Genomic DNA, 46,406 nt, shown 5'->3' with positions numbered 1-46,406 from the left:
AACATGACGTTGGCCAGCAAAAACGCCAGGCCGCGCTTGGGCATGCCGCAGAACCGTTCGCGGTTTTGCAGGGCAGCAGAAGGTTGGCGGGCCAGCAAGGCGTATTGGCGGTCGTCCATGATCAGATCTCGTTGCTACAACATTTAAAAGGGCAGAATTTAAAAAAGAGCTTCCACGCGGAAATAGATCGGCGCTTCGCGCTCCGTCAGGGCATCCGGGCGTTCCAAGGAGTGGGCAAAGGTGACGCTGGCGCTCAGGTGCTCGCCTCGGGCGAACAGCTCCACCGAGTTGCTCGACATGCGCCCGTGCTGATCGCCGTTGTAGCGGGTCCCGCTGATCACACCCTGGTCATAGCCCAGGCTGGTGCCGTATTCGGCAAATACCGGACGCAACCATTGCAGCGTGACCGGGCGGCTCCAGCGCAGGTCGTTGCGCCAGTAGCCACCGTTGTCACCCGCCAACGATTGGTCCTTGTAACCACGAATCGAAGACTCCCCGCCCAGGCTCATGCGCTGCGGGCTGAACAGCACGTCTTCGCTGCGCTGGCCGGTCATCAGGCTGCTGAAGCTGAAAGACTCGTCCCACAGTTTGAACGGTTGCAAATAGCTGACCGTGGCGGTGTATTTGCGATAGCGGGCATCAGCCTGGCCTCGGGCCGGGTTGTGGTTGGCCTGGGCATCGAAGGCGCCGATGCCTTGCTGCATGCCCAGGTCCAGGTTGACGAAGGCACTGCCGACCCGACGGCCGTGGTTGATACCGAACTGCGCTTCGCTCAGGCGATTGCTGCTCAGCGCCAGTTTGCTGTCTTCGATGAAGTTGTTGCTGCGCAGGTAGGCCAGACCGGTGTTGAGAGAAGTTTTGCTCATGGCGTCGCGGTAGATGACCCGCTCGACCCGCAACTGATGGTTCTGGCTGTCACCGCTCTGCTTGAAGTTGAAACCGTTGGCCGCGATCTGCGAGCGGTACTCGCTCTGGCTGTAGGTGTAGCTGACGTTCCACCAGCCAAACGGCAGGTTGTAATAGAGCATGGCGTTGCGCGAGGTGTGCTGGTGATCGGTCATCGCGTCATGACCGCCGCGCAACATTAACTGATCGGCCAGGCCCAGCGGGCTGTCCCATTCGAAACGGGTGCCCCACTGCTGCTCGCCGGTGCTGCGCTGGCCGTCGTTGCTCCGGGACAGCCCGGCGCGCCAGGGCTTCTGCGGGGTATTTTTGACCAGCACTTCACTGCCGCCGACGTTCTGGCCGGGGGTCAGCTCCATTTGCGCCTGATTCGACGGCAGGCGATTGAGCTGGTCCACCATCTGCTCGATTTCCCGCAGGTTGACCAGCTCGCCGGTCTTGCCGGGAAACGCCATCGCCAACTCACGCGCCGACAGCTGGCTGTTCTCGGCGCCTTTCAAGCCTTCGAGCCGGCCCTCGACCACCAGCACCTGCAAGTGACCGCTGGACAGGTCCTGCTGCGGCAAGTAGGCACGGCTGGTGACCAGGCCTTTTTCGATGTAGTGGTCGGTGATGACCTTGAGCAATTCATTGAGCTGGGGCACGCCCAGGCATTGGCCGATGTAGGGCTGGAGCAGACGCTCGCGCTCACCGGCCGAAAGACTGTCGGCGCCCTTGAGTTCGATGGTCTTGATGGGGAAGCAACGGGTATCGGCCGGAGCGGTTGGCTGGGTCGGTTTCGCCTCTTGGCCCGGCAGGTCCTTGAGCTCCTCCAGACGGCGGCGCTGCTCTTCGAGCAGACGGTTCTGGCGCTCGCGGATCAGGTCGGTTTCACCGGGGGTCGGGGCGGCGTGAGCCAGGGTAAGCGGAGACAGGCACAGCAAAGCCAGGCACAACCTCGCCCAATGGGCGGGTGTAAACATGTTCGATCCCTCGAGCGAAGTGATATCAAAATAGCGGCGCGATGTTAGATGGCCATCATTTTGACGTCAATTAAATAGTTGCGCTCAAGGCTATCGATGGTCCCGTTCGTCTGAAATCAGGCGCCTTCCGCAAAAATGGGAAAGGTCTTAGGAAGCTGGAAGACGCAAGGGCTGTCGAATCATGCAAGCCAGCTTCTGTGGCGAGAGTTCTATGTCTACCCCAACCAAACTATGCTCATCTCATAAAAAAACCGGACCCAACGTCCGGTTTTTTCTCGAAAAAGCTTGGTGCCTGCTTCAGGAGACGCGGTTATCCGCGCTTATGAGCTTCACCGTTCGAAGTGTGAGCTGTTACTGGCCCGCCTTCTCAATGGCAGCCTTATTCTGAGGACCGAAAGAATATTTCAGGGCCCTTTCCTTCATCGTGCGCGGGTCCGGCAAACCTACGGTCTCCGGGTTCGCAAAGCCGGTTTGTTTATTACCGAGCGTAGGATTGATGGCATCGAACAGAAAACTGAAACCTTGTTTCAGCGAACTCTGGGCAATGCCGTGGCACCCCATGCAGCCGCCCATGGTCAGGCTTTGAGTGCTGTGAGCGTAATCCGGCACCATGATGTTCGCCTGGTTGCGCGCATTGGTCAGGGTGTTGTCATTCCGAATCGGGAATACGTTGCTGCCACGAAACAGCTGGATCCCCGGCTGGCTGCTTTCGACCATGATATTGGCCAGGTAGTAATCCGGATCGGTTTGAGTGCTCGACGGGATGGCTTGCACACCTTTAAGCCGATAGTGCTTCCAGACCGAATTGTTGAACTCACTGCTGCCGTCCATGAGCTGTTTGACCCGGTTATTCACCGCTTCGACTTCGGAATAAATGGTCAGCGGTTGCACCACACGGATCGGGCCGGCTTGTCCTTCGGGAATTCCGTTACTGTTGGAGTAGACGGGCGGAATCAGATTCGCATTGGCAACGGGACCCGCCTTCGGCAAAGGAACCGTATAGGTTTTGTTGCCGTCGGAGAAGCTGGCAGTCGGGGGATTTTCTGTCGTGTCGAGACCGGGATAGGCAATCTCGTTGTAGTTAGCGATGTAGTAAAGCCCGCTCGGAGACTTGCCATCGGACAAGGTCAGGGCATCCTCGTGTTCGAACGTGGCGAATATGAACGTCGGATAGTTGGGCGTCTTGTGGATGATATGCAGGGCGACCAGCGCGTAGTCTTCATTGTGCGCCACCGGCGCATCGTCCTTGCCCTGATAGGTCACCACCGTCGCCGTATGGTAGCGCGCACGATTCTGTACCGGAATGTCTGCCAGTTTGCGCCATGCCGCCTTGACCTCCACCGCACCGTCGGGCAACACAATAGGGTCCTGAAAACTGCTCAGGGTTCTCGCGTACTCATAAACGACAGGGTTGGCCTTGGCCTCGAACAGGATCTGGCTGTCGTTCGAAGGCGCATAGTCGTTTCCTGTCTTTGCCACATTCGGTGGGTTGACCGGGAAGAATATCGCGTTCTGCCCTATCTGGGTCGCCTCGTCCAGATTGTTGTAATGAGCATAAGTGGCGCCTGCCGCCAAGGGCGCCCCGTTGGGGAAATTGATGTAGCTGTATTGCGGGTCGGAACCATACGGACGAACGGGACCGCCTGCGGAGTTCTTTTGTTCTTTTGCCGCCGGAAACAGCTCGGTACGGTGAGCAAAGGTTTGCCACAACAAGGGATTGGGAGATTGTGAGGCCCTGCCCGAATCCGCAAAACTACTGTCGGGATTGCCAACGCCACGGTTAGCCGGCAACGGGGTTTTGGCCGTATTGTTCAGGGCGAAAAAGCTCCGCCAGGCGAAGGTTGCATAGTCGGTGTGGCTGAGCCCCGTTGCCAGGTCCGCAGGCAGTTGCGGGTTGTCCGCCGTCAGATCGCCTGTGGTAATGGCATAGGAAACACCCAGTCCCGGCGCGCCCGTCAAATCCCCGAGCGTTTTGGAAAAATAGGGACTCCAGTTGACCCCATCGGTTGAAGCGAACGTATTGGTGCCACTGCTGATAAAAATGCGCTTGCCGATCATTGTTGCGCGGCTTAACAGAAGCTCATTGGCTATACCCGACAGCGTTTGCTCATCGCCCCAATGAGCACTGCGGTCGTAAGCACGCACGGCCAGATGGCCAATATCATAAGAGTAGTAAAGCAGCAGCTCACCGTTATAGACCACCGGCACGATGCTCAGGATCCTGTAGGCGTTTGCCTTGAACCCGAGATTTGGCTGGCTCCACTGAAGACCGTCGTCCGAGGTCACGTAGTAAACAGTGCTGTCGTCCTCCTCGCAGTAGAAGACAAACAATTGCCCGTTGTACACCACTGGACTGTTATAGGCCGCATCATCGGAGGCCGTGACAGGAATGGCGTTGGACCAGGTCATGCCGTCTTCGGAACTGACGCTATTTATTTGAGCCTGGCCGGTAAAGGTCAGTATCAGTTTTTGTTTGAACACCGTGACGGAAACATTACCCACGAGATTGGGGACGGGGATGGGCTGTGGAGTAGACCAATTACTTCCCTCCGCCGAAGTGGAAAAATAGATATGAGCAGTGTCGCTCTCGCTGACCCAGAACATATACAACTTGCCTTTGAACGACTGCACCGCGGGTGTAAACAACCCAACCGAAGTGGCTGGCACACTGCTGGTTGCGGACGGTTTTCCATTGATAGCATCAGGACTGTCGAAGACATCCACTTCGATCCCCACACCTCGTTGCGGAGTGGCAATGATCACGCTTTCGGCATAGGTCGATGAGACTGCGAACACGCTGCACAGGCACAACATCAGGCGACTGAATATCGCTCTAAGGGTCATAGTTTTCATTCCTTTGATAATGCTGCTCAAGAAGCGACCCAGCGATGCAGGCGCAATGCTACCGGTCGTTTCTCCATGGTAGACGACTGTTTAATATCGGCCAGGGTCATTCCGAAAAGAAGTCACCAGGACGGCGGTCAATGAACTTTCCACCCGACATCGGCCTCAACCCATTACCTGCCCAACAAGGAATACGAGGCTCACACCATGAAACCCCTCCTGACATTCACCCTCGCCGCCACGCTCACCTGCGCCCTGCCCGCCTGGGCCACTTGCACCCCGGAAGAAGCCACCGCCAAACGCGAACAGCTCGCTCAGGAAGTCACCAAGCTCACCCAACAGAACCCGGCCAAGGCCAAGGAGATGAATGATGAGTTGCAGGCCATGGATCTGGAGACAGCCAGCAAGGACGTGCCGGACAAGTGCCAGTTGATTGATAAGCGTCTGGAGGAACTGAAGGATGCCGGGAAAAAAGCGGGCTGACCAACCAAAGCCAGACCACCCGCTCTTGTGGCGAGGGGGCGGCGCCAAGCTTAAGTGTTGATTTCGCTCATAAAAAAACCGGACGCAGGTCCGGTTTTTTGTGGAGCCGCGCCGCAGGCTTACTCAGTCGCGGGCGCCTCTGGCTTGCGGCGCTTGAGGGGCGCCATGCCATCCTTGCTGACCAGCGAAGGCGCATCGCTCTTCGGGCGGTTGGCAGTCTTGCGCTTGGTCGGAGCCTTGGCGGCGGTTTTCTTCTTGTCGCCCTTGGCGTCGACCTTTTTCTTCTTCGCGCCAACGGCCTTGCCCGAAGCCTTGACCTTTTTCGGTCCGCCGTAGGTACCTTTGACTTCCTTGATGGTACGGCGCTCGAAGCTCTGCTTGAGGTAGCGCTCGATGCTCGACATCAGGTTCCAGTCACCGTGGCAAATCAGCGAGATCGCCAGACCATCGTTGCCGGCACGACCGGTACGGCCGATGCGGTGCACGTATTCGTCACCGCTGCGGGGCATATCGAAGTTGATGACCAGGTCCAGGCCTTCCACGTCCAGGCCGCGCGCGGCGACGTCGGTGGCCACGAGGATCTTCACGCCGCCTTGCTTGAGGCGATCGATCGCCAGCTTGCGATCCTTCTGGTCCTTCTCGCCGTGCAGCACGAACGCCTTGTATTCCTGTGCCACCAGGCGGCCGTAGATGCGGTCGGCCATGGCCCGGGTGTTGGTGAACACGATGGCTTTTTCGTAGGTTTCGTTGGCCAGCAGCCAGTTGACGATCTGCTCTTTGTGCTGGTTGTGATCCGCGGTGATGATCTGCTGGCGGGTGGTGGAGTTCAGTTGGCTGACCGCGTTGAGCTGCAAGTGCTCCGGGTTGTTCAACACCTTGGCGACCATCTCCCGCAGGCCCGAGCCACCGGTGGTGGCGGAGAACAACATGGTCTGCTGGCGGTTGGCGCATTCGTCCACCAGTCGCTGCACGTCTTCGGCAAAGCCCATGTCGAGCATACGGTCGGCTTCGTCCAGCACCAGTACTTCGACTTCCTTCAAGTCCAGGTTGCCGGCATTCAGCTGTTCGATCATCCGCCCCGGCGTACCGATGAGGATGTCCGGCACCTTGCGCAGCATGGCGGCCTGGACCTTGAAGTCTTCGCCGCCGGTGATCAGGCCGGACTTGATGAAAGTGAACTGCGAGAAACGCTCCACTTCCTTCAAGGTCTGCTGGGCCAGTTCACGGGTCGGCAGCAGGATCAGGGTCTTGATGCTGACACGGACCTTGGCCGGACCGATCAGGCGATTGAGGATCGGCAACACGAACGCGGCGGTCTTGCCGCTGCCGGTCTGCGCCGTCACCCGCAAGTCACGCCCCTGGAGCGCGAGCGGAATGGCCGCTGCCTGCACCGGCGTTGGCTCGACAAATTTAAGCTCGGCCACGGCTTTGAGCAGGCGTTCGTGCAGGGCGAATTCGGAAAACACGGGTGCTACCTCGAAGAAATGCAAAAAAACAGCTGCATAGGGTAACGGTTTCGAGCGCGAAGGCCGAGTTTCTTTATGCAAACGGCGACAATCAGTGGCTTTTTTTTACGGCCGACTCGCCATCAACAGTCACTTCGGCAGGCTTAAATGCTCTAATCCCACGTCGCATTTCAATAGAAGATCCGTTTCGCCCATGGACATCAAACAGCTCTGGCTCAACATCCAAGACTTCTGGGGTGCCCTCGACCAGCATCCGCTCCTGCATACCGGCCTCGCCCTGGTGCTGCTGCTGACCATCGCCCTGGTGCTCGGACGCGTGGCGCGCTACCTGATCCTGCACGGCGCCAAGCTGCTCGGCCGCCAGCCGGCCCTGCATTGGGTCAGCGACCTGCGCCACAACAAGGTCTTCCATCGTCTGGCGCAGATGACACCTTCGCTGCTCATCCAGTTCGGCCTGCCCCTGGTACCCGGCCTCAGCAAGACCAGCCTGGTGTTCCTCGGCAATGTCGCCACGGCCTTCACCGTTCTGTTCCTGATGCTGACCCTCAGCGCCCTGCTCAACGCCCTGCTGGATGTCTACGCTCGCACCGAACATGCCCGGACCCGCTCGATCAAGGGCTATGTGCAACTGACGAAAATGGTGCTGTATGTATTCAGCGCGATCATCATCGTCGCCACCCTGATCGACCGTTCGCCATTGTTGTTGCTGTCGGGCCTGGGTGCGATGTCGGCGGTGATCCTGTTGGTATACAAGGACACCCTGCTGTCGTTCGTCGCCAGCGTGCAACTGACCAGCAATGACATGCTGCGAGTCGGCGACTGGATCGAAATGCCCCAGGTCGGCGCCGACGGTGATGTGGTGGATATCACGCTGCATACGGTCAAGGTGCAGAACTTCGACAAGACCATCGTTTCGATCCCGACCTGGCGGCTGATGTCCGAATCGTTCAAGAACTGGCGCGGCATGCAACAATCCGGCGGGCGACGGATCAAGCGCAGCCTGTTCATCGATGCCAGCGGCGTGCGCTTCTTGCATGACGAGGAGGAACAGCGCCTGACCCATGTGCGCCTGCTGACCGACTACATCAGCCGCAAACAGGCCGAGCTCAAGGCCTGGAACGAAGCCCAGGGCAACGTTGCGGCGATGTCGGCCAACCGCCGGCGCATGACCAACCTCGGCACCTTCCGCGCCTATGCCCTGGCGTACTTGAAGAGCCACCCCGAAATCCAGCCGAACATGACCTGCATGGTGCGCCAGTTGCAAACCACGGCCCAGGGCATCCCGCTGGAAATCTACTGCTTTACCCGCACCACCGCATGGGCCGACTACGAGCGTATCCAGGGGGATATCTTCGATTACCTGCTGGCGGTGATGCCGGAGTTCGGCTTGAACCTGTATCAGCAGCCGAGTGGCATGGACTTGCGTTCGGGGTTGGGGCCGGCGGTGCTGGGGGCGAGTCATATTCCCGAGCCACAGAAAAAGGTCATCTGAAACCACATTCCCCTTGTGGGAGCGGGCTTGCTCGCGAAGGCGGTGGGTCAGTCAATCAGATATCAACTGATACTCCGCTTTCGCGAGCAAGCCCGCTCCCACAGGGATTCGGTTCGTATACAGATACCGGGCACACTCCCACAGGGTTTTCAGCTATCCAGGGGTTACTTGGCCTGACGTTGCGGAGCCTTGTGCACCATGGTGTAGGCGTAGTCCACGCCCATGCCATAAGCGCCGCTGTGTTCCAGTACCAGCCCCATCACCGCCTCGTAAGTCTCTTTGTGTGCCCAGTCACGTTGGTACTCCAGCAGCACTTGTTGCCAGGTCACCGGCACCGCACCGGCCTGAATCATCCGCTGTACCGACATGTCATGCGCTTCTTTGCTGGTGCCGCCCGAGGCGTCGGTGACGATGTAGACCTCGTAGCCTTCAGCCAGCGCTTCCAGTGCCGGGAAGGTCAGGCATACCTCGGTCCACAGCGCCGCGATGATCAGTTTCTTGCGGCCGGTGGCTTTCACCGCGTCAACCAGCGCCTTGTCTTCCCAGGAGTTCATCGAAGTACGCTCGATTGGCTTCTGATCCGGGTGGACTGCCAACAGTTCAGGCCAGATGTAACCGCTGAAGCTTTCGGTTTCGACCGAGGTGTAGATCGTCGGTACGTTGAAGATCTTCGCCGCTTTGGCCAGGCCGACGGTGTTGTTCTTCAAGGTCTGACGGTCGATCGACTGTACGCCGAAGGCCATTTGTGGCTGGTGGTCGATCAGGATCAGAGCGGAGTTGGTTGGGTTCAGCAGTTCGCGGATAGACATGGTGTGTTCCTTTTTAATGTAGAGATTTCAATCGATTAGGGTGTGTCGACGTTCGCTTCAGCGGTGATGTCGTCGGCATGGGTGTACTTTAGGGGCTAGCCATAAAAGGGACAATTACCTAAAATCGAGAATCATTGATTCTAAAAAAGGAACAATCATGGATCGCATCGAATGCATGCGCGCCTTCGTCGTCACCGTGGGCGAGAACGGCTTCGCAGCAGCCGCCCGGGCCATGGACGTTCCGAGGTCGAAGGTCAGCAAGCAGATTCAGGCGCTGGAAGAAGCCATCGGCGTGCAATTGCTGCAACGCACCACGCGCAGCCTGCATCTCACCGAAGCAGGCGCCGAGTATTTCGAGGCGGCTCGGGAAGTCCTGGCGGCACTGGATGAGGCCGAGCAGCGGGCGCGGGACGGGATTGGTGAGTTACGCGGGGTGTTGCGGGTCAACGCGCCGATGTCGTTCGGCCTGCGCCGGCTGGGCAAGCTGATTCCGCTGTTCCATGAACGGCATCCGAACATCGAGCTGCAAGTGGTGCTCAGCGACCAGCAGGTCGATCCGGTGCGCGGCGGTTTCGACGTGACCATCCGTATCGCCAGCATGCCCGACTCCACCATGATCGCCCGGCAACTGGCGCCGGCGCCACGCATCATGGTCGCCGCCCCGGCCTACCTGGAGCGTGCGGGTGTCCCGCAGACGCCCCAGGACCTGCGCACCCATCAGTGCCTCAACTACGGCTACCTGCAAAGTGGCGTGAGCCTGCAACTGTGTAATGGCAAGGAGACGCAACGGGTCAATGTCACCGGCCCCCTGCACGTCAACAACGGCGACTTGCTGGCGCAGGCCGCCGAGGCCGGCATGGGCATTGCGCTGCTGCCGGATTTCATTGTGGAAGACGCCCTGGCTGCCGGGCGGCTGGTGCCGGTACTGTGCGACTGGCAAGCGCCGGCGATCAGCATCAACGCGGTGTATTCGTCAGCCCGGCGCCTGCCGCAGAAAACCCGGGCCTTCATCGACTTCCTGGTCGAACAATTGGCGATCAGGCAACCTGCGGCTTGCGCAGGCTCAACCGACTGATCCACACCGCAAGCAGAATGACACCGCCGCCCAGGAACAACCGGCCCAATGCCTCGTGCTGGTTCCAGATCAGCAGGTTCAGCAACAGCCCTACAGGCACGTGCAGGTTGTTCATCACCGCCAACGTCCCGCCTTGGACCAGGCATGCGCCTTTGTTCCACCAGTACAGCCCCAGGGCTGTGGAGACGAGGCCGAGGAACACCAGCACGCCCCATTGCAGTGGCGCTTCAGGCCAGAAATTCGTCTTGCCGAACAGCAGGAAAGCCGGCAACGCCACCGCCAGCGCGCCGAGGTAGAAGTAGCCGAAACGCCGGTAGTGCGGCAGGTCGCTCGGGTGGCGGGCCACCAGATGCTTGTACAACACCTGCCCAGCCGCGTAGGTGAAGTTGGCCAGTTGCAACAACAGGAAACCCATGAAGAAATCCGGATTGATCCGGTCATAGCGAATCACTGCCGCGCCGGCCACGGCCACCAACGCAGCGACCAGCGCCCAGGGGTTGAAACGACGGTTCAGCGCGTCTTCGATCAAGGTCACGTGCAGTGGCGTGAGTATGGTGAAAAGCAGCACCTCGGGCACCGTCAGCACCCGGAAGCTCAGGTACAGGCAGACGTAGGTCACGCCGAACTGCAAGGCGCCGATCAACAGCATGCCGCGCATGAACGATGCTTCAACCTGGCGCCAACGGGTCAATGGAATGAACACCAACCCGGCCAGCAGCACCCGGACCAGCACCGCGAAATAACTGTCCACATGCCCGGCCAGGTATTCGCCGATCAGGCTGAAGGAAAATGCCTGGATCAATGTCACAAAAAGTAGATAGCCCATACGCCCCTCGTTTCGGAAGGCGGCGAAGATAGCCGTTTTTGCTGGATCAGTGAACGGCGTTCATTCCCTAGCCACTTAACTGGAAACTTCATCCACCGCTGGCGTGCGAACCTGACGTTGTTGCCGATCGTTGGCTGCCCGCTGAAGCACCCGGGTCACGGCCTGGAAATTTGCCGGCTTGGTTAGAATGTCATCGGCTCCGGCGGCTCTGAAACGTTCGACCTCGTGGGAAAAAACACTCGCGGTAAAAGCAACGATGTAACAAGCATTGCCCTGCGGCAGCCCACGGATCTTGCGGATCGCTTCCACCCCATCCATCACCGGCATGTTGATGTCCATGAGAATGACCTCTGGCATCGAAATCGCGCAGCGACTGACCGCCTCCAGGCCATCGGATGCAAGATCAGCGGTGTACCCCAGCGCTTCCAGCATTGCCATGGCCACTTTCTGATTCACCGGATGGTTCTCTACCAGCAGGATATCGAGCGGGTAGCGCGTGGCGAAATATGCGTCGAAATCCACGGCGTCATGTTCGTCACCCAAGGGAATTTCCGAGCCTCGGAACGATTCCATGGGGAGCGAGAAGGAGAACGTCGAACCGATCCCTAATCGGCTGGTAAAAGATAAAGTCCCCTGCTGTGCTTCGACCAGTTTCTTGCAGATTGAAAGACCGAGGCCACTCCCGGTAAAACGTTGACTGGCTTGTCCTTTAAGCTGGACAAAGGGCTCGAACAGGCTGTCTTGCCGCTCTTCGGGAATGCCTATGCCGGTATCGTGTATGGAAAAGTCGAGCTGGGCTCCAGCGTCGTGTCCACTCGTCGTGACCGTGAGCGATACTTTTCCGCTTTCGGTGAACTTGATCGCGTTGCCCAGCAAATTGATCAATACCTGACGCAGACAATCGATATCGGTTTTAACCCAACGGGGTACGCTCGAGGACACTTGAGTTTCAATGATGATCGGCTTGTCCTTGATGCTCTGCCGGATGATTTCAACAGTGGATGAAACCAGCGCTCGCAATTCAAATACACAAGGCTTCAACTCAAGTTTGCCCGCTTCGATTTTCGCCAGATCGAGAACGTTGTCGATCAGCGACAGCAAGCTCCGCCCGCTGGTCTGAATCGTCTTCAAGAGGGTGTTCTGCTCGACGGTCAAAGACGAACGTGACAGCAACTCGGTGGCCCCGATGACCCCGTGCATGGGGGTACGGATCTCATGACTCATGGTGGCTAAAAATCTGGTTTTTGAACGATCTGCTTCCTCGGCGGCGTTCTTTGCCTCGTTCAATAGCCGTTCGTTCGTTTGCAACTGCTGGAGGTGGGCACGGGTGCGGAAAAGGCTGAACGCGAGGAAGACCAGAATGGCAAGAATGATATGGTGCAGCGAATCCTGATTGAGTTGGTGATAGTAATCCTCCAACGTCATCTCCGCCCCCGCCACATAAACCGTACCGTCCTTGGACTTCATAGGGACGAAGACGGCGCGAAAATCCCCCCAATGGTCCGAGTAATCGATCCAAGTGGGCTCGCTGCGCTCGAAGCTATCGAGTAACGCCTGGCTGGCATCAGGATAAGGATCGAAGAAACGCACGAAGTTCTTTTCCTCTATTTCTTTCTTCGATGCGCTGGAACTGATCAGGTATGCCTTTCCATCACGCTTGATCACGCTGTAGACAAAGGCGGTGCCCATTGACTCGTTGAAACTGGAAAGCCGCTGAATGGCGTCCCAGTCTTGCGCCGGCGATTTGGACTGTTTGTCGATCAGGTTGTCATGATAGCCATCACCGAGGATGGCCGAAGCGCCTAACGCGGCATGCAGCAGTTTGCTATTGATGTTGTCGGTCAGGATCCCCTGGGTCTCGACGTAGAGGTAATAGATATAGCCACTGACCCCTACGATGTAGACCAGAAGAAATGCCCATGTTTTGCGCCTGAGTTTGAACATCGTTCACAGCCTCCATTCTGTCCGCCCAGCATAGAGCGAAGGCTGGTTAAAAACCATTCTCAAAAAAAAAGCCCGATCTCGCCAATGCGTTCAATCGGGCTACTGCACTCAGGAGCAACAAGTGCAAAGGGAGGTTCGATGCGCGAAACGGATTGAAGGGAATCGCCAGGTCAACAGTGGCCTGTGTGGCCACTAGACCACCCGACGATTAGCCGAGGATTAACAAATCAAGCGACCTGGGACAGTTTGGCGTTGGCCTGATTCAAGCCCTTCTCCTGGAAGTCACCGCCCAGGTTCATGCCTTCGGCATGGATGAAGGTCACGTCGTGAATCCCGATGAAGGCCATGACCTGCCGCAGGTAGGGCTCCTGATGATCGGAGCTGCCACCGGCGTGGATGCCGCCGCGAGCGGTCAGCACGAAGGCCCGCTTGCCGGTCAGCAGGCCTTGGGGCCCGGTGGGGGTGTACTTGAAGGTCACCCCGGCACGTAGCACATGGTCGAGCCAGGCTTTCAAGGTGCTGGGAATGGCGAAGTTGTACATCGGCGCAGCCATCACCAGTACATCGGCGGCCAACAACTCATCGGTCAGTTGGTTGGAGCGCTCCAGCGAGGCGTTCTCGATGTCATTGCGCTGCTCGGCGGGCTTCATCCAGCCACCCAGCAGGTTGGCGTCCAAATGAGGCACGGCATTGACTGCAAGGTCGCGGACGTTGATTTCATCGGCCGGATGAGCAGCTTTCCATTGCTTGATGAAGGTCTGGGTGAGTTGACGGGAAACCGAGTCTTGCTGGCGGGCACTGCTTTCGATAATCAGAACGCGGGACATGGGATGTAGGCTCCATCTGAATGTGTTGTCAGTCGATGGAACAGAGACTAATAGGGACTATATCGATAAAAAAGCGCAAATACTTGCTGCAAAGCATCGATAAATTCGTTTATAAGCTGAACCAGCGTCCCAGTTTCGATTTACTTCGGCCTACAGGTCAGCTCGATGCGCAGTTTGATGATGTTGCGGTTGAACTTGGCGGTGGCGTTCTTGAACTTGCCGGCGGCCACTTCGATCTTGCGGGTACGAGGCGCTTCCGGCCCGTTGCGGAACACCACGGTGCAGGCCGCGTCGGTGCTGCCGTAGTTGTTGACCTGGATGGAGCCGATGTCGGCGTCGGTGTCGTAGGCGGTGTAGTCGATCTTCAGGCCGTCGAGGTGTTTTTCCACATCGATCGGATACGCGAACGCAGTCAGCGGCAACAGGGCCAGCACTGCACAACAGATTTTCTTCATTCGGCTGTCTCCACCAAGGGACCGCCAGCTTAGGACAAGAGGAGCTCAATATGAAAGCGCCCCGCGTGACCCTTGATCAATGGCGAACCCTGCAGGCCGTGGTAGACCACGGCGGTTTCGCCCAGGCCGCCGACGTGTTGCACCGCTCCCAATCGTCGGTGAGCTATACCGTGGCCCGCATGCAGGATCAGCTCGGCGTGCCCTTGTTGCGCATCGATGGACGCAAAGCGGTGCTGACCGAGGCTGGCGGCGTGCTGTTGCGGCGCTCCCGGCAGCTGGTAAAACAGGCCAGCCAACTGGAAGACCTGGCCCATCACATGGAACAGGGTTGGGAAGCCGAAGTACGGCTGGTGGTCGACGCCGCCTACCCCACCGCCCGCCTCGTCCGGGCCCTGGCGGCGTTCATGCCGCAGAGCCGCGGCTGCCGGGTACGCCTGCGGGAAGAAGTGCTGTCGGGTGTGGAGGAGGTGCTGCTCGAAGGCGTCGCCGACCTGGCCATCATTGGCTTCAGCATCCCCGGCTATCTCGGTGCTGAGCTGAGCGACGTGGAGTTCGTCGCCGTGGCCCACCCCGAACATGCGTTGCACCGGCTCAATCGCGAGCTGACGTTCCAGGACCTGGAAAGTCAGTTGCAAGTGGTGATCCGCGATTCCGGTCGCCAGCAACCCCGGGACGTGGGCTGGCTCGGTGCCGAGCAACGCTGGACCGTCGGCAGCCTCGCCACCGCCGCGACCTTCGTCGGCAGCGGCCTGGGCTTTGCCTGGCTGCCCCGGCACATGATCGAACGGGAACTGCGGGAGGGCACGCTCAAGCGGCTACCCTTGGATCAGGGGGGCAGCCGCAACCCGAGCTTCTACCTGTATTCGAACAAGGAAAAACCCCTGGGCCCGGCCACGCAAATCCTCATCGAACTGCTGCGCACCTTCGATACCGCGCCTCTGGATGCGCCGTTCGCCGCCCCTGAACAAGCCTGACAAGGAGTTCGCCGATGGCCTATTTCGTACACGAAGACTGCAATCTGCACTACGAGGAATACGGCCACGGCGCACCGCTGCTGCTGGTCCATGGGCTGGGTTCCAGCACCCTGGATTGGGAAAAACAGATCCCGGTATTGTCCGCCCATTACCACCTGATCGTGGTGGACGTGCGCGGCCACGGACGCTCCGACAAACCCCGCGGCCCCTACAGCATCGAAGGTTTCAGCGCCGACCTGAGCGCCCTGATCGATCACCTGGACCTGGGCCCGGTACATCTGGTGGGCTGGTCGATGGGCGGCATGATCGCCTTTCAGTTGGCAGTGGACGAGCCCGGGCGGGTCAAGAGCCTGTGCATTGTCAACAGCGCGCCGCAAGTCAAGATCCGCACGCTGGACGATTGCTGGCAATGGTTCAAGCGCTGGAGCCTGATGCGTATCCTCAGCCTGGAGACCATCGGCAAGGCCCTGGGAGCCAAGCTGTTCCCCAAGCCCGAACAGGCGGATTTACGCCTTGAAATGGCCCGGCGCTGGGCAAAAAACGACAAACATGCTTATCTCGCCAGCTTCGATGCCGTCGTGGGCTGGGGTGTCCAGGAACGACTCTCGCAGGTTGCCTGTCCAACCCTCGTTATCTGCGCCGACCACGACTACACCCCGGTGGCCCTGAAGGAAGCCTATGTAAAACAGTTGCCCGATGCCCGACTGGTGGTCTTCACCGATTCAAGGCACGCTACGCCGCTGGACCAACCCGAACGCTTCAACCAAACCCTGCTCGACTTTTTGATCGCAATCGATTCCACCACTCAGGATCAATGAACCCATGCTGAAAAAGATCGCCCTCGCCGCCGGCTCCGTTCTGTTTGCCGCCAACCTGATGGCCGCACCAGCGCCCCACGTGTTGCTGGAAACCACCAACGGCCAGATCGAAATCGAACTGGACCCGGTCAAGGCCCCCATCAGTACCGAAAACTTCCTCAAGTACGTGGACAGCGGTTTCTACAACAACACGATTTTCCACCGAGTGATCCCGGGCTTCATGGCCCAGGGCGGCGGCTTCACCCAGCAGATGGAACAAAAAGACACCAAGGCGCCGATCAAGAACGAAGCCAGCAATGGCTTGCATAACGTTCGCGGCACCTTGTCGATGGCCCGCACTTCCGATCCGAACTCGGCCACCAGCCAGTTTTTCATCAATGTGGCCGACAACGCGTTCCTCGACCCGGGCCGTGATGCCGGTTACGCCGTATTCGCCAAAGTGGTCAAGGGCATGGACGTGGTGGACATCATCGTCAACTCCCAGACCACCACCAAGCAAGGCATGCAAAACGTGCCGATCGACCCTGTGATCATCAAGTCGGCCAAGCGCATCGTTGACTGACGGTACAGGGCAAGCCTGAGCGGCGACGGCGATCCCGTGCCGCTCACAGCAAAAAAAGGAGAGCCCTGCCCGGGCTGTTTACCATGGTTTATCGCCGTTTCGAAAAGCTGATCGACATCTTCCGCGACGCCCCGAGTTCGGCCCCACCGAACCGCGTCCTGCCCTTCTACACGTATTACCTGAGACAAGTCTGGCCGAGCTTCGCCGTCCTGCTGGTGGTGGGCCTGATCGGCGCACTGATCGAGGTGGCGCTGTTCAGTTACCTGAGTCGCATCATCGACCTCGCCCAAGGCACGCCCAACGTCGACTTCTTCAAGATCCATGGCCTGGAACTGGCCTGGATGGCCGTGGTGGCGCTGATCCTGCGGCCCATTTTCGTGGCCTTGCATGACCTGCTGGTGCACCAGACCCTGAGCCCCGGCATGACCAGCCTGATCCGCTGGCAGAACCACAGCTATGTGCTCAAGCAGAGCCTGAATTTTTTCCAGAACGACTTCGCCGGGCGCATCGCCCAGCGCATCATGCAGACCGGCAATTCCCTGCGGGACTCGGCGGTGCAGGCCGTGGACGCGTTGTGGCATGTATTGATCTACTCCATCGGCTCGCTGGTGCTGTTCGCCGAAGCCGACTGGCGCCTGATGATCCCTCTTTTGCTGTGGATCGCTGCCTATATCGGCTCGCTCTATTACTTCGTGCCACGGGTCAAGGAACGCTCGGTGGTGTCGTCCGATGCCCGCTCCAAGCTCATGGGTCGGATCGTCGACGGCTATACCAACATCACCACCCTGAAGCTGTTCGCTCACACCCATTTCGAACAGCAGTACGCTCGCGAAGCCATCCAGGAGCAGACCGAAAAAGCCCAACTGGCCGGCCGCGTGGTGACCAGCATGGATGTGGTCATCACCAGCATGAACGGGCTGCTGATCGTCGGCACCACCGGCCTGGCGCTATGGTTGTGGACCCAGTCGCTGATCAGCGTCGGTGCCATTGCCCTGGCAACCGGGCTGGTGATCCGTATCGTCAACATGTCTGGCTGGATCATGTGGGTGGTCAACGGCATCTTCGAAAACATCGGCATGGTCCAGGACGGCCTGCAGACCATTGCCCAGCCGGTCAGCGTCACTGACCGCGAGCACGCCAAGCCATTGGCCGTGGGTCGGGGCGAAGTGCGCTTCGAGCATGTGGATTTCCACTATGGCAAGAAGAGCGGTGTGATCGGCGACCTGAACCTGCTAATCAAGCCTGGGGAAAAGATCGGTCTCATCGGCCCGTCCGGCGCGGGGAAATCCACCCTGGTCAACCTGCTGCTGCGTCTTTATGACGTCGAGGGCGGGCGGATCCTCATCGACGGCCAGGACATTGCCGAAGTGAGCCAGGAAAGCCTGCGTGAACGGATCGGCATGATCACCCAGGACACGTCGCTGCTGCACCGCTCGATTCGCGACAATTTGCTTTACGGCAAGCCCGACGCCACCGACGCGCAGCTCTGGGAAGCCGTACACAAGGCCCGTGCCGATGAGTTCATCCCGCTGCTGTCGGACGCCCAGGGCCGCACCGGTTTCGACGCCCATGTGGGTGAACGCGGTGTGAAACTCTCCGGCGGTCAGCGCCAGCGCATCGCCATTGCCCGGGTGCTGCTCAAGGATGCGCCGATCCTGATCATGGACGAGGCGACCTCCGCACTCGACTCGGAAGTGGAAGCGGCGATCCAGGAAAGCCTCGAGACGCTGATGCAAGGCAAGACCGTGATCGCCATCGCCCACCGTCTCTCGACCATCGCCCGGATGGACCGGCTGGTGGTGCTGGAAAACGGCCGCATCGCCGAAACCGGCAGCCACGCCGAACTGCTGGCCCATGGCGGGTTGTATGCGCGGTTGTGGCAGCACCAGACGGGAGGGTTTGTGGGGATTGACTGAATTCTGACTCAACCCCCTGTGGCAAGGGGATTTATCTGTGGCGAGGGGATTTATCCCCTCGCCACAGGACCCCATTTCAGCCAGAAACATCAACACTGCCGATACGGCAACGCCCCTCTCGCCTCCTCGGCATACGCCAACACCCCCTCCTGTTCCCGGTTGAGGAAATCCGCCACCGCGGCCTTCAACCCGGGATGGCGTACGTAATGCCACGACCGGGTAATCACCGGTTCGAAACCGCGAATGAGCTTGTGCTCGCCCTGGGCGCCGGCATCGAATCGCTGAAAACCTTGGGCAATCGCATAATCCATTCCCTGGTAGAAACAGGTCTCAAAGTGCAGGCGGTCGAACTCTGCCAGGCAGCCCCAGTAACGCCCGTAGAAACTGTCGCCGCCTACCAGGCTGAACGCCATCGCCACCGGTCGCGATCCTTGCCTGGCCAGCACCACGCGGATGGCCTTGGGCATGCGTTCGGCCAGCAGGCTGAAAAACTCCCGGGTCAGGTACGGTGCCTGTCGGCGTACGGCGTAGGTATTGGCGTAGCAGGCATAGACGAAATCCCACTGCGCCTCGTCCAGTTGATGCCCCTCGAACCATTCGAAGTCGATACCCTGCCCCGCCACTTGCTCGCGCTCCTTGCGCATCTGCTTGCGCTTGCGGGAACTGAGTGCGTCGAGAAAATCCTGGAAGTCTCGATAGTCGCGGTTGTGCCAGTGGTACTGGCAGCCGATCCGCTGCAGCCACCCCTCTTGCGCGGCAAGTGCCGTGTCGGTAAAGGGATCTGTGAAGTTGATATGGGCACTGGAAAGCCCTTCGATTTCCAGGTAGCCCGGCAAACTCTTGAGCAACTCGAAACCGTCTTCGACCGTGGCCGCCAGTAGACGTGGCCCGCTGACCGGACTGAACGGCACAGCGGTCAGCAGTTTCGGGTAGTAGTCGATGCCGGCATGCGCGCAGGCGTCTGCCCAGCCATGATCGAACACGTATTCGCCATAGGAATGCCACTTGCGATAGCTGGGCAACGCGGCGATCAGTCGGTCACCGTCCGTGTGCAACAGATGCTCGGGCTGCCATCCGGAATGCGGACCGACACTGCCGCTGTCCTCCAATGTGCTGAGGAAGGCGTGGCGCAGAAACGGCTGGCGTTCCGGCACCAGGGCATCCCAGGTGCGAGGCACTATTTCAGACAGTCTGTGCAGGCGCTGCAACGGCATCGATTCCTCTCCACTTGGCGATTCAGAGCGTAGCCAGTATCGCTTATCGCCATGAGTTCCACACCCCGCGGGGTCGACAAGACCTGTTCAGCGGCGTTCGTAAAAGCACCGAATCGTCACCGACGTGCCACCACATTGCCATCGCATTGCAATAAACCATCGCGATACTGGCGCCTGTTTTTAGAGCGCTGGGTTCTAACCCGGTCATTTGTTCCGTCCTTCAACGGTCGGTTGTGCCCTGGATGATCCGGTCATCCTCTCTCATCCTTCGGAGATTGATATGCGTCTTGCTTCCACGAAAACTGCGGCGGCCCTGTGTAGCGGTCTGCTGCTGGCCATGAGTGTACCGGCCAGCGCCGCAGTCGACGCCAAATTGCTCGACATGCTCAAAGCCAACGGTTCGATTACCACCGCGCAGTACACCGAATTGCAAGCCGAACTGGCCCGGGATCAAAAGGAGCAGCAAATCGCTCGCCAGGCTCAGCAGGAAACCAATGAACAGATCGTCGCGACTGCGAAGAAAACCAACGAGCTGAGCTCCTTCGACCAGAAGCTGGCATGGGCGGCCAAGACCCAGTTCAAAGGTGACGTGCGCTTCCGTCAGGAAACCGTGAAGAACGATGGCGTCTCCAACACCGGTGACCAGGACCGCCAACGTATCCGCGTTCGCCTGGGTGCCTACAGCGAAATCAACCCGCAGGTGGACACCGGCATCCGCATCGCCACCGGCAGCGACAACGACTCGCGCTCTACCAACCAGAGCCTGGACAACAACTTCACCAAGAAAGACCTGTGGCTGGACCAGGGCTATGTCGACTACCACCCGGACGCCATCAAGAACCTGCACCTCGTGGGCGGCAAGATGCCACAGCAATGGGTGAGCATGGGCGACATCATCTGGGACAGCGACATCAGCCCGGAAGGTTTGTCGGCGTCCTACAAATACCCGCTGGGCGCCAGCACCGAGCTGTTCGGCAGCGCCGGTCACTACACTCTCAAAGACAACGTGGACGGCGAAGGCAAACAGTTCCGTCACGACCTGCGCCTGTACGCAGGTCAGTTGGGCGCCCGCTTCGCGATCACCGACAATCTGAAAATGACCCTGGGCGGCAGCATCTACGCCTACGACAACGACAATGACATCAGCAATACCTGCTCGGCCAACACCTGCCGCCTGGCCATCAACGGCAACAGCGCGAACGAACAGTTCAAGCTGTACGAAGGCTTTGGTCAACTCGACATCGGCGGCCTGCCCATGCCGCTGTCGCTGTACGGCCAGGTGGTCAACAACAAGGACGCCAGCAACGACCAGGACATGGGCTGGCTGGTGGGTGCCAAGACCAAGGTTTTCGGCTTCGGCCTGGACTACAACTATCGCGACGTACAGCGTAACGCCGTGGTCGGTGCCTTCACCGACTCCGACTTCGCCAACGGCTTCACCGGTTCCCGTGGCAGCAAGCTGAAAGCGAGCTACGAACTGGACAAGAACTTCTCGCTCGGCGCGACGTACTTCATGGCCGACTCCGACTACACCAACGCCACGCTGAAGGACTCGAAGATCAACACCCTGCAACTGGATGCTGAAGCGAAGTTCTGATCACCCGCCTCACGACTCGGGCAAGGACGCCCGACGCGCATTTTATAGCCTGACGTTGTTGCATCGGTCCCACCGGTTCAGCAACGCCAGGTTTTTTTATATCTAACCGCCCCTTGTGGGAGCGAGCCTGCTCGCGATGAGGCCATGTCAGTCGACATCCCGGTCAACTGCCAGACCGCTATCGCGAGCAGGCTCGCTCCCACAGGGTGACGTCGTGAACTCAAGGTTCAGCGAGAATGCCTGCGGCGCTCGGCGGCAAGCTTTTCGGCAAGGTGATCCAGGTCGGGGACGGGCGGTTCGGGGAGCTTTCTGAGGGTGGCCTGCATCAGCTTCATCTGGCGGATGAAACGTCGGCAGTTGGGGCAGAACATCAGGTGATGACGCACCATCAGGCGTTCGCGAAAGCTCAGCTGGCCGTCGAGATAATCGCTGGAGCGTGCCACTTGTTCCTTGCAGGTCAGCATTCGCCGGTCTCCTCGAAATGTTCCACGGTCGCGAAGACCTTCAGCCGGGCGCGATGCAACAGCACGCGTACGTTAGAGAGCGAGATGTCCAGAAGATTACAGATTTCTTCCAGCTCCAGCCCCTGGCGTTCGCGCAAGGTCAGCACGCTGCCTTGCAGTTCCGACAGGCTGAGCAGCGTGTGCTCGAGGCAATCGCGCAATTCGCTCTCCGTCAGCAACGCTTCCGGCGTGTCCTGGTGCCAGGCGAACGGCGCCAGCAGCCAGTGGCCATCGGCGGCGAAACGATCATCGCCGAGCGTGCCATGGGGCGCCGGCAGATCGTCGAGCAGCACCTCGCGACGGTTCTGCTTGTAGCGCCCCTTGGCAGCGTTGGCCGTGATGGTCAACAGCCAGGTCTTGAGGCTGGAACGGCCCTGGAAACCACTGAGGTTGCGTACCACCGACAGCCAGGCGTCCTGCACCACTTCGTCGGCATGGCGGCTGCCGACAATGGCATAGGCGACCGCACGCATCGGGCTCTGGTACGTGCTGACCAGTTCCTTGTAGGCGCGTTGCTCCCCCGCCAGCAAGCGTTGGAGCAGTTGAGTGTCATCGTTGGCTATCATTCAAACGCCTATGCTTGGTGATGCTACCGTGGCGAGGGGTTTTATCTCCTCGCCACAACAAAGCGCCCTCGTCCAAGCAAGCTCAGTGATCAACGCTTGCGCAGAATCACGCTGCCAATCGAATACCCCGCTCCAAACGAACTGAGTACCGCGACCGAGCCACTGGGCAGATCATCCTGGTTCAGGTGGAACGCAATCACCGACCCCGCCGAGCTGGTGTTGGCGTAGCGGTCGAGGATCACCGGGGCTTCCTCTTCGGTGGCTTCGCGTCCCAGCAGCTTGCGCACGATCAGGTGGTTCATGCTCAGGTTGGCCTGGTGCAGCCAGAAACGCTTTACCTGCTCGACGTTCAGCTGGTTTTCTTGCAGATGAGCGCCGATCAGCTCGGCCACCATCGGGCACACGTCACGGAACACCTTGCGGCCTTCCTGGACGAACAGCTTGTCGCGGGTACCTATGCCCTCCTCCGCGGCGCGGTTGAGGAAGCCGAAGTTGTTGCGGATATTGTTGGAGAACTTGGTGAGCAGCTTGGTGCTGACCACGTCGAACTGGTGCGGCGAGGTCGCCAGGTCCGCCCGCTCGATGATCACGGCGGTGGCCGCGTCGCCGAAGATGAAGTGGCTGTCGCGGTCACGGAAGTTCAGGTGGCCGGTGCACACTTCGGGATTGACCATCAGGATCGCCCGAGCCTGGCCCAGTTGCACGCTGTTGGCGGCGGCCTGGATGCCGAACGTCGCCGAGGAGCAGGCCACGTTCATGTCGAAACCGAAACCTTCGATACCCAGGGCTTCCTGGACTTCAATGGCGATGGCCGGGTAGGCGCGCTGTAGGTTGGAGCAGGCGACGATCACCCCGTCGATGTCGGCGGCGGTGCGGCCGGCACGCTCCAGCGCTTGTTTTGCGGCACCGACAGCCATCTCGCAGAGTACCGACCATTGTTCATTGGAGCGCTCGGGCAGGCGTGGGGTCATGCGTTGCGGGTCGAGGATACCGTCCTTGTCCATGACGAAGCGGCTCTTGATGCCGGAAGCCTTTTCGATGAACGCCGCGCTGGATTCGGTCAATGCCTCGACTTCACCGCGCTCGATGGCTTCGGCGTTGTCGGCATTGAACTGCGCGACGTAGGTGTTGAAGGATTGCACCAGCTCTTCATTGGAAATGCTGTTGGCCGGGGTATACAGGCCGGTGCCACTGATGACGACGTTATGCATGGTCGTGTCTCTGATCTGTTCAGGCAGAAAGCATTGGTACCGACGTACCAATACGCAAAGGGTCTTTTCCCATCCTGGGGAAGCAGACCTGGCATCGCTTTATTCCGATCCGCCCGGGGAATTGAAACTCAAAACCACGGGACCGGCATTTATAGGCGCGAAGTTTGCCATAAACGCTGGCTTTTGGCCCATGCTCCCTTCTTCACCACATAAAACCCTGTGGGAGCGGGCTTGCTCGCGAAAGCGGTGGATCAGCTTGCATCAATGTCGAATGTGCAATTGCATTCGCGAGCAAGCCCGCTCCCACAGGGGTACTTCTGCGATCACCCCTCCACCTGCCCCCACTGCTTACCCAAGCGCTTGTCCGAAATCGGCACCTTGGTCCCCAGTTGCTGGGCGAACAGCGACACCCGGTATTCCTCCAGCCACCAGCGGTAAAGCTCCAGTTGCGGATCGCGCTTGCCTTCCTGGGCGTGTTTGCCGGCGCGGGTCTGGTATTGAGCCCAGAGGTTCGACAGTTCGCCGCTCCAGACCCGGTCTTTCTGCACCTGACTGCCCAGCTTCTCGAAACGCTGCTCGATGGCCTTGAGATAGCGCGGCAGTTCCTTGAGCCATTGATGCGGGGTTTCGCGCACGAAGCCCGGGTACACCAGATGGCTGAGCTGTTGCTTGATGTCGTTCAGCGCCACGGCCTGGGCCAGATCGATCTTGCCTTTGAAGCGCTTTTGCAGGCCATGCCAGAGCTTGAGGATATCCAGGGTCAGCTTCGCCAGCCGTTCGGCGTGTTCGGTCCAGCCGCCACGCTTGCGCTCGGCCAGGGACGCCAGCGCGGCGCCGTCACGAGGCAGGCTCGCTTCGCCTTCCAGCACGCAACTGTCGAGACTGGCCAGCAGGATGTCTTCCACCAGAGCGTCGATGCGGCCCAAGTCGCGGTACAGCAGACCCAGCTCCGTCAGCCCCGGCAGCTTGCCACGCAGGAACTTGGCCGACTCCGCCAGTTGCTGCATCAACAACCGCTGCAAGGCGCGGCGATGCTGGAATTCGGCTTCGGCCGGGGTCGGGAAACGTCCTTCCTTGACCACGCCGCCCTCTTCCACCAGCGCCGGATAGACCGTCATCGACAGCCCGGCGATCTTCTGCTGGGTTTTCTCGGCCACCGGCGCGAAGACCTTCGCCTCCACCGGTGCCTGGCTTTTTGCCGTTTGCGGCACGGCCAAGGCCGCCTGGCTGGCCTCGGCAAAGCGTGCTGTCAGCTCGGCCAGGTCGCGGCCCTCGCCGAGGAACTTGCCCTGGCCGTCGACGATTTCCAGGTTCATGCGCAGATGGCTTTCCACCTGCTGGGCCGCTTCCGCCCAGGCTTCGTCGCTGACCCGTGCGCCGGTCATGCGCAGCAACTCACGGCCCAGAGACTGCGGCAACGAACCTTCGGCGAAGGTGATGCGCTGCAGCGCAGCCTTGACGAAGTCAGGCACCGGCACGAAGTTCTTGCGCAGCGCCTTGGGCAGGTTGCGCACCAGGGCGATGCACTTGGCCTCGATCATCCCCGGCACCAGCCATTCCAGGCGCTCCGGCGGCAGCATCGGCAACAACGGTGCCGGCACGCGCAAGGTCACGCCGTCGCGGGGATGGTTGGGCTCGAAGTGGTAGCTCAGCGGCAAGGTCAGGTCGCCGACACGCAAGGTATCGGGGTATTGCGTGGCGGTGACCTCGCTGGCCTCGCGGGCCAACACGTCTTCCTCGCGCATGATCAGCAATTGCGGGTCTTTCTGGCTGTTGATCCGATACCAGCTATCGAACGTCGCGGTCTGGTGGATCTCGGCCGGCAAACGGGCATCGTAGAACGCGAACAGGGTTTCCTCGTCCGCCAGGATGTCGCGGCGGCGGGCCTTGGCTTCCAGTTCGTCGAGTTGCTCCAGCAAGCGGGTATTGGCGCCCAGGCACTTGGCCTTGGACTGGATCTCGCCGCGCACCAGCGCCTCGCGGATGAACAGCTCACGGGACACCACCGGGTCCACCGGCCCGTAATGCACCGGCCGCCGGCCGACGACGATGAGCCCGAACAGGGTAATCTGCTCATAGGCCACCACTTGCCCGCGCTTCTTCTCCCAATGGGGTTCGAAGTGGTTTTTCTTGATCAGGTGCCCGGCCAGCGGCTCGATCCAGTCCGGCTCGATCTTGGCCACCATGCGTGCGTACAGCTTGGTGGTTTCCACCAGTTCGGCGGTCATCAGCCACTGCGGACGCTTCTTGCCCAGGCCTGACGAGGGGTGGACCCAGAACCGCCGCTGGCGAGCACCGAGGTAATCGCCGTCTTCGGTTTTCTGGCCGATCTGACTGAGCAAACCCGAGAGCACCGCTTTGTGCAGTTTCGGATAGTCGGCAGGGTCCTTGTTGAGGCCCAACTGCATGTCGCGGCAAATCAGGCTCAACTGGCGATGGGCGTCGCGCCACTCGCGCAGGCGCAGGTAGTTGAGGAAGTTCTTGCGGCACCAGTTGCGCAGCGGGCTGGCGGTCAGGGCCTGGCGCTGCTCCTCGAAACCGCGCCACAGGTTGACCAACCCGGCGAAGTCCGAGTCCGGGTCCTTCCACTGGGCGTGGGCCTGGTCGGCCGCCTGCTGACGCTCCGGCGGACGTTCGCGCGGGTCCTGGATCGACATGGCGCTGGCGACGATCAACACTTCCTGCAGGCTGCCCAGCTTCGCCGCTTCCAGCAGCATGCGGCCCATGCGCGGGTCCACCGGCAGGCGCGCCAATTGCCGACCGAGCGGGGTCAGCTGACTGTTGCGGTCCACCGCCGAGAGTTCTTGCAGCAGGTTGAAACCGTCGCTGATGGCTTTGCCATCCGGCGGTTCGATAAACGGGAATTCGGTGATCTCACCCAGGCGCAGGTGCAGCATCTGCAGGATCACCGCCGCCAGGTTGGTGCGCAGGATCTCGGGATCGGTAAATTCCGGCCGCCCAAGAAAATCCTCCTCGCTGTACAACCGCACGCAAATCCCCGGCTCGACCCGCCCGCAACGCCCCTTGCGCTGGTTAGCGCTGGCCTGGGAAATGGCCTCGATGGGCAAGCGCTGGACCTTGGCTCGGTAGCTGTAGCGACTGATGCGCGCGGTGCCGCTGTCGATCACGTAGCGGATACCCGGCACGGTCAGCGAGGTTTCAGCGACGTTGGTCGCCAGCACCACGCGACGGCCCGGGTGGGACTGGAAGATCCGCTGCTGCTCAGCCGGTGACAGCCGCGCATACAGCGGCAGGATCTCGGTGTGCTTGAGCTGGGCCTTGCGCAGCATCTCCGCCGCATCGCGAATCTCCCGCTCACCCGGCAGGAACACCAGCACATCCCCAGGGCTGCGGCGTTCGCTGCGCTCATAGGCGGCGATCTCATCGAGGGTGGCGAGGATCGCCTGGTCAACGGTCAAGTCGTCCTCGACCCGGTTGCCCTCCTCGTCCTGCTCCAGAGTCAGCGGGCGATACCAGGTTTCCACCGGGAAGGTGCGACCCGAGACCTCAACGATCGGTGCGTCGTCGAAATGCTTGGAAAAGCGCTCCAGGTCGATGGTCGCCGAGGTGATGATCACCTTGAGGTCCGGGCGGCGCGGCAGCAGGGTCTTGAGGTAGCCCAGCAGGAAATCGATGTTCAGGCTGCGTTCGTGGGCTTCGTCGACGATGATCGTGTCGTAGCGCTCGAGGTAGCGGTCGTTCTGGGTCTCGGCCAGCAGGATGCCGTCGGTCATCAATTTGATCAGGGTGTTGGTGTCGCTCTGGTCCTCGAAGCGCACCTGATACCCCACCAACGCGCCCAACGGCGTGGCCAGTTCCTCGGCCACCCGGCTCGCCACGCTGCGGGCGGCGATCCGACGGGGCTGGGTGTGACCGATCAAGCCATACTGGCCGCGGCCGATTTCCAGGCAGATCTTCGGCAACTGCGTGGTTTTTCCCGAGCCGGTTTCACCGGCGATGATCAGCACCTGATGCTTGAGCAACGCCTCTTTGATTTCGTCGCGCTTGGCGGCGATCGGCAAATTGTCGTCATAGCGAATCAGCGGCAGGCTGGCCTTGCGCGCCAGCACCTGGTCACACGACGCTTGCATGCGCGCCACCCATTGGGCCAGCTTGGCCTCATCGGGCTTCTTGCGCAGTTCGAGCAACTGCCGCCGCAACCGGTGACGATCGGCGAGCATGGCGTGGTCGAGGTTTTTCAGCAGTTTGTCGATAGCGGGGGCTTGGTCAGTCATCGGGTACGCAAGGGGAGAAAGAGCAGCGGCAAGTTTCAAGCTGCAAGCTGCAAGTTGCAAGCGGCGTTGGCTGGAAACTCAAAACTTGCCGCTTGAAGCTTGAAGCTTGAAGCTGCTCCTATCCCTTGCGCCGATACGGGAACACATCAATCACCTTCCCCGCCCGAATGGCCTCTTGCAGACCTTTCCAGTAATCGGCGTTGTACAACTCGCCGTGCAGTTGGTCGAACAGCTTGCGCTGCCCGGCGTCGGCGAACAGGAACGGCGGAAACTCTTCGGGAAACACGTCCAGCGGACCGATGGAGTACCACGGTTCGGAGGCCATTTCGTCTTCCGGGGTGCGGGGTTGGGGGATGTGTCGGAAGTTGGCTTCGGTGAGAAAGCAGATCTCATCGTAGTCGTAGAACACCACGCGACCATGGCGGGTCACGCCGAAGTTCTTGAGCAGCATGTCGCCGGGGAAGATATTGGCCGCCGCCAGTTGCTTGATGGCCAGGCCATAGTCCTCCAGCGCCTCTCGCACCTGGGCCTCGCTGGCGTTTTCCAGATAGAGGTTCAGCGGTGTCATGCGCCGTTCGGTCCAGCAGTGACGGATCAGCACCGTATCGCCTTCCACCGACACCGTGGAGGGGGCCACTTCCAGCAGTTCTTCCAGGCACGCCGGTTCGAATTTGCCCAGGGGGAAACGGAAGTCGGCGAACTCCTGGGTATCGGCCATGCGGCCGACCCGGTCGACACTTTTCACCAACCGGTACTTCTCGATCACCGTGGCCCGGTCGACGTTTTTCGACGGCGAGAAACGGTCCTTGATGATCTTGAACACCGTGTTGAAACCCGGCAGCGTGAACACGCTCATGACCATGCCACGCACCCCCGGCGCCATGATGAAACGGTCGTCGGTGTTCGCCAGGTGGTTGATCAAGGCCCGGTAGAATTCGGACTTGCCGTGCTTGTAAAAACCGATGGAGGTGTACAGCTCGGCGACATGTTTGCCCGGCAGGATACGCTTGAGGAAGCCAATGAATTCCGCCGGCACCGGCACGTCCACCATGAAATACGAACGGGTGAACGAGAAGATGATCGAGACCTGGGCCTCGTCGGTGATCAGCGCGTCGATCTGGATGCCCCGGCCCTCGCGGTGCAGCAGCGGAATCACTAGCGGCCACTGGTCGTCGCGGGTGAAAATCCGGCCAACCAGGTAGGCGCCCTTGTTGCGATAGAGCACCGATGAGAACAGCTCCACGGTCAACTCCGGGTCCTTGCAGACCCAATCCGGCAGGTTTTCCCGCAGCTGGGCTTCGAGGCGCCGCAGGTCGCCCGCCAAGTCAGCGTAGTCCTCACTGAACCGGTAATCGGCGAAAATGTCCGCGAGCATCCGGTCCAGTTGCCCCAGGGGCTTGTAGGTACGGGTCTGTGCGGAACGGGCCCGGCGCAGGCTCGGCCGGGTGGTGTGGATGAACATGGTGCCGTCGCTGATAAGGTCATGGCTGAACAGGCCGCAGAAAATCGAGTTGTACCAGGTTTCGGACAGCTCATCGTCGAAACGCAGGTCGATCAGGCTGATATAGGCACTTTTCACCAGCGGCCAGCAGTCCACATCCATCAGCGCCTCGGCGTCGAAGGCCTTGCGCAGTCGGGCCACGGTTTCGAAGACTTTTTCTTCGTACAGATTGATCCGCGCCGCGGAAGCTGCTTGCGCCTCCTGCCATCGGGCCTGCTCGAACCGGGCACGGGCACCGTCGGTAATCTGCCGGAAATGCTCGCGATAATCGTCGAAGCCGTCGAGAATCGAACGGGCGATATCGCTGGCGGGCCATGGCTGCGGCATAGGGAAAACCTCGGCGGGGCGTCTTGTTGTGAGCGGCTGAGCTTAGAGGCCAATCACGCGGCAACGCAACCATTGCCATCGGTCCACAGGAGGGCGACACTTGCGAGCCAACCATGGAAGGAATCCCTCGTGAACCTCGTCGATCTCCTGCGTCTGCTGTCATTGGCCGCCATCTGGGGGGCGAGCTTCCTGTTCATGCGCATTATCGCCCCCGTCATCGGCACGATCCCCACGGCCTTTTTTCGGGTTTCCATCGCCTTCGTCGGGTTGGTGGTGATCCTGGCACTGATGCGGGTCGACTGGAATTTCCGCGGCAAGCTGAAAGTCGTGATGGGGCTGGGCCTGATCAATTCGGGCATTCCGGCGACCTTCTATTCCCTGGCGGCCCAGACCCTTCCGGCCGGTTACTCGGCGATCTTCAACGCCACGACGCCGCTGATGGGGGTGTTGATCGGTGGGCTGTTCTTCAGCGAGCAGCTCACGGTGGCCAAGGTCAGCGGAGTGTTCCTCGGACTGCTTGGCGTCGGCATCCTGACCCGCGCCGGCCCGGTGGCCTTCGACCTGCAACTGTTGATGGGCGCCCTCGCCTGCCTGATGGCCACCACCTGTTATGGTTTCGCCGGATTCTTCACCCGTCGCTGGCTCGACCATCAGGGTGGGCTGGACAGCCGCCTCTCGACCCTGGGCAGCATGTTCGGCGCCACGATGTTCCTCCTGCCGCTGTTCGGTTACAGCGTCATCAGCCACCCTCCGGCCAGCTGGGGCGGCTGGAACGTCTGGCTGTCATTGCTGGGGTTGGGCCTGGTGTGCACCGCGCTGGCGTACATCCTGTATTTCCGGCTGATCAGCTCCATCGGGCCGGTCAAGTCGATGACCGTCACGTTCCTGATTCCGCCTTTCGGCGTGCTGTGGGGGGCGTTGTTGCTGGGTGAGCCGCTGGGGATGGCCCATCTGTATGGCGGGGTGCTGATTGCGGCAGCGCTGTGGCTGGTGTTGAAGCCTTCAGTAGCGAAACCGGTTGAAGCGCCTGCCCGGTAAGGTGTCGGCGTGGCGAAAAATGCATTCGCGAGCAAGCCCGCTCCCACAGGTATTGTGTAGTACTTGTGGGAGCGGGCTTGCTCGCGAAAGCAATGGGACAGTCAGCAAAAATCTAACGATCAGCCACTCTTACGAAACACAAACACCAGCCCGACGATGATCAGTACCATCCCCAGCAAGCTCAACAGCGCCAGCCGGTTGCCGAACACCAGGTAATCCATGACCGCCGTCACCGCCGGCACCAGGTAGAACAGGCTGGTGACATTTACCAGGTTGCCCCGCGCAATCAGCCGGTACAGCAGCAAGGTTGCCAGCACCGAGACCACCAACCCCATCCACAACACCGGCACGATGAAGCCCGCGTTGCTTTCGAAATGGAACGGCTGGAACGGTACGAACACCGCACACAATAAAAGCCCGGCCAGGTACTGCACCGGCAGTGTGCCGAGGGGATTATCGGTGATGCGCTTCTGCATGATCGAGCCCGCGGTCATGGACACCAGCGCCAGCAAGCCGCACAGCATCCCGGTCAACGACATCCCGGCCAACCCGATGCCTTGGTACACCACCATGACCAGTCCGACCAACCCGAGTGCCAGGCCGAACAGACGCTGCCAGGAACGCTGCCGTTCCACGAGTACGACGGTAAGAATGGGTTGTACGCCCATCAGGGTCGCCATCATGCCGGGGGTCACGTTCATTTGCAGGGCCAGCAGATAAAAAATCTGATAGGCCCCCAGCAGCACCAATCCGGTGGTCGCGGCAAAAATCATCGGCTTACCGGCCTTGGGTAGCTTGAACTTGAACACCGGGATCAACAGCACCAATGCACACAGTGCGATGGCAAATCGGATTAGCAGGAAAGCAAAAGGTGAAGCGTGGGCCAGGCCCAGTTTGGAAAAGATTGCCCCGCTGCTCCACAGCAGGACGAACAGGCTCGTGGAAGCCGCCGCCAATAAGGCGTTCTTGGATAGGGAAAACATGGATACCACCTGTAGTCAGGCAAAAGCCAACTCAGCCGAGGCTGAAGTCCAGTAGTTTTTTCAGGCAGGCACAGGGGATGGCAACCGTTGCCGATCAGCCCTGCACGCCAACACCCGGCGGTGATACGACGGCGTATACCGATGGGCTACTGGCAGGTGGGGGGTATTGACCGATCTGCACAGGCTGCTGATCCCCGCACGGCACGACGCCAGCGTTGGACGCTGGAACCACAACCGCGATGACAGGGGATACAGGCATGAGCCGATCTCTTTGAGGAGTGGGTTCGAAAACCCGACGAGCGCCGACTATAACCAGCGCCCGAGGTATTGCGCAACCGTTAACCGAACAACCAATAGCCAAGCGCCGTGAGCACCAGCACTGCCAGTACCGGCCGCATCACCCGATACACTTTGGGATACTTGCGTTTCCATTGCTTGACCCGACCGCTGATACCGTCGCTGAACGACTTGCTCCAGGCATAGGCCTGGTTGATGCCGCCGACGCGTTCGTCATCCAGATTCTGCGGCGCGGTAGCGCGACCAAGCATGCCGCTGACAGCGCGATTGAGACGGGTCATCAACCGGTTGCTCAAGGGGCGCTCGACGTCGCAGAACAGGATCACGCGAGTCTGGGGTGTTTCATTCTTGACCCAATGCACGTAGGTCTCATCGAACATCACGTCTTCGCCGTCACGCCACGCATAGATCTGGCCATCGACGAAGATCCGACAATCGTCGGAGTTGGGTGTGGAAAGCCCCAGGTGATAGCGCAACGAGCCGGCGAACGGATCGCGGTGCGGGTTCAAATGGCTGTCCCCCGGCAGCAACGCAAACATCGCGCCGCGGACATTGGGAATCCGGTTGACCAGCTCGACGGTCCTTGGGCACAGCACTTCGGCCGACGGCAGCGGTTTGTCGTACCACTTGAGGTAGAAACGCTTCCAGCCCTTTTTGAAGAACGAACCGAAGCCGGCGTCGTTGTTCTTCTCGGCAGCCCGGATGTAACCCTCGTCGAACAGGTGCATCGCCTCGTCACGGATGACCTGCCAGTTGTCCTTGAGCACATCCAGTTCGGGGAACTTGCTGCGGTCCAGGTACGGCCGGGAAGGTACGCCGGAGAACAGGTACATCAGGGTGTTATAGGGGGCGAACAGCGCCGAGTGATTGACGAACTGGCGCAACACCGGCAAACGCGCCTTGCCGCGCAGGTGCACATAAAGAGTACTGCCCAGAAACAGCAGCAATACCGACGCCTTGGCGACAAACGAAACGGTCATTCATAACTCCTTGTCAAAAAACAACGGAGGCCACGTCAACTGCCCGACGTGGCCGTGGGCCTTTCGTACAGAGCCTAAATGCTCATGGCCCGGGTAAAAATCGTCTGACGCAATATTCACTGTTGTGCAGGACGCAATAAACCTAACAGGCGTCACCTGAACCCTGGCTGACGCCAGTCAAGACACCTTCAATCCTGCTGAAGGCCTCTGTGGCGAGGGGATTTATCCCCTCGCCACAGAGGCTTTCCTGCCACCGTATTACTGCTGGTTTTCCTGCTCGCTAAACAGATCACTGAACAGCATGCTCGACAAGTACCGCTCGCCCGAATCCGGCAGGATCACCACGATGGTCTTGCCCTGCATCTCCGGTTTTTCCGCCAGGCGTGCGGCCACGGCCATCGCCGCGCCACAGGAGATGCCACACAGAATGCCCTCCTCCTGCATCAAGCGCAGGGCCATGGCCTTGGATTCGTCGTCCGTTACCCGCTCAACCTGATCGACCATCGACAGATCCAGGTTCTTCGGCACGAATCCAGCGCCAATCCCCTGGATCTTGTGGGGGCTGGGCTTGATTTCCTGGCCCGCCAGCGCCTGGGTGATCACCGGCGAACTTTCCGGCTCCACCGCCACCGACAGGATCGGCTTGCCGCAGGTGTTCTTGATATAGCGGGAGACCCCGGTAATGGTGCCACCGGTGCCCACGCCTGCCACCAGCACGTCCACCGCGCCGTCGGTGTCGCTCCAGATTTCCGGACCGGTGGTTTTTTCGTGGATCGCCGGGTTCGCCGGGTTATCGAACTGCTGTGGCATGAAGTAGCTGGACGGGTCGCTGGCAGCTATCTCGGCGGCTTTGTCGATGGCCCCCTTCATGCCCTTGGCCGGTTCGGTCAGCACCAGCTCGGCACCCAGGGCCTTGAGCACCTTGCGCCGTTCGATGCTCATGGAGGCCGGCATGGTCAGCATCAGCTTGTAGCCACGAGCGGCGGCAACGAACGCCAGGCCGATTCCGGTATTGCCCGAGGTCGGCTCGACAATGGTCATGCCCGGCTTGAGCCTGCCGGTGCTTTCAGCGTCCCAGATCATGTTCGCGCCGATCCGGCACTTGACCGAATACCCCGGGTTGCGCCCTTCGATCTTGGCCAGGATGGTCACGCCCCGCGGGGCAATGCGGTTGATCTGTACCAGTGGCGTATTGCCGATGGAATGGGCGTTGTCAGCGTAGATACGGCTCATGACGAGGTCCTTAGTGAGGCGTGAATACCAGCGACTAAAGGTATGCCTGTTGCCCAAGGGCGTCCAGTTGCAGCGAACGTTCGCGATGCCGCAACGGTCAATGGTTTTAATATTGCCGGAGACTCAATGACATGAAGCGTCGATACAGCTGGCCACTGTGGACCCTTGCGGCCATCGTTGCGGTGCTGGTGGCCCTGCATTTCACGTTGCCTTACCTCGTGCGCAATTACCTGAACGACAAACTGGCCGACATGGGCGACTACCGCGGCCAGGTCATTGACGTGGACCTGGCGCTCTGGCGCGGGGCCTATCGGATCAACGGTCTGAAAATCGTCAAGGTCGACGGCAAGGTCCCGGTGCCGTTCGTCGACGCGCCACTGGTCGACCTCTCGGTCAGCTGGCACTCGCTGTGGTACGACCACGCGGTGGTGGCCGAGGCGGAGTTCGCCCGCCCCGAAGTGAATTTCGTCGATGGCGGCGGCAACCGGCAAGCTTCCCAGACCGGCCAGGGTACCAATTGGCGCGAGCAACTGAGCAAACTGCTGCCTATTACCTTCAACGAAGTGCGGATCAGGGAGGGCAAGGTGACCTTTCGCAACTTCAACTCCAAGCCACCGGTCAACCTGCGGGCTACCGAGGTCAATGCCAGCTTCTATAACCTGACCAACGTGGTCGACACCGAAGGCAAGCGCGACGCCCGCTTCGAGGGCAAGGCCCTGGTGGCCGAACACGCGCCGCTGGAGATGCAAGCCACCTTTGACCCGCTGAGCAAGTTCGAGGATTTCGATTTCCGTCTGCGGGCCAGGAACATCGAACTCAAGCGCCTGAACGATTTCGCCGCGGCCTATGGCAAGTTCGACTTCAACGCCGGCCATGGCGACCTGGTGATCGAAGCTGAAGCAAACAACGCCAAACTCAGCGGCTACATCAAACCTTTGCTGCGAGATGTGGATGTATTCGATTGGCAACAGGATGTGGAAAACGAGAAAAAGAACATTTTCCGCTCGGTCTGGGAAGCGCTGGTCGGCGCAGGCGAAACGGCCCTGAAGAACCAGCGCAAGAACCAGTTCGCCACCCGGGTTGAACTCAGTGGCAATGTCCATCAACAGGACATCAGCGCCTTCGAAGCCTTCCTGCAGATCCTGCGCAACGGGTTCATCGAAGCGTTCAATGCGCGCTACGAGCAGCCACCGCCTTCCAAGGATTAGGGCGTGCGTCTTTTTTGTGGCGAGGGGGAGTCCCCATAGAAATACGCCAAGACCGAGTCAACATGTGACGCCTCATTCAGAGACTGAATACAGCGTCTGCGTTCACAGTCGGCGGGACGTCGCGTTATAGTCGGGCACGCCATTTATTTCGCGCGCCCCGCCTCGCCGGGCCAGCGACACGTTCGAGGAAACTGCAGATGAAGTTCGAAGGCACCAGCGCCTACGTGGCCACCGATGACCTGAAGCTGGCCGTGAACGCCGCCATTACCCTGGAGCGGCCATTGCTGGTCAAGGGCGAACCGGGCACCGGCAAGACCATGCTGGCCGAACAACTGGCGCAGTCCTTCGGCGCGCGTCTGATCACCTGGCACATCAAGTCCACCACCAAGGCCCACCAGGGCCTGTACGAGTACGACGCAGTCAGCCGCCTGCGGGACTCGCAACTGGGGGTGGATAAAGTCCACGACGTGCGCAACTACCTGAAGAAGGGCAAGCTCTGGGAGGCTTTCGAGTCCGAAGAACGGGTCATCCTGCTGATCGACGAGATCGACAAGGCCGACATCGAGTTTCCCAACGACCTGTTGCAGGAACTCGACAAGATGGAGTTCTACGTCTACGAGACCAATGAAACCATCAAGGCCAAGCAGCGTCCGATCATCATCATTACCTCCAACAACGAAAAAGAGCTGCCGGATGCCTTCCTGCGCCGCTGTTTCTTCCACTACATCGCCTTCCCGGACCGCGTCACCCTGCAGAAAATCGTCGATGTGCACTACCCGGACATCAAGAAAGACCTGGTCAGCGAAGCGCTGGACGTGTTCTTCGACGTGCGCAAAGTGCCGGGCCTGAAGAAGAAACCCTCCACGTCCGAGCTGGTGGACTGGCTCAAGCTGCTGATGGCCGACAACATCGGCGAAGCGGTGCTGCGCGAGCGCGATCCGACCAAGGCCATCCCGCCGCTGGCCGGTGCACTGGTCAAGAACGAACAGGACGTGCAGTTGCTTGAGCGCCTGGCGTTCATGAGCCGTCGCGGCACGCGTTGAGCCCTCTTCGTCAACAAGCACGAGGGCAACTGCCATGCTGCTGAATCTGTTCAATGAGATGCGCGCCGCCAAGGTGCCCGTGTCGGTGCGTGAGCTGCTGGACCTGATCAACGCGCTGAAACAGCGGGTGATCTTCGCCGACATGGACGAGTTCTATTACCTGTCCCGGGCGATCCTGGTGAAAGATGAACGGCATTTCGACAAATTCGACCGGGCGTTCGCCGCCTATTTCAACGGTCTGGAGAAACTCGACGATCACCTCCAGGCGCTGATTCCCGAGGACTGGCTGCGCAAGGAGTTCGAGCGTTCGCTGACCGATGAGGAGCGGGCGCAGATCCAGTCCCTGGGCGGCCTGGACAAGCTGATCGAAGAATTCAAGAAGCGCCTGGAAGAACAGAAGGAGCGCCATGCCGGCGGCAACAAGTGGATCGGCACCGGCGGCACCAGCCCGTTCGGCTCCGGTGGTTTCAACCCCGAAGGCATCCGCGTCGGCGACGCCGGCAAGCGCCAGGGCAAGGCCGTGAAGGTCTGGGACCAACGCGAGTACAAGAACCTCGACGACCAGGTGGAACTGGGCACCCGCAACATCAAGATCGCCCTGCGTCGCCTGCGCAAGTTCGCTCGCCAAGGGGCAGCCGAAGAACTGGACATCGATGGCACCATCGACCACACCGCCCGGGACGCCGGCCTGCTGAACATCCAGATGCGCCCCGAACGACGCAACACCGTCAAGCTGTTGCTGCTGTTCGACATCGGCGGCTCGATGGATGCCCACGTGAAAATCTGCGAAGAACTGTTCTCGGCCTGCAAGACCGAGTTCAAACACCTGGAGTATTTCTACTTCCACAACTTCGTGTACGAGTCGGTATGGAAAAACAACCTGCGCCGCACCTCGGAACGCACCTCGACCCAGGACCTGCTGCACAAGTACGGCGCCGACTACAAAGTGATCTTCATCGGCGACGCCGCCATGGCGCCCTATGAAATCACCCAGGCCGGCGGCAGCGTCGAACACTGGAACGAGGAAGCAGGCTACGTGTGGATGCAGCGCTTCATGGAGAAATACAAAAAGCTCATCTGGATCAACCCTTATCCGAAGGACACCTGGGGCTACACCGCCTCGACCAACATCGTGCGGGAGTTGGTGGAGGACCGGATGTACCCGCTGACCCTGCGGGGGTTGGAGGAAGGAATGCGGTTTCTTTCCAAGTAAAGATTCTTGTCGACCATTCGGACCTCATCGCGAGCAGGGCTCGCTCCCACACCGGATCTTTGTCATCCATAAGATCCCTGTGGGAGCGAGCCTGCTCGCGATGCTTTCAGCGGTCCATGAATCCGCGCAAACACTCCGCCTGCTGCCGATGCGCAACCTCCTGCACCACCGGCCGCAACCGCACCTGCGTGCCTGGCAGGCATTGCGCCAGCCGGGCCAGGGCCAACGGCGTCAAGGCGCCCAGGCGGGGGTAGCCGCCAATGGTCTGCCGGTCGTTGAGCAGCACGATCGGCTGGCCGTCCGGCGGTACCTGCACGGCCCCCAGGGGAATGCCCTCGGAAATCATCGCAGGTCCCTGGTATTCCAGCCCGGCGCCCAGCAAGCGGATGCCCATGCGGTCGGCGCGGCTGTCCAGTGTCCAAGGCGTGTTGAACGCATCGAACAGGCTCCGTCCGCTGAACGCGCCATTCTGCGCCCCCAGGATCAGGTCCAGCGGCCGGGCCTGCTGGAAATCCGGAATCAACCTGCCCGGCATCGGCCGAGGCGTGGCCGGGCCCGAATAGCTCAAGTGCTCGCCACGGCCCAGCGCTCGCCCCAGCCCATCCAGGCCGCCGAGCTCTTCACGCACCACCGTCGCCCGGCTGCCCAGCACCGCCGGTGCATCGAACCCACCGGGGGCCGCGAGGTACGCCCGAGCACCCAGCACAGGTTGGGTCAACGACAGGGTCTGGCCCTTGCGCAAACTGAAATAGCGCCACGCTGCCACGGCCTGGCCGTCCAGCCGTGCCCCGAGGTCTGCCCCGGCCAGCGCCAATACACAATCCTCTTCAGCCACCACCGTGAAGCCACCGAGGGTGATCTCCACTACCGTCGCGTCCAGGGCATTGCCCAGCATCCAGTTGGCCCAGGCCATCGACAGCCAATCCGCCGCGCCGCCCTGGGTCACGCCCAGATGCCTGACGCCGAAACGGCCACCGTCCTGCAACAGGCACAGCGGTGTGCTGGCCTCGATCAACAAACGGCTCATGCCAGGGCCTCCTGCGGTGTGTCGTCCCCACCCAATGCGATGAATTCAGCGTGATCCACGGCGACAAAACGCACCGTGTCGCCGGGCTGCATCAGGCTGTAGCCGTCACGTTCGCGATCGAACAATTTGGCCGGAGTACGACCGATCAGGTTCCAGCCGCCGGGCGACACCAATGGGTACGCCGCGGTCTGGCGCTCGGCAATGCCGACGCTGCCCGCGGCCACCCGCTTGCGCGGCGTGTCGAGGCGCGGCGCGGCCAGTACTTCGTCCACCAGCCCCATGAAGGCAAATCCGGGGGCAAAGCCCAGGGCAAACACCTGGTATTCGTGCTCGCTGTGGCGACGGATCACCTGTTCCACCGTCAACCCGCTGCGGCTCGACAACAGGCTCAGTTCAGGCCCGACGCTGGGGTCGTACCACACAGGCAGCACATGGCGCTGGCCGACCGAGCAGGCATCGGGGGACAGATTGTTCAGCGCCTCGTTGACCAGATCCCGAGCCTGTGCCGGGTTCAGCGCCAGCATGTCGTAATGCACCATGAGCGTGGTGTAGGACGGCACCAGGTCGATCAGGTATTCGGCGAACACCTCGCGCAGGCGCTCGCTGGCAGCGAGCATCCACGGCATGTGGGTCTCGGCGATCTCATCGAACAGGCGCACCATCAGGCAGTCCACCGCCACCACTTCCACCCGTGGTTTCATGATGCACGCTGCCCGTCCAGTGCCTCACGGATGCGTTGCACCGCCGCCACGGAGCTGGTGTTGTCGCCGTGCACGCACAAGGTATTGGCATGCAGGAGCAACGCGCTGCCATCGGTGGCGGTCAACGAGTCGCCGCGGGCGATGGTCAGGGCCTGCCCGATGATGACCTCGGCGTCGTGATGCACCGCGCCCGGCAACTGCCGTGAAACCAGGTGGCCGGCGCTGTCGTAGGCACGGTCGGCGAAAGCTTCGAACCACAACGTCAGGCCATATTCGTCGCCCAGGGCCTGGGCGGCGCTGTTGTCCCGGGTCGCCATCAGCATCAGCGGCAACTGCGGGTCGTAGGCCGCGACAGCCTGGATCACAGCACGCAACTGTGCCGGGTTGGCCATCATGTCGTTGTACATCGCGCCATGGGGTTTGACGTAGCTGACCCGCCCACCCTGGGCCCGGCAAATGCCGTCGAGGGCGCCGATCTGGTAATGCAGCAGGTCCTGCAGTTCCTGGGCGGTGTAGGCCATGGAGCGACGGCCGAAACCCGCCAGATCCTGATAGGCCGGGTGTGCGCCGATTTTTACGCCATGGCTCAGGGCCAGGCTGACGGTCTTGCGCATGATGCTCGGGTCACCGGCATGAAAACCGCAGGCGATGTTGGCGCAATCGATGAAGGGCATCACCTCGGCGTCCAGACCCATGGTCCAGTTGCCGAAGCTTTCGCCGATGTCGCAGTTCAATAGCAGGCGGTTCACTGTGAACGCTCCTGTAGGTTGTTTCTGGCCATGGGGCATGTGCCCCACAGGTTATCAGTTAGTCGGCATCCAATTGTTTGCCCTGGGTTTCCGGCAGACTGAGGGCCGCCAGGATCACCACGCCGTAGGACACGGCTGCGAACGCACCGATACCGACACTCAAGGGCACCTTCTGGCTCAGCAGGCCGATCAGCAACGGGAACAGCGCCGCCAGTGCCCGACCGATGTTGTAGCAGAAACCCTGGCCCGAACCGCGGATACGGGTCGGAAACAGCTCGGTCAGGAACGAGCCCATGCCGCTGAACATCCCCGACGCGAAGAAGCCCAGGGGGAAGCCGAGCCAGAGCATCACGTTATTGCTTACCGGCATCTGGGTGTACAGCAACACGATGACGAACGAACCGATGGCGAACAGGACAAAGTTCTTCTTGCGGCCCAGGATGTCAGTCAAGTAGGCGCTGATGACATAACCCACGTAGGACCCGACAATCACCATCGCCAGGTAGCCACCGGTACTCAGGACGCTCAAGCCACGTTCATTTTTCAGGAAGGTCGGCAGCCACGAGGTGATGGCGTAGTAGCCACCCAGCGCACCGGTGGTCAGCAACGAAGCGCGAATCGTGGTGAAGAGGATGCCAGGTGCGAAAATCTCGTAGAACCTCGCCGGATTGCTCGGTTCCTCGCGCGCTTTGGTCTGGTTATAGATCTCTGGATCCTTGACCAGTCGCCGGACGAAAATCACGAATATCGCCGGGACCAGGCCAAGCATGAACAGGGCGCGCCAGGCGTCTTCCGGCGCCAGCACCGAGAACAGCAGCGCATACAGAATCGCTGTCATGCCCCACCCCAGCGCCCACCCCGCCTGCACCATGCCAACCGCCTTGCCGCGGTCCTTGGCGCGGATCACCTCGCCCATCAGCACGGCGCCGGCGGTCCATTCGCCACCGAAGCCGAAGCCCATCAGGGTACGGGCGATCAGCAGTTGTTCGTAACTCTGGGCCAGGCCACACAGGAAGGTGAAGAAGGCGAACCACAACACGGTCAGTTGCAGGGTGCGGACCCGACCGATGCGGTCCGAAAGAATACCGGCTACCCAGCCGCCGATAGCCGAGGCGATCAGGGTGCTGGTGTGGATCAGCCCCGCTTGCCCGGTGGTGATACCCCACATCGCGATCAGGGTCGGCACCACGAAACTGAGCATCTGCGTATCCATGCCGTCCAGGGCATAACCGATCTTGCAGCTCCAGAAGGTGCGGCGTTCCTGCTGATTGATGTTGCGATACCAGTCGAACGGACCGGAACGGGCCTGGGATTGGGGGACGCCGAGTGTGTCAGGGGCACTCATGGTGGTTCTCCACGGTTTTATTGTTATAAGTCTCGACGCTGCGAACGTAGAGACCGGTTGCGCCGATTCTTGGGCCCACGGCGCGGCGCGTCCAACGAATAAAATTGCGGACGGGTCATAAGAAAAAGTTGATTGGGTGGGAAACGGTGGAGTGTCTGGTTGGAATGCTGTTGTGGCGAGGGGATTCATCCCCTCGCCACAACAAAGCTGTTTTGATCTCGGTGTTACAGCCCGCGCAAATCCCGCTCTTCAATCGGTCGGCTCTGGCGCAGGCGCTTGCCACCCAGCACCACCCAGTCGATCAGGCGGAACAGGCATTCCAGGCCGAACGACAGCAGCATGGCGCCGCCGATGCCCCAGATCATCGCTTCGGGGGTCAGCAGGATCTGGTAGCTGTAGCCGTTCCAGGTTTCCTTGCGGATGTCCGGATCGGCGGCCAGCACCACTTGCAACAAGCGGATATACCACGGGCCTTTCATCGCCTGGTATTGCTTGTCCAGCGCCTGCTGGCGCACCAGCAGGGTGTTCAGGCTGTCGGCATCGCTGCGAAAGATCGGGTCCTCACTGGCACGGTAATGGGCCACCAGGGCCTGCATGTCACCCTTGAAAAACTGGTTGGCGGTGCCCTGAAACCCTTGCAGGCCGTTCTGGGCCTCGATCAGGTGTGCTTCGACCCGCTTGGCGTAATCGCTGATGAAACCCGGTACCTGGACCCCGACCAGAAGGCCCACTGCAAACAACACCAGCCGTAGATAACTGAGCAACATAACGTGACGTCCTTATTCGGTGCGGCCATGGCTGACGCATTCGCCGCGTCGCCACAGGCTCCATTGGCCCGGTTCGTAGCGGGTCCAGGTTTCGTTTTCGGTCAAGGGTTCGGTGGCGATCACCGTGACCACGTCGTTGGGCGTGGTTTCGGCCTGGAAATCCACAATCACATCCACGTCCTTGAGCCGCGCCGGGCCAAACGGCGCGCGACGGGTGATCTGGGCCAGTTTGGTCGAGCAATAGCAGAACAGCCAGTCGCCGTCGCTGAGCAGGCAATTGAACACACCCTTGCTGCGGTACTCGGAACAGGCCTGGATCAGCGAGGGCAGCAATTGCTCAACCTCCACCGGCTCCGGAAAAGCCTGGCGCACGCGGTTGAGCAGGTCGCAGAACGCCGCTTCGCTGTCGGTATCGCCCACCGGGCGGTAAAAACTTACCGCCGGCTGGAAACCCGCGAGCTGGCCGTTATGGGCAAAACACCAGTTCCGTCCCCACAGCTCGCGCACGAACGGGTGGGTGTTGGAGAGGCAAACCTTGCCGACATTGGCCTGGCGGATATGCCCGATCACCACTTCGCTCTTGATCGGATAGCGCTGTACCAGGTTCGCCACTTCCGACTCACTGCTGGCCGCGGGGTCCTGAAACAGGCGCAGGCCACGGCCTTCATAGAACGCGATACCCCACCCGTCCCGGTGCGGCCCGGTCTTGCCGCCGCGCTGCATCAGGCCGGTGAAGCTGAACACGATGTCGGTCGGCACATTGGCACTCATGCCCAGTAACTCACACATGCTCGGACTCTCGCTTGAAGGGGCAGGCCGGGTTACAGACGCGGCTCGATACGTGAACGCTGGGGATTGCTCGGTACCGGCGGGCGACCGTAACGGTCATCGCCGGCTACACCGAACGGCGGCTCGTCATCCTCCGCATCAGCCGCGGCGGCAGCCGCTTTTGCGGCGGCGGCCCGCTCCTTGCGGGCGTTGGATGCACGCTCGATGGGGAAGCGGATCAATGCGAAGATCAAATAGACGCCGAAGGCGATCATGCCGTACATGAGCAGATCGGACGCCGCGCGCCAGACGTTGTTGCCCACCTTGAACAGAATGTCCAGGGCAACAATGGCCAGAGCCGGGGCGAATTTGTCCTTCACCGGGTCGACAATGGTGGGGCAGAACAGCAACACCGCCACCAGCAACCGCAGCGGCTCGCGCAACCAGCGCCACATCCAGCGGGTGAGGCGCATCCATACCAGCAGGCAGCCCAGTGCGGCGAAGGCGTAGAGGCCCCAGGCGATCAGATAGTCGTTCTCGGTCATGGTGTCCATGGCAAGGCAGGCAAAGAGGCGCTTATAGTAACGGCTTTTCGCCCGTCAGGCTGCCCAGACGTGCGCCATGAATATGTTCGAGAGCCTTTCATGTCCTTATCCGCCCATGTTTCCAACGCCCCGGTAGCCCGCAAGGACCCCGGTGTCGACCCGTATGCCTGGCTGCAGGAACGCGACACCGACGCGGTGCTCGACTACCTCAAGGCCGAAAATCGCTTCCAGGAAGACCAACTCGCCGACCAGGCCGAACTGCGCGAAACCCTGTTCCAGGAAATCAAGGGACGGATCCTCGAGACTGATCTGTCCCTGCCCTCGCCCTGGGGTCCCTATCTGTACTACACCCGCACCACGGCCGGCGACGAATACCCGCGCCACTATCGCTGCCCGCGTCCGGCGGACGATAGCCTGACCGTGGACGAACACTACGAGCAGTTGCTGCTGGACCCGAACGCTCTGGCAGGTGGCGGTTTCTTTTCCCTCGGTGCGTTCAGCATCAGCCCCGACCACCAGCGCCTGGCCTATAGCCTGGACACCACGGGCGACGAAATCTATACGCTGTTCGTGAAGGAGCTGTCCAACGACAAGGTCAGCGAACTGTCCTTCGAAAACTGCGACGGCAGCATGACCTGGGCCAACGACAGCCTGACGCTGTTTTTCGGCGAACTGGACGAAACCCACCGGCCCCACAAACTTTGGCGCTATCGCCTTGATGGCACTGCCGCCGAAGAAGTGTTTCATGAGCCGGACGGACGCTTCTTTCTGCATTGCTACCGTTCGAGCTCCGAGCGGCAGTTGATCCTGTCCCTGGGCAGCAAGACCACCAGCGAAGTCTGGGTACTGGATGCCGCCCAACCTCAACTGCCCTTCACCTGCCTGGCGCCCCGGGTGGAGCATCACGAATACGACGTCGACCACGGCCTGCTCGACGGCCAATGGACCTGGCTGATCCGCACCAATCGCGACGGGATCAATTTCGCGCTGTACCAGGCCCCCGACACGGGCATGGCGCCAACCGAGGCCGACTGGCGGAACCTGATTCCCCACAGCGACACGGTGATGATCGATGGGCTGAGCCTGAACGCCGGCGCCATGACCTTGAGCCTGCGGGAGGGTGGCCTGCCGATCATCGAGGTGCATCCACAGGATTTGCCGGCTTATCGCGTGCAACTGCCGGATGCAGCCTATAGCCTGCATGTGCAGAACAGCCTGGAGTTCGCCAGTGAGCGCATCCGCCTGCGCTATGAGGCCCTGAACCGCCCGGCGCAGATCCGTCAGTTGGACCTTGCCAGTGGCGCGCAGGTGGTCCTCAAGCAAACCCCCGTGTTGGGCCCGTTCGACGCCGATGCCTATGTCAGCCAGCGTCTGTGGGCGACAGCACCGGACGGCACCCAGGTGCCCATCAGCCTGGTGGTCAAGCGCGAAGCCCTCGGCCAACCGGTGCCGCTGTATCTGTATGGCTACGGCGCCTATGGTGAAAGCCTCGATCCGTGGTTCTCCCATGCACGACTGAGCCTGCTCGACCGCGGCATCGCCTTTGCCATCGCCCATGTGCGTGGTGGCGGCGAACTCGGCGAAGCCTGGTACCGCGCCGGCAAGCAGGAACACAAACACAACACCTTCAGCGACTTCATCGCGTGCGCCGAGCACCTGATCGCCAATGGCTTTACCACTGCCGAACAACTGGCGATCAGCGGCGGCAGCGCCGGTGGCCTGCTGATCGGCGCGGTCCTCAATCAACGCCCGGAGCTGTTCAAGGTCGCGATTGCCGAAGTGCCGTTCGTCGATGTGCTCAACACCATGCTCGACCCGGACCTGCCACTGACCGTCACCGAATACGACGAATGGGGCAATCCGGAGGAGCCGGACGTCTATGATCGGATCAGGGCCTATGCGCCCTACGAAAACGTCCGCGCCCAGGCGTACCCGGCGCTGCTGGTCATCGCCGGTTACAACGACAGCCGCGTGCAGTATTGGGAAGCGGCCAAATGGGTCGCGAAATTGCGCGCCACCAAGACCGATGACAACCCATTGCTGCTCAAGACCGAACTGGGCGCAGGCCACGGTGGAATGAGCGGACGCTACCAGGGATTGCGTGACGTAGCGCTCGAATATGCATTTGTGTTGAAGATTTGGGGCAAGGCTTGAGGAACTCTGGTTGAGGACCGGGTCTTAGGGAACGACGCGGTCTCAAATTGTGGGAGCGGGCTTGCTCGCGAATTCGGTATGTCAGTCGACGCATCCGTTGAATGTCAGTCCGTGTTCGCGGGCAAGCCCGCTCCCACAGGGCTCTGTTGAAACCCAGCCAATCCGAAACCGCAATAGACACAAGAAAAAAGACCGTAAAGCCATGCCAGAACCGACCTTACTGAACAACGAAATCCGCCACTGGCTGATGGACTGCGGCCTGTTCGATCAGTTGCTGCCCGTCGACTTCGCCGCCGCGTCGGGTTACTTCAGCATCAGCGCCATCGCCCAGGGCGAAGCGATTTTCCGCGAGGGCGATGCCGGCAGCTTCATGTGCATCATCCACACTGGCCAGGTGGCCGTGCAGAAGACCGGTCCCGACGGGCAAGCGGTGACCATCGCCACCCTGCGCAGCGGCCGGGCGTTCGGTGAGATGGCGGTGCTCGATGGCGAACGGCGTTCGGCCAGTTGCATCGCCGCCAGTGATTGCCAGCTGCTGAATCTGGGCAAGGATTCCCTGGAAAAAATGCTCAACGACGCTCCCAAGGTCGCCGCAAAAATCATCCGCGCCCTCGCCGTCTCCCTGTCCAAGCGCCTGCGCATGGCTGATGGGCAGTTGCTGTCGCAGCAGGTCTAGGCGTACATCCCCTTGTAGGAGCGGGCTTGCTCGCGAAAGCGGTGTCTCAATCAACATCAATGCTGCTGATTCGACGCCTTCGCGAGCAAGCCCGCTTGTGTCTTGCTCTGCGATTAAACTGATGGTGAGAGCGGTGAGTGGCAAGCTGAATGCCCGGAGTGCTTAAAGC

General features: G+C 60.6%; 38 protein-coding genes. 14 read left to right on the top strand and 24 right to left on the bottom strand.

Annotated features, from left to right (window positions below; all coding sequences use genetic code 11):
- Positions 1 to 158: 158 nt before the first annotated feature.
- Positions 159 to 1,865 carry a ShlB/FhaC/HecB family hemolysin secretion/activation protein gene (locus tag FBY02_RS24645; RefSeq protein WP_144930756.1) on the bottom strand — a complete coding sequence of 569 codons (1,707 nt, stop codon included), beginning with the start codon at positions 1,863 to 1,865 and terminating at the stop codon, positions 159 to 161.
- Between the two features lie 351 nt (positions 1,866 to 2,216).
- On the bottom strand, positions 2,217 to 4,709 hold the full coding sequence (locus FBY02_RS24640; RefSeq protein WP_144930754.1) for a sialidase family protein: 2,493 nt from the start codon (positions 4,707 to 4,709) through the stop codon (positions 2,217 to 2,219).
- A gap of 207 nt (positions 4,710 to 4,916) precedes the next feature.
- Here FBY02_RS24640 and FBY02_RS24635 point away from each other — a divergent pair, with 207 nt between their 5' ends.
- Positions 4,917 to 5,192, top strand: a complete 276-nt coding sequence (locus FBY02_RS24635; protein WP_144930752.1) for a hypothetical protein — start codon at positions 4,917 to 4,919, stop codon at positions 5,190 to 5,192.
- A gap of 119 nt (positions 5,193 to 5,311) precedes the next feature.
- Here FBY02_RS24635 and FBY02_RS24630 read toward each other — a convergent pair whose 3' ends face one another.
- Positions 5,312 to 6,658, bottom strand: coding sequence for a DEAD/DEAH box helicase (locus FBY02_RS24630; RefSeq protein ID WP_144930750.1), 1,347 nt, complete (start codon positions 6,656 to 6,658; stop codon positions 5,312 to 5,314).
- A 193-nt stretch (positions 6,659 to 6,851) separates the two neighbouring features.
- On the opposite strand from FBY02_RS24630, the gene FBY02_RS24620 reads away from it, so the two are divergent.
- Complete coding sequence (locus tag FBY02_RS24620) at positions 6,852 to 8,150, top strand: mechanosensitive ion channel family protein (protein WP_144930746.1); 1,299 nt, start codon at positions 6,852 to 6,854, stop codon at positions 8,148 to 8,150.
- Positions 8,151 to 8,314: 164 nt separating this feature from the next.
- Here the strand turns inward: FBY02_RS24620 and FBY02_RS24610 are convergent, their stop codons facing one another.
- Positions 8,315 to 8,959 carry a hydrolase gene (locus tag FBY02_RS24610; RefSeq protein WP_144930744.1) on the bottom strand — a complete coding sequence of 215 codons (645 nt, stop codon included), beginning with the start codon at positions 8,957 to 8,959 and terminating at the stop codon, positions 8,315 to 8,317.
- Positions 8,960 to 9,116: 157 nt separating this feature from the next.
- Between FBY02_RS24610 and FBY02_RS24605 the strand changes: the two genes are divergently transcribed.
- Positions 9,117 to 10,034: a LysR family transcriptional regulator gene (locus FBY02_RS24605; RefSeq protein WP_144930742.1), complete on the top strand. Its 918-nt coding sequence runs from the start codon at positions 9,117 to 9,119 to the stop codon at positions 10,032 to 10,034.
- On the opposite strand, the gene FBY02_RS24600 is transcribed toward FBY02_RS24605, so the two are convergent.
- From FBY02_RS24600 to FBY02_RS24585, 4 genes are all read right to left on the bottom strand, one after another.
- Entirely contained in the window at positions 9,997 to 10,860 is an 864-nt protein-coding gene (locus FBY02_RS24600; RefSeq protein ID WP_041020167.1) for a carboxylate/amino acid/amine transporter, read from the bottom strand. The genes FBY02_RS24605 and FBY02_RS24600 overlap by 38 nt on opposite strands.
- Before the next feature lie 75 nt (positions 10,861 to 10,935).
- A complete protein-coding gene (locus tag FBY02_RS24595; protein WP_144930740.1) occupies positions 10,936 to 12,804 on the bottom strand; it encodes an ATP-binding protein in 1,869 nt (622 codons plus the stop codon).
- A 227-nt stretch (positions 12,805 to 13,031) separates the two neighbouring features.
- Complete coding sequence (locus FBY02_RS24590) at positions 13,032 to 13,631, bottom strand: FMN-dependent NADH-azoreductase (RefSeq protein ID WP_139649572.1); 600 nt, start codon at positions 13,629 to 13,631, stop codon at positions 13,032 to 13,034.
- Positions 13,632 to 13,771: 140 nt separating this feature from the next.
- Positions 13,772 to 14,086, bottom strand: coding sequence for a 3-phosphoglycerate kinase (locus FBY02_RS24585; protein ID WP_144930738.1), 315 nt, complete (start codon positions 14,084 to 14,086; stop codon positions 13,772 to 13,774).
- A 50-nt stretch (positions 14,087 to 14,136) separates the two neighbouring features.
- Between FBY02_RS24585 and FBY02_RS24580 the strand changes: the two genes are divergently transcribed.
- From FBY02_RS24580 to FBY02_RS24565, 4 genes are all read left to right on the top strand, one after another.
- Positions 14,137 to 15,060: a LysR family transcriptional regulator gene (locus FBY02_RS24580; RefSeq protein ID WP_144930736.1), complete on the top strand. Its 924-nt coding sequence runs from the start codon at positions 14,137 to 14,139 to the stop codon at positions 15,058 to 15,060.
- Positions 15,061 to 15,074: 14 nt separating this feature from the next.
- Positions 15,075 to 15,878, top strand: a complete 804-nt coding sequence (locus FBY02_RS24575; protein WP_144930734.1) for an alpha/beta fold hydrolase — start codon at positions 15,075 to 15,077, stop codon at positions 15,876 to 15,878.
- A 4-nt stretch (positions 15,879 to 15,882) separates the two neighbouring features.
- Complete coding sequence (locus FBY02_RS24570; protein ID WP_144930732.1) at positions 15,883 to 16,440, top strand: peptidylprolyl isomerase; 558 nt, start codon at positions 15,883 to 15,885, stop codon at positions 16,438 to 16,440.
- 83 nt (positions 16,441 to 16,523) lie between these two features.
- On the top strand, positions 16,524 to 18,356 hold the full coding sequence (locus FBY02_RS24565; RefSeq protein ID WP_144930730.1) for an ABC transporter ATP-binding protein: 1,833 nt from the start codon (positions 16,524 to 16,526) through the stop codon (positions 18,354 to 18,356).
- Between the two features lie 89 nt (positions 18,357 to 18,445).
- Here FBY02_RS24565 and FBY02_RS24560 read toward each other — a convergent pair whose 3' ends face one another.
- Entirely contained in the window at positions 18,446 to 19,570 is a 1,125-nt protein-coding gene (locus tag FBY02_RS24560) for a GNAT family N-acetyltransferase (RefSeq protein WP_144930728.1), read from the bottom strand.
- Positions 19,571 to 19,850: 280 nt separating this feature from the next.
- On the opposite strand from FBY02_RS24560, the gene FBY02_RS24555 reads away from it, so the two are divergent.
- Positions 19,851 to 21,167, top strand: a complete 1,317-nt coding sequence (locus FBY02_RS24555; RefSeq protein WP_144930726.1) for a putative porin — start codon at positions 19,851 to 19,853, stop codon at positions 21,165 to 21,167.
- Between the two features lie 227 nt (positions 21,168 to 21,394).
- On the opposite strand, the gene FBY02_RS24545 is transcribed toward FBY02_RS24555, so the two are convergent.
- From FBY02_RS24545 to aceK, 5 genes are all read right to left on the bottom strand, one after another.
- A complete protein-coding gene (locus FBY02_RS24545; RefSeq protein ID WP_024780432.1) occupies positions 21,395 to 21,631 on the bottom strand; it encodes an anti-sigma factor in 237 nt (78 codons plus the stop codon).
- Positions 21,625 to 22,236: an RNA polymerase sigma factor gene (locus FBY02_RS24540; RefSeq protein ID WP_144930723.1), complete on the bottom strand. Its 612-nt coding sequence runs from the start codon at positions 22,234 to 22,236 to the stop codon at positions 21,625 to 21,627. The genes FBY02_RS24545 and FBY02_RS24540 overlap by 7 nt, the downstream gene beginning before the upstream one ends.
- 89 nt (positions 22,237 to 22,325) lie before the next feature.
- Entirely contained in the window at positions 22,326 to 23,447 is a 1,122-nt protein-coding gene (locus FBY02_RS24535; protein WP_144930721.1) for a beta-ketoacyl-ACP synthase III, read from the bottom strand.
- Between the two features lie 323 nt (positions 23,448 to 23,770).
- Positions 23,771 to 27,682 carry an ATP-dependent RNA helicase HrpA gene (hrpA, locus tag FBY02_RS24530; protein WP_144930719.1) on the bottom strand — a complete coding sequence of 1,304 codons (3,912 nt, stop codon included), beginning with the start codon at positions 27,680 to 27,682 and terminating at the stop codon, positions 23,771 to 23,773.
- 118 nt (positions 27,683 to 27,800) lie between these two features.
- Positions 27,801 to 29,510, bottom strand: a complete 1,710-nt coding sequence (gene aceK, locus FBY02_RS24525) for a bifunctional isocitrate dehydrogenase kinase/phosphatase (RefSeq protein ID WP_144930717.1) — start codon at positions 29,508 to 29,510, stop codon at positions 27,801 to 27,803.
- A 129-nt stretch (positions 29,511 to 29,639) separates the two neighbouring features.
- Here aceK and FBY02_RS24520 point away from each other — a divergent pair, with 129 nt between their 5' ends.
- Positions 29,640 to 30,548, top strand: a complete 909-nt coding sequence (locus FBY02_RS24520) for a DMT family transporter (RefSeq protein ID WP_144930715.1) — start codon at positions 29,640 to 29,642, stop codon at positions 30,546 to 30,548.
- A 119-nt stretch (positions 30,549 to 30,667) separates the two neighbouring features.
- Here FBY02_RS24520 and FBY02_RS24515 read toward each other — a convergent pair whose 3' ends face one another.
- The 3 genes from FBY02_RS24515 to cysK form a co-directional block, all read right to left on the bottom strand.
- A complete protein-coding gene (locus FBY02_RS24515) occupies positions 30,668 to 31,531 on the bottom strand; it encodes a DMT family transporter (RefSeq protein WP_144930714.1) in 864 nt (287 codons plus the stop codon).
- Between the two features lie 338 nt (positions 31,532 to 31,869).
- Positions 31,870 to 32,808, bottom strand: coding sequence for an aspartyl/asparaginyl beta-hydroxylase domain-containing protein (locus FBY02_RS24510; protein ID WP_144930711.1), 939 nt, complete (start codon positions 32,806 to 32,808; stop codon positions 31,870 to 31,872).
- A gap of 258 nt (positions 32,809 to 33,066) precedes the next feature.
- The gene (gene cysK / locus FBY02_RS24505; RefSeq protein ID WP_144930709.1) at positions 33,067 to 34,041 is read right to left on the bottom strand and encodes a cysteine synthase A; all 975 of its coding nucleotides are present in this window, start codon (positions 34,039 to 34,041) and stop codon (positions 33,067 to 33,069) included.
- A gap of 131 nt (positions 34,042 to 34,172) precedes the next feature.
- Here cysK and FBY02_RS24500 point away from each other — a divergent pair, with 131 nt between their 5' ends.
- The 3 genes from FBY02_RS24500 to FBY02_RS24490 all read left to right on the top strand — a co-directional run bounded on the left by FBY02_RS24500 (position 34,173) and on the right by FBY02_RS24490 (position 37,505).
- Entirely contained in the window at positions 34,173 to 35,249 is a 1,077-nt protein-coding gene (locus FBY02_RS24500) for a DUF748 domain-containing protein (protein WP_144930707.1), read from the top strand.
- 197 nt (positions 35,250 to 35,446) lie between these two features.
- Entirely contained in the window at positions 35,447 to 36,292 is an 846-nt protein-coding gene (locus FBY02_RS24495) for a MoxR family ATPase (RefSeq protein ID WP_144930705.1), read from the top strand.
- A 34-nt stretch (positions 36,293 to 36,326) separates the two neighbouring features.
- Entirely contained in the window at positions 36,327 to 37,505 is a 1,179-nt protein-coding gene (locus tag FBY02_RS24490; RefSeq protein ID WP_003198888.1) for a VWA domain-containing protein, read from the top strand.
- 106 nt (positions 37,506 to 37,611) lie between these two features.
- Here the strand turns inward: FBY02_RS24490 and FBY02_RS24485 are convergent, their stop codons facing one another.
- The 7 genes from FBY02_RS24485 to FBY02_RS24455 all read right to left on the bottom strand — a co-directional run bounded on the left by FBY02_RS24485 (position 37,612) and on the right by FBY02_RS24455 (position 43,416).
- Positions 37,612 to 38,532 (bottom strand): biotin-dependent carboxyltransferase family protein, encoded by a 921-nt coding sequence (locus FBY02_RS24485; protein ID WP_144930704.1) that lies wholly within the window; start codon positions 38,530 to 38,532, stop codon positions 37,612 to 37,614.
- The gene (pxpB, locus tag FBY02_RS24480; protein ID WP_144930702.1) at positions 38,529 to 39,233 is read right to left on the bottom strand and encodes a 5-oxoprolinase subunit PxpB; all 705 of its coding nucleotides are present in this window, start codon (positions 39,231 to 39,233) and stop codon (positions 38,529 to 38,531) included. Before pxpB ends, FBY02_RS24485 begins: the two co-directional genes overlap by 4 nt.
- Positions 39,230 to 39,982 carry a 5-oxoprolinase subunit PxpA gene (locus FBY02_RS24475; protein ID WP_144930700.1) on the bottom strand — a complete coding sequence of 251 codons (753 nt, stop codon included), beginning with the start codon at positions 39,980 to 39,982 and terminating at the stop codon, positions 39,230 to 39,232. The genes pxpB and FBY02_RS24475 overlap by 4 nt, the downstream gene beginning before the upstream one ends.
- Positions 39,983 to 40,040: 58 nt before the next feature.
- The gene (locus FBY02_RS24470; RefSeq protein ID WP_144930698.1) at positions 40,041 to 41,327 is read right to left on the bottom strand and encodes an MFS transporter; all 1,287 of its coding nucleotides are present in this window, start codon (positions 41,325 to 41,327) and stop codon (positions 40,041 to 40,043) included.
- Positions 41,328 to 41,551: 224 nt separating this feature from the next.
- The gene (locus FBY02_RS24465) at positions 41,552 to 42,094 is read right to left on the bottom strand and encodes a DUF2937 family protein (protein ID WP_144930696.1); all 543 of its coding nucleotides are present in this window, start codon (positions 42,092 to 42,094) and stop codon (positions 41,552 to 41,554) included.
- A 12-nt stretch (positions 42,095 to 42,106) separates the two neighbouring features.
- Positions 42,107 to 42,883, bottom strand: a complete 777-nt coding sequence (locus FBY02_RS24460) for a class II glutamine amidotransferase (protein WP_144930694.1) — start codon at positions 42,881 to 42,883, stop codon at positions 42,107 to 42,109.
- Positions 42,884 to 42,915: 32 nt separating this feature from the next.
- Positions 42,916 to 43,416, bottom strand: a complete 501-nt coding sequence (locus FBY02_RS24455; protein WP_041020193.1) for a hypothetical protein — start codon at positions 43,414 to 43,416, stop codon at positions 42,916 to 42,918.
- Positions 43,417 to 43,506: 90 nt separating this feature from the next.
- Between FBY02_RS24455 and FBY02_RS24450 the strand changes: the two genes are divergently transcribed.
- Together FBY02_RS24450 and FBY02_RS24440 are read left to right on the top strand one after the other, a co-directional pair.
- Entirely contained in the window at positions 43,507 to 45,561 is a 2,055-nt protein-coding gene (locus tag FBY02_RS24450; RefSeq protein WP_144930692.1) for a S9 family peptidase, read from the top strand.
- A gap of 202 nt (positions 45,562 to 45,763) precedes the next feature.
- A complete protein-coding gene (locus tag FBY02_RS24440) occupies positions 45,764 to 46,237 on the top strand; it encodes a cyclic nucleotide-binding domain-containing protein (protein WP_144930688.1) in 474 nt (157 codons plus the stop codon).
- Positions 46,238 to 46,406 lie beyond the last annotated feature (169 nt).

The sequence above is a fragment of the Pseudomonas sp. SJZ078 genome (genome assembly GCF_007828255.1).
In the GTDB taxonomy this organism is placed as follows: domain Bacteria; phylum Pseudomonadota; class Gammaproteobacteria; order Pseudomonadales; family Pseudomonadaceae; genus Aquipseudomonas.
The sequence above is the reverse complement of the archived record's forward strand: the minus strand, read 5'-3'. Positions and strand labels throughout refer to the sequence as shown.

Coding starts and splice junctions, on each gene's coding strand:
- FBY02_RS24645 (WP_144930756.1), bottom strand. CDS start 1,865: ATGTTTACACCCGCCCATTGGGCGAGGTTGTGCCTGGCTTTGCTGTGC.
- FBY02_RS24640 (WP_144930754.1), bottom strand. CDS start 4,709: ATGACCCTTAGAGCGATATTCAGTCGCCTGATGTTGTGCCTGTGCAGC.
- FBY02_RS24635 (WP_144930752.1), top strand. CDS start 4,917: ATGAAACCCCTCCTGACATTCACCCTCGCCGCCACGCTCACCTGCGCC.
- FBY02_RS24620 (WP_144930746.1), top strand. CDS start 6,852: ATGGACATCAAACAGCTCTGGCTCAACATCCAAGACTTCTGGGGTGCC.
- FBY02_RS24610 (WP_144930744.1), bottom strand. CDS start 8,959: ATGTCTATCCGCGAACTGCTGAACCCAACCAACTCCGCTCTGATCCTG.
- FBY02_RS24605 (WP_144930742.1), top strand. CDS start 9,117: ATGGATCGCATCGAATGCATGCGCGCCTTCGTCGTCACCGTGGGCGAG.
- FBY02_RS24600 (WP_041020167.1), bottom strand. CDS start 10,860: ATGGGCTATCTACTTTTTGTGACATTGATCCAGGCATTTTCCTTCAGC.
- FBY02_RS24595 (WP_144930740.1), bottom strand. CDS start 12,804: ATGTTCAAACTCAGGCGCAAAACATGGGCATTTCTTCTGGTCTACATC.
- FBY02_RS24590 (WP_139649572.1), bottom strand. CDS start 13,631: ATGTCCCGCGTTCTGATTATCGAAAGCAGTGCCCGCCAGCAAGACTCG.
- FBY02_RS24585 (WP_144930738.1), bottom strand. CDS start 14,086: ATGAAGAAAATCTGTTGTGCAGTGCTGGCCCTGTTGCCGCTGACTGCG.
- FBY02_RS24580 (WP_144930736.1), top strand. CDS start 14,137: ATGAAAGCGCCCCGCGTGACCCTTGATCAATGGCGAACCCTGCAGGCC.
- FBY02_RS24575 (WP_144930734.1), top strand. CDS start 15,075: ATGGCCTATTTCGTACACGAAGACTGCAATCTGCACTACGAGGAATAC.
- FBY02_RS24570 (WP_144930732.1), top strand. CDS start 15,883: ATGCTGAAAAAGATCGCCCTCGCCGCCGGCTCCGTTCTGTTTGCCGCC.
- FBY02_RS24565 (WP_144930730.1), top strand. CDS start 16,524: ATGGTTTATCGCCGTTTCGAAAAGCTGATCGACATCTTCCGCGACGCC.
- FBY02_RS24560 (WP_144930728.1), bottom strand. CDS start 19,570: ATGCCGTTGCAGCGCCTGCACAGACTGTCTGAAATAGTGCCTCGCACC.
- FBY02_RS24555 (WP_144930726.1), top strand. CDS start 19,851: ATGCGTCTTGCTTCCACGAAAACTGCGGCGGCCCTGTGTAGCGGTCTG.
- FBY02_RS24545 (WP_024780432.1), bottom strand. CDS start 21,631: ATGCTGACCTGCAAGGAACAAGTGGCACGCTCCAGCGATTATCTCGAC.
- FBY02_RS24540 (WP_144930723.1), bottom strand. CDS start 22,236: ATGATAGCCAACGATGACACTCAACTGCTCCAACGCTTGCTGGCGGGG.
- FBY02_RS24535 (WP_144930721.1), bottom strand. CDS start 23,447: ATGCATAACGTCGTCATCAGTGGCACCGGCCTGTATACCCCGGCCAAC.
- hrpA (WP_144930719.1), bottom strand. CDS start 27,682: ATGACTGACCAAGCCCCCGCTATCGACAAACTGCTGAAAAACCTCGAC.
- aceK (WP_144930717.1), bottom strand. CDS start 29,510: ATGCCGCAGCCATGGCCCGCCAGCGATATCGCCCGTTCGATTCTCGAC.
- FBY02_RS24515 (WP_144930714.1), bottom strand. CDS start 31,531: ATGTTTTCCCTATCCAAGAACGCCTTATTGGCGGCGGCTTCCACGAGC.
- FBY02_RS24510 (WP_144930711.1), bottom strand. CDS start 32,808: ATGACCGTTTCGTTTGTCGCCAAGGCGTCGGTATTGCTGCTGTTTCTG.
- cysK (WP_144930709.1), bottom strand. CDS start 34,041: ATGAGCCGTATCTACGCTGACAACGCCCATTCCATCGGCAATACGCCA.
- FBY02_RS24500 (WP_144930707.1), top strand. CDS start 34,173: ATGAAGCGTCGATACAGCTGGCCACTGTGGACCCTTGCGGCCATCGTT.
- FBY02_RS24495 (WP_144930705.1), top strand. CDS start 35,447: ATGAAGTTCGAAGGCACCAGCGCCTACGTGGCCACCGATGACCTGAAG.
- FBY02_RS24490 (WP_003198888.1), top strand. CDS start 36,327: ATGCTGCTGAATCTGTTCAATGAGATGCGCGCCGCCAAGGTGCCCGTG.
- FBY02_RS24485 (WP_144930704.1), bottom strand. CDS start 38,532: ATGAGCCGTTTGTTGATCGAGGCCAGCACACCGCTGTGCCTGTTGCAG.
- pxpB (WP_144930702.1), bottom strand. CDS start 39,233: ATGAAACCACGGGTGGAAGTGGTGGCGGTGGACTGCCTGATGGTGCGC.
- FBY02_RS24470 (WP_144930698.1), bottom strand. CDS start 41,327: ATGAGTGCCCCTGACACACTCGGCGTCCCCCAATCCCAGGCCCGTTCC.
- FBY02_RS24465 (WP_144930696.1), bottom strand. CDS start 42,094: ATGTTGCTCAGTTATCTACGGCTGGTGTTGTTTGCAGTGGGCCTTCTG.
- FBY02_RS24460 (WP_144930694.1), bottom strand. CDS start 42,883: ATGTGTGAGTTACTGGGCATGAGTGCCAATGTGCCGACCGACATCGTG.
- FBY02_RS24455 (WP_041020193.1), bottom strand. CDS start 43,416: ATGGACACCATGACCGAGAACGACTATCTGATCGCCTGGGGCCTCTAC.
- FBY02_RS24450 (WP_144930692.1), top strand. CDS start 43,507: ATGTCCTTATCCGCCCATGTTTCCAACGCCCCGGTAGCCCGCAAGGAC.
- FBY02_RS24440 (WP_144930688.1), top strand. CDS start 45,764: ATGCCAGAACCGACCTTACTGAACAACGAAATCCGCCACTGGCTGATG.